The organism is uncultured Paraglaciecola sp. (assembly GCF_937123705.1).
Lineage (GTDB): Bacteria > Pseudomonadota > Gammaproteobacteria > Enterobacterales > Alteromonadaceae > Paraglaciecola.
The window spans coordinates 1-57,671 of record NZ_CAKZKO010000047.1 but is presented as its reverse complement, the minus strand read 5'-3'; the positions used below and the strand labels follow the sequence as shown (position 1 = coordinate 57,671).

Annotated in this window: 50 protein-coding genes and 1 tRNA gene (1 of these 51 running past the window's edge); 29 read left to right on the top strand and 22 right to left on the bottom strand. The window is 42.1% G+C overall.

The window, feature by feature from the left end; all coding sequences use genetic code 11:
- On the bottom strand, positions 1-590 hold the 5' end (the start) of the coding sequence (gene xseA, locus Q0688_RS08365) for an exodeoxyribonuclease VII large subunit (RefSeq protein WP_299074901.1). Its footprint begins 760 nt before the window's first position; only the first 590 of its 1,350 coding nucleotides appear in the window; its start codon is at positions 588-590; the stop codon falls past the left edge of the window.
- 152 nt (positions 591-742) lie between these two features.
- Between xseA and guaB the strand changes: the two genes are divergently transcribed.
- From guaB to Q0688_RS08340, 5 genes are all read left to right on the top strand, one after another.
- Positions 743-2,212, top strand: a complete 1,470-nt coding sequence (gene guaB, locus Q0688_RS08360; protein ID WP_299074900.1) for an IMP dehydrogenase — start codon at positions 743-745, stop codon at positions 2,210-2,212.
- A 76-nt stretch (positions 2,213-2,288) separates the two neighbouring features.
- Positions 2,289-3,866 carry a glutamine-hydrolyzing GMP synthase gene (guaA, locus tag Q0688_RS08355; RefSeq protein ID WP_299074899.1) on the top strand — a complete coding sequence of 526 codons (1,578 nt, stop codon included), beginning with the start codon at positions 2,289-2,291 and terminating at the stop codon, positions 3,864-3,866.
- A gap of 41 nt (positions 3,867-3,907) precedes the next feature.
- Entirely contained in the window at positions 3,908-4,366 is a 459-nt protein-coding gene (locus Q0688_RS08350) for a GNAT family N-acetyltransferase (protein ID WP_299074898.1), read from the top strand.
- A gap of 47 nt (positions 4,367-4,413) precedes the next feature.
- Positions 4,414-4,968, top strand: a complete 555-nt coding sequence (locus Q0688_RS08345) for a YaeQ family protein (protein WP_299074897.1) — start codon at positions 4,414-4,416, stop codon at positions 4,966-4,968.
- 1 nt (position 4,969) lies between these two features.
- Complete coding sequence (locus tag Q0688_RS08340) at positions 4,970-6,109, top strand: 1-acyl-sn-glycerol-3-phosphate acyltransferase (protein ID WP_299074896.1); 1,140 nt, start codon at positions 4,970-4,972, stop codon at positions 6,107-6,109.
- A gap of 17 nt (positions 6,110-6,126) precedes the next feature.
- On the opposite strand, the gene Q0688_RS08335 is transcribed toward Q0688_RS08340, so the two are convergent.
- Entirely contained in the window at positions 6,127-6,537 is a 411-nt protein-coding gene (locus tag Q0688_RS08335; protein ID WP_299074895.1) for a hypothetical protein, read from the bottom strand.
- Between the two features lie 393 nt (positions 6,538-6,930).
- On the opposite strand from Q0688_RS08335, the gene Q0688_RS08330 reads away from it, so the two are divergent.
- The gene (locus tag Q0688_RS08330; protein WP_299074894.1) at positions 6,931-7,929 is read left to right on the top strand and encodes a polysaccharide lyase family 7 protein; all 999 of its coding nucleotides are present in this window, start codon (positions 6,931-6,933) and stop codon (positions 7,927-7,929) included.
- Between the two features lie 416 nt (positions 7,930-8,345).
- On the opposite strand, the gene Q0688_RS08325 is transcribed toward Q0688_RS08330, so the two are convergent.
- The 3 genes from Q0688_RS08325 to Q0688_RS08315 form a co-directional block, all read right to left on the bottom strand.
- A complete protein-coding gene (locus Q0688_RS08325) occupies positions 8,346-11,990 on the bottom strand; it encodes a VCBS domain-containing protein (protein ID WP_299074893.1) in 3,645 nt (1,214 codons plus the stop codon).
- 96 nt (positions 11,991-12,086) lie between these two features.
- Positions 12,087-15,125, bottom strand: coding sequence for a TonB-dependent receptor (locus Q0688_RS08320; protein ID WP_299074892.1), 3,039 nt, complete (start codon positions 15,123-15,125; stop codon positions 12,087-12,089).
- Positions 15,126-15,938: 813 nt separating this feature from the next.
- Entirely contained in the window at positions 15,939-16,181 is a 243-nt protein-coding gene (locus Q0688_RS08315; RefSeq protein ID WP_299074891.1) for a hypothetical protein, read from the bottom strand.
- Between the two features lie 194 nt (positions 16,182-16,375).
- Between Q0688_RS08315 and tadA the strand changes: the two genes are divergently transcribed.
- The gene (gene tadA / locus Q0688_RS08310) at positions 16,376-16,864 is read left to right on the top strand and encodes a tRNA adenosine(34) deaminase TadA (protein WP_299074890.1); all 489 of its coding nucleotides are present in this window, start codon (positions 16,376-16,378) and stop codon (positions 16,862-16,864) included.
- Between the two features lie 6 nt (positions 16,865-16,870).
- Here tadA and Q0688_RS08305 read toward each other — a convergent pair whose 3' ends face one another.
- Together Q0688_RS08305 and mltF are read right to left on the bottom strand one after the other, a co-directional pair.
- A complete protein-coding gene (locus tag Q0688_RS08305; RefSeq protein WP_299074889.1) occupies positions 16,871-17,023 on the bottom strand; it encodes a hypothetical protein in 153 nt (50 codons plus the stop codon).
- A 197-nt stretch (positions 17,024-17,220) separates the two neighbouring features.
- Complete coding sequence (gene mltF / locus Q0688_RS08300; RefSeq protein WP_299074916.1) at positions 17,221-18,603, bottom strand: membrane-bound lytic murein transglycosylase MltF; 1,383 nt, start codon at positions 18,601-18,603, stop codon at positions 17,221-17,223.
- Between the two features lie 334 nt (positions 18,604-18,937).
- Here mltF and purL point away from each other — a divergent pair, with 334 nt between their 5' ends.
- The 3 genes from purL (at position 18,938) to Q0688_RS08285 (ending at position 25,170) form a co-directional block, all read left to right on the top strand.
- Complete coding sequence (gene purL / locus Q0688_RS08295; RefSeq protein WP_299074888.1) at positions 18,938-22,828, top strand: phosphoribosylformylglycinamidine synthase; 3,891 nt, start codon at positions 18,938-18,940, stop codon at positions 22,826-22,828.
- A gap of 243 nt (positions 22,829-23,071) precedes the next feature.
- Positions 23,072-23,230 (top strand): hypothetical protein, encoded by a 159-nt coding sequence (locus Q0688_RS08290; protein WP_299074887.1) that lies wholly within the window; start codon positions 23,072-23,074, stop codon positions 23,228-23,230.
- Positions 23,231-23,259: 29 nt separating this feature from the next.
- On the top strand, positions 23,260-25,170 hold the full coding sequence (locus Q0688_RS08285) for a M1 family metallopeptidase (protein WP_299074886.1): 1,911 nt from the start codon (positions 23,260-23,262) through the stop codon (positions 25,168-25,170).
- An 86-nt stretch (positions 25,171-25,256) separates the two neighbouring features.
- On the opposite strand, the gene Q0688_RS08280 is transcribed toward Q0688_RS08285, so the two are convergent.
- A complete protein-coding gene (locus Q0688_RS08280) occupies positions 25,257-25,451 on the bottom strand; it encodes a (2Fe-2S)-binding protein (protein ID WP_299074885.1) in 195 nt (64 codons plus the stop codon).
- Between the two features lie 252 nt (positions 25,452-25,703).
- Here Q0688_RS08280 and Q0688_RS08275 point away from each other — a divergent pair, with 252 nt between their 5' ends.
- On the top strand, positions 25,704-26,309 hold the full coding sequence (locus tag Q0688_RS08275) for a peroxiredoxin (protein ID WP_299074884.1): 606 nt from the start codon (positions 25,704-25,706) through the stop codon (positions 26,307-26,309).
- 76 nt (positions 26,310-26,385) lie between these two features.
- Here the strand turns inward: Q0688_RS08275 and rnt are convergent, their stop codons facing one another.
- Complete coding sequence (gene rnt, locus Q0688_RS08270; RefSeq protein WP_299074883.1) at positions 26,386-27,012, bottom strand: ribonuclease T; 627 nt, start codon at positions 27,010-27,012, stop codon at positions 26,386-26,388.
- A gap of 144 nt (positions 27,013-27,156) precedes the next feature.
- Here rnt and Q0688_RS08265 point away from each other — a divergent pair, with 144 nt between their 5' ends.
- Positions 27,157-28,035, top strand: coding sequence for an OmpA family protein (locus Q0688_RS08265; protein ID WP_299074882.1), 879 nt, complete (start codon positions 27,157-27,159; stop codon positions 28,033-28,035).
- Positions 28,036-28,063: 28 nt separating this feature from the next.
- Here the strand turns inward: Q0688_RS08265 and Q0688_RS08260 are convergent, their stop codons facing one another.
- The 4 genes from Q0688_RS08260 to Q0688_RS08245 form a co-directional block, all read right to left on the bottom strand.
- Positions 28,064-28,783, bottom strand: a complete 720-nt coding sequence (locus tag Q0688_RS08260; RefSeq protein ID WP_299074881.1) for a hypothetical protein — start codon at positions 28,781-28,783, stop codon at positions 28,064-28,066.
- Positions 28,784-28,998: 215 nt separating this feature from the next.
- Positions 28,999-32,274, bottom strand: a complete 3,276-nt coding sequence (locus Q0688_RS08255; RefSeq protein ID WP_299074880.1) for a S41 family peptidase — start codon at positions 32,272-32,274, stop codon at positions 28,999-29,001.
- A gap of 215 nt (positions 32,275-32,489) precedes the next feature.
- A complete protein-coding gene (locus Q0688_RS08250) occupies positions 32,490-33,356 on the bottom strand; it encodes an alpha/beta fold hydrolase (protein WP_299074879.1) in 867 nt (288 codons plus the stop codon).
- Between the two features lie 10 nt (positions 33,357-33,366).
- Positions 33,367-34,008, bottom strand: a complete 642-nt coding sequence (locus tag Q0688_RS08245; protein ID WP_299074878.1) for a TetR/AcrR family transcriptional regulator — start codon at positions 34,006-34,008, stop codon at positions 33,367-33,369.
- Positions 34,009-34,113: 105 nt separating this feature from the next.
- On the opposite strand from Q0688_RS08245, the gene Q0688_RS08240 reads away from it, so the two are divergent.
- Positions 34,114-36,162 (top strand): NADPH-dependent 2,4-dienoyl-CoA reductase, encoded by a 2,049-nt coding sequence (locus Q0688_RS08240; protein ID WP_299074877.1) that lies wholly within the window; start codon positions 34,114-34,116, stop codon positions 36,160-36,162.
- Positions 36,163-36,234: 72 nt separating this feature from the next.
- Here the strand turns inward: Q0688_RS08240 and Q0688_RS08235 are convergent, their stop codons facing one another.
- Both Q0688_RS08235 and Q0688_RS08230 read right to left on the bottom strand, forming a co-directional pair.
- Positions 36,235-36,516, bottom strand: coding sequence for a VF530 family protein (locus tag Q0688_RS08235; protein WP_299074876.1), 282 nt, complete (start codon positions 36,514-36,516; stop codon positions 36,235-36,237).
- Positions 36,517-36,617: 101 nt separating this feature from the next.
- Positions 36,618-37,199 (bottom strand): Fe-Mn family superoxide dismutase, encoded by a 582-nt coding sequence (locus Q0688_RS08230; protein ID WP_299074875.1) that lies wholly within the window; start codon positions 37,197-37,199, stop codon positions 36,618-36,620.
- A gap of 257 nt (positions 37,200-37,456) precedes the next feature.
- Here Q0688_RS08230 and Q0688_RS08225 point away from each other — a divergent pair, with 257 nt between their 5' ends.
- Entirely contained in the window at positions 37,457-37,798 is a 342-nt protein-coding gene (locus Q0688_RS08225; RefSeq protein WP_299074874.1) for a Grx4 family monothiol glutaredoxin, read from the top strand.
- Between the two features lie 84 nt (positions 37,799-37,882).
- On the opposite strand, the gene Q0688_RS08220 is transcribed toward Q0688_RS08225, so the two are convergent.
- The 3 genes from Q0688_RS08220 to Q0688_RS08210 all read right to left on the bottom strand — a co-directional run bounded on the left by Q0688_RS08220 (position 37,883) and on the right by Q0688_RS08210 (position 40,038).
- Positions 37,883-38,641, bottom strand: coding sequence for a hypothetical protein (locus Q0688_RS08220; protein ID WP_299074873.1), 759 nt, complete (start codon positions 38,639-38,641; stop codon positions 37,883-37,885).
- Between the two features lie 112 nt (positions 38,642-38,753).
- A tRNA-Arg gene (locus Q0688_RS08215) sits at positions 38,754-38,828 on the bottom strand.
- A 52-nt stretch (positions 38,829-38,880) separates the two neighbouring features.
- Positions 38,881-40,038 (bottom strand): flagellar assembly protein FlgT, encoded by a 1,158-nt coding sequence (locus tag Q0688_RS08210; RefSeq protein ID WP_299074872.1) that lies wholly within the window; start codon positions 40,036-40,038, stop codon positions 38,881-38,883.
- Positions 40,039-40,121: 83 nt separating this feature from the next.
- Here Q0688_RS08210 and Q0688_RS08205 point away from each other — a divergent pair, with 83 nt between their 5' ends.
- Both Q0688_RS08205 and Q0688_RS08200 read left to right on the top strand, forming a co-directional pair.
- Positions 40,122-40,247 carry a hypothetical protein gene (locus tag Q0688_RS08205; RefSeq protein ID WP_299074871.1) on the top strand — a complete coding sequence of 42 codons (126 nt, stop codon included), beginning with the start codon at positions 40,122-40,124 and terminating at the stop codon, positions 40,245-40,247.
- Between the two features lie 101 nt (positions 40,248-40,348).
- Positions 40,349-40,840 carry an LPP20 family lipoprotein gene (locus Q0688_RS08200; RefSeq protein ID WP_299074870.1) on the top strand — a complete coding sequence of 164 codons (492 nt, stop codon included), beginning with the start codon at positions 40,349-40,351 and terminating at the stop codon, positions 40,838-40,840.
- Positions 40,841-40,950: 110 nt separating this feature from the next.
- Here the strand turns inward: Q0688_RS08200 and flgN are convergent, their stop codons facing one another.
- From flgN to flgA, 3 genes are all read right to left on the bottom strand, one after another.
- Positions 40,951-41,379: a flagellar export chaperone FlgN gene (flgN, locus tag Q0688_RS08195; RefSeq protein WP_299074869.1), complete on the bottom strand. Its 429-nt coding sequence runs from the start codon at positions 41,377-41,379 to the stop codon at positions 40,951-40,953.
- Positions 41,380-41,420: 41 nt separating this feature from the next.
- Positions 41,421-41,756: a flagellar biosynthesis anti-sigma factor FlgM gene (gene flgM / locus Q0688_RS08190; RefSeq protein WP_299074868.1), complete on the bottom strand. Its 336-nt coding sequence runs from the start codon at positions 41,754-41,756 to the stop codon at positions 41,421-41,423.
- Between the two features lie 128 nt (positions 41,757-41,884).
- On the bottom strand, positions 41,885-42,595 hold the full coding sequence (gene flgA, locus Q0688_RS08185; protein ID WP_299074867.1) for a flagellar basal body P-ring formation chaperone FlgA: 711 nt from the start codon (positions 42,593-42,595) through the stop codon (positions 41,885-41,887).
- 250 nt (positions 42,596-42,845) lie between these two features.
- Here flgA and Q0688_RS08180 point away from each other — a divergent pair, with 250 nt between their 5' ends.
- The 13 genes from Q0688_RS08180 (at position 42,846) to flgL (ending at position 55,810) form a co-directional block, all read left to right on the top strand.
- Positions 42,846-43,769, top strand: coding sequence for a chemotaxis protein CheV (locus Q0688_RS08180; protein WP_299074866.1), 924 nt, complete (start codon positions 42,846-42,848; stop codon positions 43,767-43,769).
- Between the two features lie 79 nt (positions 43,770-43,848).
- Positions 43,849-44,682, top strand: coding sequence for a protein-glutamate O-methyltransferase CheR (locus tag Q0688_RS08175; RefSeq protein WP_299074865.1), 834 nt, complete (start codon positions 43,849-43,851; stop codon positions 44,680-44,682).
- A 94-nt stretch (positions 44,683-44,776) separates the two neighbouring features.
- The gene (gene flgB, locus Q0688_RS08170; RefSeq protein WP_299074864.1) at positions 44,777-45,178 is read left to right on the top strand and encodes a flagellar basal body rod protein FlgB; all 402 of its coding nucleotides are present in this window, start codon (positions 44,777-44,779) and stop codon (positions 45,176-45,178) included.
- Positions 45,178-45,600 carry a flagellar basal body rod protein FlgC gene (gene flgC, locus Q0688_RS08165; RefSeq protein ID WP_299074863.1) on the top strand — a complete coding sequence of 141 codons (423 nt, stop codon included), beginning with the start codon at positions 45,178-45,180 and terminating at the stop codon, positions 45,598-45,600. Before flgB ends, flgC begins: the two co-directional genes overlap by 1 nt.
- Before the next feature lie 48 nt (positions 45,601-45,648).
- On the top strand, positions 45,649-46,356 hold the full coding sequence (locus Q0688_RS08160) for a flagellar hook assembly protein FlgD (RefSeq protein ID WP_299074862.1): 708 nt from the start codon (positions 45,649-45,651) through the stop codon (positions 46,354-46,356).
- A gap of 14 nt (positions 46,357-46,370) precedes the next feature.
- Positions 46,371-47,759 carry a flagellar hook protein FlgE gene (gene flgE / locus Q0688_RS08155; protein ID WP_299074861.1) on the top strand — a complete coding sequence of 463 codons (1,389 nt, stop codon included), beginning with the start codon at positions 46,371-46,373 and terminating at the stop codon, positions 47,757-47,759.
- A gap of 164 nt (positions 47,760-47,923) precedes the next feature.
- Positions 47,924-48,667 carry a flagellar basal body rod protein FlgF gene (locus Q0688_RS08150; protein WP_299074860.1) on the top strand — a complete coding sequence of 248 codons (744 nt, stop codon included), beginning with the start codon at positions 47,924-47,926 and terminating at the stop codon, positions 48,665-48,667.
- A 75-nt stretch (positions 48,668-48,742) separates the two neighbouring features.
- Positions 48,743-49,531 (top strand): flagellar basal-body rod protein FlgG, encoded by a 789-nt coding sequence (flgG, locus tag Q0688_RS08145; protein WP_299074859.1) that lies wholly within the window; start codon positions 48,743-48,745, stop codon positions 49,529-49,531.
- 16 nt (positions 49,532-49,547) lie between these two features.
- A complete protein-coding gene (flgH, locus tag Q0688_RS08140) occupies positions 49,548-50,246 on the top strand; it encodes a flagellar basal body L-ring protein FlgH (RefSeq protein WP_299074858.1) in 699 nt (232 codons plus the stop codon).
- Between the two features lie 13 nt (positions 50,247-50,259).
- The gene (locus tag Q0688_RS08135) at positions 50,260-51,372 is read left to right on the top strand and encodes a flagellar basal body P-ring protein FlgI (RefSeq protein WP_299074857.1); all 1,113 of its coding nucleotides are present in this window, start codon (positions 50,260-50,262) and stop codon (positions 51,370-51,372) included.
- A gap of 12 nt (positions 51,373-51,384) precedes the next feature.
- Entirely contained in the window at positions 51,385-52,377 is a 993-nt protein-coding gene (gene flgJ / locus Q0688_RS08130) for a flagellar assembly peptidoglycan hydrolase FlgJ (protein ID WP_299074856.1), read from the top strand.
- Positions 52,374-54,536: a flagellar hook-associated protein FlgK gene (gene flgK / locus Q0688_RS08125; RefSeq protein ID WP_299074855.1), complete on the top strand. Its 2,163-nt coding sequence runs from the start codon at positions 52,374-52,376 to the stop codon at positions 54,534-54,536. Before flgJ ends, flgK begins: the two co-directional genes overlap by 4 nt.
- Before the next feature lie 50 nt (positions 54,537-54,586).
- A complete protein-coding gene (gene flgL / locus Q0688_RS08120) occupies positions 54,587-55,810 on the top strand; it encodes a flagellar hook-associated protein FlgL (protein WP_299074854.1) in 1,224 nt (407 codons plus the stop codon).
- 17 nt (positions 55,811-55,827) lie between these two features.
- Here the strand turns inward: flgL and Q0688_RS08115 are convergent, their stop codons facing one another.
- On the bottom strand, positions 55,828-56,754 hold the full coding sequence (locus tag Q0688_RS08115) for a hypothetical protein (RefSeq protein ID WP_299074853.1): 927 nt from the start codon (positions 56,752-56,754) through the stop codon (positions 55,828-55,830).
- Between the last annotated feature and the right edge of the window lie 917 nt (positions 56,755-57,671).

The following is a 57,671-nucleotide window of genomic DNA, read 5'->3' as shown; positions in this document are numbered from 1 at the left end:
CTAAGGTTGGCTTGGTTGATCGCCGCGCATATAAGTGGCGCGGCGCTATCACCTTGTACTTGGCTAGGGTAGATCACCACCTCAATAGCTGGATTACGCCTTTGTAATACAGTTAAAATATCATGCAAGGCGGCGCCAGTAGGAGAGGTGACTATGCCAACTTTTAATACCTGTTCAGGGATGGGCTTTTTATATTCTTGAGCCAACAAACCTTCTGAGGCGAGTTGCCGCTTTAAAATTTCGAATTGTTGTTTAAGTTGCCCTTCACCTTCTGGCTCCATGTGCTCAACAATGATTTGATAGTCACCTCTTGGCTCATAAAGGCTAATGTTAGCCCTAACTAACACTTTATCACCTTCTTTTGGTCTTTGTGGCACCCTGCGATTGGCGCCTTTAAACATAGCCCCTTTGACTTGCGCTCGTTCATCTTTAAGGGTGAAATACCAGTGCCCTGAGCTGGCGGCTACAAAGTTTGAAATTTCAGCAGACAGCCAAATTTGACCTATTTCGGTTTCTAATACCGAACGCGCTAAACGGTTAAGTTTACTGACGGTGAGGATATTTTTTGTGGGGTTTTGGGCAGCAAACATTGACGGCTGGATTCTCTAAAAAAACATTGCTAAGAAGTTTACCTGAATTAGCAGTGATTTTGAGAGAAATCCTGTGATATTTATCTAGACGGCCATGCCTAAAGCAGCTAGAATTGCGCCGCAATTAAAACCGCATTTATAGGTGATATTGCATGTTAAGAATAGCCAAAGAAGCCCTTACGTTTGATGATGTTTTGTTAGTGCCTGGGCACTCAACTGTTCTCCCCCATACCGCCAATCTCAATACCAGATTGACTCGTGGTGTAAACTTAAATATCCCCCTAGTTTCTGCCGCCATGGATACTGTTTCTGAGGCGCGTTTAGCCATTGCCCTAGCTCAAGAAGGCGGTATCGGCTTTATTCATAAAAACATGACGCCTGAACAACAAGCCGAACATGTGCGCATGGTAAAAAAATACGAAAGTGGCGTGGTGTCTGATCCCGTTACCGTTTTACCCACGGCTACTATTGGTGAAATTAATGCCTTGAGTAAACAGCATGGATTTTCTGGGTTTCCTGTGGTGGATGCAGATAACAATCTAATTGGTATAGTGACGGGTCGAGATTTACGTTTTGAAAATAGCCTAAACCAGCCTATTTCTAACGTAATGACGAAAAAAGACGATTTAGTGACAGTTAAAGAAGGCGCGGCTTCTGAACAAGTGCTTGAATTAATGCACGAACACCGTATCGAAAAAATCCTTGTAGTCGATGATGCCTTCAAACTGACTGGCATGATCACTGTGAAAGACTTCCAAAAAGCCGAAAGTAAACCCAATGCTTGTAAAGATGAGTTCGGTCGCCTACGTGTCGGCGCCGCAGTGAGTGTAGGACCTGGAACCGATGAACGTATCAAAGCGTTAATCGATGCTGGAGTGGATGTGTTGCTAATCGATACTTCTCATGGACATTCTCAAGGTGTTATCGACCGCGTCACAAAAGTGCGCCAAGACTATCCAGATGTACAAATTATTGCCGGTAATGTGGCTACAGGTGAGGGTGCTAAAGCCTTAGCCGATGCTGGTGTTGATGCAGTTAAAGTAGGTATAGGCCCAGGTTCAATCTGTACCACCCGTATTGTCACAGGTTGCGGCGTACCGCAAATAACCGCGGTATCTGATGCAGTTGAAGCCCTTAAAGGTACCGATGTACCGGTTATTGCAGATGGCGGCATTCGTTTTTCTGGTGATATCGCCAAAGCCTTAGTGGCAGGTGCCAGTTCGGTGATGGTTGGCAGTATGTTGGCGGGCACTGAAGAAGCGCCAGGCGAGGTGGAGTTATACCAAGGTCGTTACTATAAGTCTTATCGGGGGATGGGCTCATTAGGAGCGATGGATCAAAACAATGGTTCATCTGATCGCTATTTCCAAGACAGTAAAAGTGCTGAAAAACTAGTGCCAGAAGGTATAGAAGGTCGTGTTGCTTATAAAGGGCCCATCGCCAATATAATCCATCAACAGATGGGTGGTTTACGCTCTGCAATGGGGTTAACAGGCAGTGCTACAATCGAAGAATTGCGCACTAAACCACAGTTTGTCAAAGTGACAGCTGCCGGTATGGGTGAGTCTCATGTGCATGATGTCAGCATCACAAAAGAAGCGCCAAACTACCGTTTAGGCTAGTTTGCAATAGCTTAAATGTAAGTTGTTGAGGGATAGAACAACTTACACATTCAATTTATTTTAAAAGAGTACTCATATGAGCTTAGATATCCATGACCAACGTATTTTGATCCTCGATTTTGGATCTCAATATACCCAATTAATAGCGCGCCGTGTTCGAGAGATTGGGGTGTATTGTGAACTTTGGGCATGGGATGTGAGCGAAGAGCAAATTCGTGCCTTTAACCCCAACGGTATTATTTTATCGGGCGGCCCAGAGTCGGTGCATGCCGATAATTCACCCAGAGCACCAGAATATGTGTACCAAGCCGGCGTGCCTGTGTTGGGTATTTGTTATGGCATGCAGGTAATGGCCGAGCAACTTGGTGGAGCGGTGCAAGGCTCAAATAAACGTGAGTTTGGTTATGCACAGGTTGAAGTGGTTGGCGATATGCCTTTGTTTAACAACATTGAAGATCATGTCGGAGCCAACGGCAATGCCTTACTCGATGTGTGGATGAGCCATGGTGATAAAGTCAGCGCCGCGCCTGCCGGATTTGAAACCACGGCCAAGACAGAAAGTTGCCCCTTTGCCGCTTTTGTCAATAAAGAAAAACAATTTTACGGCGTGCAGTTTCATCCAGAAGTGACCCATACTCGCCAAGGTGAACGAATTCTTTCGCACTTTGTGTTGGATATATGTGGTTGTGAAAAACTTTGGACTCCAGCTGCCATAATCGAAGACGCTATCGAAAAAATGAAAAAACAAATCGGTGATGACCAAGTGATCTTAGGTCTATCTGGTGGTGTTGACTCTTCTGTTGTGGCGATGCTGTTACATCGTGCAATTGGCAAAAACCTGACCTGCGTATTTGTGGATAACGGTTTACTGCGGCTGAACGAAGGCCAACAAGTAATGGATATGTTTGGCGACCACTTTGGTTTAAATATTCGCAAGATCGATGCCGAAGACCGGTTTATTGATGCCCTTGCTGGCACCGATGAGCCTGAGGCAAAACGTAAGATCATTGGCCGCATATTTGTGGAAGTGTTTGATGAAGAGTCTAAGAAGCTGGTGGATGCTAAATGGTTAGCCCAAGGCACTATCTACCCTGATGTCATTGAGTCAGCTGCATCGGCAACGGGTAAAGCCCATGTGATTAAATCTCATCACAATGTGGGTGGCTTACCAGATGATATGAAGATGGGTTTAGTCGAGCCGTTACGTGAATTATTTAAAGATGAAGTGCGTAAAGTTGGGTTAGAATTAGGTTTACCTTACGACATGTTATATCGCCATCCTTTCCCAGGACCAGGATTAGGAGTGCGGGTGCTAGGTGAAGTGAAGAAGGAATATTGCGACTTACTGCGCCGCGCCGATGCGATATTTATTGAAGAATTACACGCCGCCGATTTATACCAAAAAGTCAGTCAAGCTTTTACCGTGTTTTTGCCGGTGAAGTCTGTTGGCGTAATGGGCGATGTGCGTAAATACGACTGGGTGGTGTCCTTAAGAGCCGTAGAAACCATCGACTTTATGACTGCGCACTGGGCACATTTGCCCTATGATTTTTTGGGTAAAGTATCGAATCGAATTATCAATGAAATAGATGGTATATCACGGGTGGTTTACGATGTTTCTGGCAAACCTCCCGCGACTATTGAGTGGGAATAATCTCACTGCAACAAAAATAAGTAAGAAGGCCCAAAAGCGCTATGGCAACCATAATAATTAGAGATGCAGTGCTTGCAGACTTGCCAGTACTAAAAGAGTTTGAACAAGGTATTATTGCCACAGAGCGCCCTTTTAATGACGCCTTAAAGTCTGAGCATATTTGTTATTATGATATCAAACAGCTGATTGAAGGCCATGACTCTACCGTTATGGTGGCCGATGACAACGGCAGGATAGTGGGCTCTGGTTATGCACGTATTAAGACCTCAAAAGCGCATTTGACCCATGACTTACATGCGTATCTTGGTTTTATGTATGTTGCGCCTACCCATAGAGGCCAGGGGATCAATCAACGGGTTATTCAGGCATTAATCGCTTGGGGTAAAACCCAAGGTATGCAGGATTTTTACCTTGAAGCCTATGCAGAAAATAGTTCTGCATTAAAAGCTTATCAAAAGTTAGGGTTTCAGGCTTCGCTTGTAGAAATGAAGCTATCATAATAGGCTTGCTTATCTAAACTGACTTAACACTCTGGGCGCATTGACTTATGGCGTTAAAGCCAACTATTTACAAATTCAAACTTTCTGTATCTGATCTTAATCATGACTATTTCGATACCCTTAATTTGACTGTAGCATTACATCCATCTGAAACCATAGAACGAATGATGGTGCGGGTATTAGCCTTCTGTTTACATGCCTATCAAGATGATGAAAAATTGATGGCATTTACTAAAGGATTAAGTGCAATTGATGAACCAGATATATGGGTACGAGGCTTTGATGACCAACTCCACCTGTGGATAGACGTGGGCGAGCCCAGTTTTGATCGGATCAAAAAAAGTTGCCGATTGGCAAAACACACTTATGTTTACAGTTTTAATTCAAAATCCAATGTATGGTGGAAAGAATCCCAAGGGCAATTTTGCACTTTGCAGGTTAATGTATTTAGTTTTGATTGGCCAGAAGTTCAAGCGTTAAGTGGTATGCTTGCTCGTACTATGGACTTGTCGGTGACCTTAAGCGGCGAGTCTGCCTATATCGCTGCGGAGCATCAGCAAGTAGAAGTAAGCTGGCAAGCTTTACAATTAAATGAAGATTAATATGTCAACTAAATTTGATTCCATTCGCCCCTTTGATGATGCAGATTTGTCTGTAATACTGCCTAAGCTCTTTAATAATAAAGAGTTTATTTACAGTTTGGTGGCTTTTAAATTCAGTGCTTGGCCAAATTTTATGCGGCCTTTATTAGGCCTGATTACCCGCAGATACATTATTAAGCAAATAGCTAAAATTAACACCCTTAGAGGTTTTCAGCGCTTAGTTGAGCCTTATATGCAGCGCATGATCAATACCACTACTACATCCTTTACTGTTACGGGTTTAGATAAACTGGACTTATCACAGGCCTGTTTGTTTATGAGCAATCATAGGGATATTGCCCTAGATCCTGCTTTTGTCAATTGGGCGCTACATACCCATGAGCAAGACACAGTGCGCATCGCTGTAGGTGATAACTTACTTAAGAAAGATTGGGTTGCCGATCTAATTAGACTTAACAAATGTTTTATCGTTAAACGTTCAGCCACCGACAGAAGAGAAAAGCTATCAGCTGCCAAGCTGTTAAGTGAGTATATCGAATTTAGCCTGAATACCGAGCAGCAACATATATGGATTGCCCAAAGAGAAGGCAGGGCAAAAGATGGCAACGACATCACTAACCCAGCCATTTTGTCTATGCTGGCATTAAATAAACCTAAAGGCACAGAGTTTTCAGATTATATTCGTACCTTGCGTATAGTGCCTGTGTCTATCTCATATGAATTTGATCCCTGTGATATCAGCAAAGCCAAAGAATTACAGAAAATGGAGGGGGATGGCAATTATGACAAACCTGACAACGAAGATGTTACCAGCATAGTCAACGGTATTACTGGCCAAAAGGGCAGGGTGCATATGCACTTTGGAGATCTAGTGTCAGCTGAGTTTGCCAACGCCAAAGAAGCCGCAGAACACATAGACAACGAAATTCTTGAAGGGTACCAAGCTTTTTCAACAGGCCCAATGGCCGCTCAAATGCTTGGTAATGTTATAAATAAACAACTGGATGGCCAGATTGAGTCTGACCAACATGCTCAAGCGGCAAAGGCATACTTAGAGTCTAGGTTAGTGAATTTATCTAGCGCTGAACAAAGCAAGTTACTGAATATGTACGCTTGCGCTTATAACAGAAAGATAGCCTAAGACTTTATTAAGCAAAGTTATTTTATCGCCCAATACATAAGTAAGCCAACAAAAGCCACTTGCGAAACAATAAACAGTGTTTTAGTTTTGCCAGTCACTTGGTATTTTTTGTCTATGGTTTGTTTCTGGCTTTCAATTAGTGCCCCACCTTTTAGCAGTGAGCACTGTATTTCTCCCGTAAAAAAATTGGTCGCTTTAAATTCAACTTCATATTGGTTGTTGTCTAATTCAAAAGGGAGCCGGGACTTAATGCCTAAAGAGCGTTTACTGGCAACCAATTGATCATTACAAAACACCTGCTCTTTACCTGATAGCGCTGAGCCAACAGCTCGTATTATCTTACCATCGTGAGAAAATTCGAAGTTATACCCTGTTGCAAGGCTGGCATTATTTTCGATGTTTGCAGTATGAGAAGTACTAGTATCCATATCTATTCCTTGTATCAATCAGCTTGAAAAAACTCGTAAAAAACAATATTTATTGAAGGCAAAAATCCAACACTTCAATTGTTAGCTTAATGCTACGTAAATATTTGTTGGTGGCTAGCAAGCTGCTTGTACCTGGGTATGAAAAAGCATACGAATGTATTTTTCAGACAAGAACGCTAGGATGTTTACGAGCAATATCAAAACATCCAGCGAGTGGCCTTAGGCCACTTTATCTTTTTCTAAGTCGTTAAATTGACGATTTCGACCGCTAAGTTATTGTGTGAATATACTAAATTAAGCTTATATACTAGCTGTGAGGTTTTAAATAAAAATTTAGACAAAGCGAATAACTAAAATTGCAGCTATTAGAAATAGTAACTGGGGAAGAATTAAATGACTAAGCAACGCATTTTTTATAAGTTTTCAACCCGTTGTTTGAGTATTGTACTTGGTAGTATTTTTATATTATTTTCAACTTTTAGTTTAGCTATACCAAAATCACACGAAGTGTTACCAGATGGTGTGTTATTAGGTGGCGAGTTAACATTAGATCCATCTAAAAAGCCCAGTGAAAATTTTGATTTGCTTGATTGGTCACTCACCTTACCTACCGATTTAAACGAAGATTTAAAAGCGGACACTATATACGAAAAGCCACTCAGTAAAGGGTTTGAATTAAAGCCTCTATTTTATACCGCGCAAGACGGCGGAATGGTGTTTGCCTGCCCAAATGTAGGGGCCAAAACGTCAAAGAATACTAAGTATGCTCGAACCGAGCTTAGAGAAATGCTGCGTCGAGGTAACAGTCGAGTCAAGATCCGCGGGGCGACCAAAAATAATTGGGTTTTTGGCTCAGTGCATGGGTCAACTCGCAAAAAAGCAGCGGCGGTTGGTGGAAGTTTAGAAGCAACATTAGCTGTTAACCGCGTTTCTAAAACTGGTGATGAGAAGAAGGTTGGGCGCGTGATTATTGGTCAAATCCATGCAACCGATGATGAACCAATCCGACTCTACTACCGAAAACTACCAAACAATTCGAAAGGCGCTATCTATTTTGCCCATGAAATTAATCACGGCGATGATATTTGGGTAAATATGGTTGGGACTCGCTCACATAAGCTAACTGATCCTGAGGACGGAATCGCATTAAATGAAAAATTCAGTTATAAAATCACCGTTGTTGAAGAGAATTTGTACGTTACATTAATTCGCCAAGGCAAGCCGAATATCACTAAAACAGTGGATATGAAAGACAGCGGTTATGGGAAAAATAACCAGTTCATGTATTTTAAAGCAGGGGTTTATAATCAAAACAATAGCGGTAATCTCAAAGATTTTGTGCAAGCGACCTTTTACCATTTAGACAACACTCATGAAGGGTACAAATACTAACGCTATTATTTGTTTATGAGCTTTCGGGAAATAGGTAAAAGCTGAGTCTAGAAAAAGACTAACTCACCTAAAGCTATCATTAAGGCCTCAAACTGAAGCGCGTCAGTGCGTCCAGCCTCGTAGTAGCGATTATACTTTGACTTGTTAAGCGATTACTGTAAAACCATGTGGAATATATTTACCTCAGTTAAATGAACAACTTACCCGCTTTTTTGAAAAACAAAACTTTTCTAATTATCTGCGAATCAAAAGCTTGAATTTAAAAACTGGAAAGCCCCACTAGTTTTCACCAAGTAGGGCTTTTTTAATTTAATGCTATTGATGTATGTTTGCTAGATGATTTTACACGCTAGTAAATCATACAAAAATGCATTTTCTATGTTTGTCTATCTACACACAGAGAATGCCTAAAGGTATTATTCAATACCTACGATCGCTTCAGATGTTGATGAGTTGTAAGGGGATACAGCGTTATCATTATCTAGGGAATCGCCTTCAGAATAAGCTTCAAAGTTATCAAAGAAGACTTCGGTTGTTCCCGCAGTATCGGAGTAGATAGTAAAGTTGTCTACTGATACCACACCTGTTGCCTCTCTGGTTCCGCCATTATCGCCAAATCTAACTGAGATATGCGTCACGCCACCAAAGGATTCGTTGTCAGGTGTAAAGCCTTCGGCTGTAAACCTAACGCCATCAATTTCAACGGTAACCAGTGGATTAACTTCTAAGTTGCCATCTGGGTATTCCCAAGTAATGACTACATTCATGAATTGATCAAGCATAACAATGGCCGCTGATGTATCGACACTACCTGGACTGCGCACACCAAAACTATCGTCTTTAATGCGTAGGTCTAAAATAGCGCCATTATTGTTGGTATCAGAATTAAATAATGTAATAAAGGCATCACCATTACCAAGATCGTCGTCTAAACGTTTGATTGCTACGGTAAATCGACCTTGTGCTAAAGGAACACCGTCACCTAAAGCGTATCGAAGTTCTCCAGTATCTGATGCGTCAGTATCGCGTATTTCTGCGAGTTTGTTGCCTTCAGTTCCTGGGCCTCCTATTTCGCCGATAGTCTCAACCGTTGCTTCAGAGGTACTTGAGTTGTAGGGAGAAGCAGCATTATCTGTATCTAATGAATCACCTTCGGCATAAGTCTCAAAGTCATCGTTAAATGCTTCAGTTGTTCCAGCTACATCTGAGTAAATAACTAAGTCATCAATTGTGAATTTGCCCGTTGCTTCTCTGACGCCGCTGTTATCGCCAAACCTAAAGGCAACGTGTGTCACACCACCAAAAGACTCGTTGTCTGGTGTAAAGCCTTCTGCTGTATACCTGACGCCATCAATCTCAACGGTAACCAGTGGATTAACTTCTAAGTTACCTGCTGGGTATTCCCAAGTGATCACAACTTTCATGAATTGGTCAAGCATCACTGTGGCCGCTGACGTATCGACACTACCTGGACTACGTACACCAAAACTATCATCTTTAATGCGAAGATCTAAAATGGCGCCGTTGTTGTTAGTGTTAGAATTAAACAGAGTAATAAAGGCATCACCATTACCTAAGTCATCATCTAGACGTTTAACAGACACCTCAATTTTACCCTGAGCAAGAGGTCCATTACTTCCAAGAGCATAACGAAGCTCACCTGTGTCGCCATCATTGGTGTCAATGATAACAGCAACGTTATTAGCGCCAGTATTAACCACAATACTGCCCGTTATGGTAATGACTAATTCGGCCGTAGTGCCATCAATCGATTCAATAGTGAAGGTATCAGTCTCGCGCTCACCTACTACTAATGCAGCTATGGTTGGATTGGTTGAGTCTAGTGCGTAACTAAACGAGCCGTCTTCTAGCATCGAGAGTGCACCAAATGTGCCTGTGAGCATAGACTCAACGATAAAGGCTTCACCTTCATCAGGGTCGATAACACTTACTTTACCCGTCAGCGCTTCGGTAGTATCACTTGCAACGGCGGCGGTTAGACCAAAGAAAGCCGCAGGTGTAGGCTCAGAAGTGCCATCGCCAGCATCAAATACTGCGACTTCAGAATAGATAGCTAAACCGTAAAGGCTGCTGTCACCATCTAAGGTCTCGCCGACGTCATAACTTTCAAAATTATCTTCAAATACACTGACAGTCCCTGTTGTATCAGAAAACACTTCGATGTTATCAACATAGAAAGAGCCAAATGGGATGGTTCTGTCGTTATCTCCAAACCTAAATTGGATAACTCTTACACCGTCTGCAAACCATTGAGCTAGATCGGTGAAGTCAGAGTCGACAACCGCCGCTGTTGAGAAAGAGCCTCCACCGATAACTTCTCCGTTGATGGCAACTGTAAGTTGTTCAGCTGCGTCCATATCCCATGTAATTTCTACCATATAGAACTGGTTTTCAATAAATGGAGAAGTAATTGTGTCGCCGGGATAGGCGTCACTGTCGGTATTTCTAACAAGGAATCTAGGATCAATGGCGTTTCCTTCACTGTCAGTTTGACTTCCTTGAATACGTAAATCTATTAGTGATTCGGCAGAGCTTCCAGAAGAGCCGTAAAGTGTAATATAGGCATCCTTATTATTGCCATCGCTACCCAATGCGACCTCTTTAGAAAAAGAAGCGCTAAGTTTACCTTGACGCAGATTGTCGACGCCGAGTCTAATTTCACCGGTATCATTACCGATGTCAGAAATTTTTACCACTTGGGTCAAAGCTGCTACTCGGACTTTTATTTCGGCCGTGGTGCCATCGATAGAAGCGATGGTGATTGTATCGTTAACAGATTCACCTACAACAAGATCAGCAACAGATTCATTGGTAACATCAACTGTATAAGACCAACCACCGTCTGCGCCAATACTAAAAGTGCCGTAAGTAAGTACAATGTCCGATTGCGCCACTATGGCATCTTCTTCAAAGTTTGGATCAGTAACAGAAACAGAAGCTGTTACAGGCTCCGAAGCTATGTTTTGCACTGTAGCGCTTAACACGCCTTCTATAATGGCAGTAACGGGGTCATCGTTATAGCCAATGGACGAGCCAATAATGTTAAGTAAGGCCTGATCGACATCTGCAGCTACATTGGAAGTGGTTTGCAAGTTGGTTTGTGCCATTTCAAATGCAGTTAAAGAAGCTTCAGAAAAAGACCCGTCAACAAAACTAGTGACAAGATTGGTTAAGACTGCAGACATATTGTTGTCATTATCGTCAGCATCTAGCTGCGATAACAGCGCTAACACAGAGCCATATCTGTCTGCATCTTCAGCACCTTCTGCTCCAAGAGCACTAACACCTACAGCTGTAGGTACTACTTCTGTGGTATCAAAACGGATCCCAAATCGAGCATTGATCGCGTTTGTTGCATCAGCCACACCATTTAAATCAGCGCCTGCAGCTTGTATTGCCATTTCGGTCAAAGGTGAAACCACATAAGATGGCGCAGGTGTTGTCTCGTCACCTTCAACCACATTGACTAAAGCTCTTAGCATAGGCGCTTCTAACGTATCGCCTGTAGATTCATCGATGTAAGTACCACCAGTACAGGAAACAAGACCAGGGCCTTCAAAATGAACATCGCTAAAGGTAACCGTGCCTGAGTCTGAAGACATACCATTAGCTTGTGAAGAAGCTGCCGCAGTACCGCTATTTACTGCGAATATGTCACAGCTTGCGCCACTTACCGGCCCTTTCACAACCATAGCCGTCACATTTAAAGTTGGGTTTATAACAGTTGTTGATGCACCCACTCCTTCAGTGAAACCAGCTTCGTCAGTATATACAGCAGAAACCGAGATTACTGAGCCTTCGTCAGCTTCGGTTATGGTGTAGGTATTGCCAGTTACGCCTGTTGACCAAGCATAACTAAGGGTGCCGCTTTGAATTCCGTCTGAGTCAGATACAGATGCCGAGAGGCTTGCACCGGCAACAAAATTACTACCGGTAATTTGGATACTCCCGCGGCTATTGCCTTCCAACTCGGCGTTATCACTGCCACAACCTACTAAGGCTGTCGTGATAACTAAGGGTATAAGTGTTTTCTTAAACATGCTTTCTACTCCTGAAAATTTTTCTTCTAAAATATTGCCTAGTTACCGAACAAATTAGGTAAATGTATATATTTTCAAACTAGGCATTATGCTCGATTAATACTTGAAGCTAATACCTGCGAATAAACGAGGGCCGTAGTCATTCACTTCACCTGTATTGCCTATAACGAAGTAGTCTTGAGACTTAGGCTCACTGAACAGGTTAATAGCTGAAACTTTTATACGAATTTGCTTGTTGATTTTGTAGGTAGCGCGAGCTTCCCAAACCGCTGCCTCATCAACATAACGTAGTCTTGTACCGTTACTTGTGTATGGCTGAAAATATTCGCTTCGATATTTGTAGATAAGTGCAGTATCAAAGTCACCCACTTGGTAATAAACCTGACCACTGAAAACATGCTCAGAGAAGCCTGGTACGCCACCTGGTGCAACAATACCTTCAGTAAGTTGCGTGGTTACACCATCAAGGCCAGTGTTGAAGGTATCGCCGTAAAGGCTATCTTCAAATTCGTAGTCCGTGTCAGCGTAGTTATAGCCTAACTTTACACCCACTCCGCTATCCCAACGATAAGCCAAAGACGCTTCTATTCCAAAAAGGTCGCTGCTTTCATCAGTGGTAACTGAATTAGTAATTGGCAATGAAACACTAACACCATCAATTGTGAAGTCTTCTAATACGGTTTGTTGTTGGAAACCACCATTGAATTGTTTGTAGTACACGCCAAATGCAAAGATTGAATCTTCATTAGGGTACCACTCAGCCGCTACATCGAAGTTCCAAGACATCAGAGGTTGAGTACTAGGGTTACCAGAGCCGTCAACCCCAGTTAACAATTCTTCACGCGTCGCCGCTTCAGCTTCATCGTCGGTTTGGATTGAGCGATCGAAACTAAGGTCAGCGGGATCTACGCGAGACATACCTCGATAAATTCCGCCTCTTAGAAGAACATCATCGCTGTAATCTATGACTAAATTAAAACTAGGTAATACCTCGGTGTAATCACTTCCAGCAACAGTGCGCTGAATAGATCCTGCCTCAGCAGAGCTCCACAAATCAGTTAATGGATCTTGGCTAAACACGTAACCTTGCCTAAAGCCTATTGAAGTCACATCGGTATTGACTACTCGCAAACCAAAGTTACCGCGAATGTATTTACCCATCATTTCGGTGTTGTAGTTAGCCATTATGTATGCAGATATTGTTTCTTCCGTAACGTCAATGGTTCCTTGGTTTTGGTATTCAACTTCTGGATACGCAAACTCTATGCCTGCAGAAGCTGCCAATGCTTGAGAGAAACAAACGTTGTCATAGGTAGCCCATGAAGAACCTGTGCCACTAGACACGACATTTCCAGAACTGTCGATTTGCGTAACTAGGTCGCCGTCAGACATTCCAGATAAGAAATCAGACTCAGGAAAGTTAATTTGACAATCCTGAAATACGTTGTTTGCATTGGTTACGGTTTCGTCTAATTCGATTTGAGTTCGTGTGCCGTTGCCGTTACCACCACCATATTGAACAAAAGTCAATTCAGAAACTCGCACCCCACCTTGGATGCTAGTAAACACATCGCTATCTAACGCGTAATCAAAGTCAACACGCGCTGAAGTCACTTCATTTTCGCGAACGTTTTCACGATCGAGACGTGTTCGTAAGTCAGAGGTAAAATTAGAAATATCGGTTACGTCAAAATCAGTGACGGTAAAGTTAGGAATATGCTCACCCATATCCCAAGAAAAGAATGGACGACTTGAAGTGCGACCTCGGTTTGATATTTGTAGCTCTTCACGTTTGGTTTGAGAATAAGAAACGTCTGCATTAATGGTTAATTTATCATTTACATGATGTTCTACGTTTAAACCATAGCCACGATAGTTTTCCTCTCGAGAAAACTGCTCGCCTGCAGATTCGATACGATCTTGACCTTCCCAATGTAAAATACCACCAACACTGTTGGTAATTAGATTCTCACCTGTAATACCAGGGGTAACGCGCTTTTGTAAGAAAATTAAATCATGTCGTGCTTCAGCTTGAGTACGATCAGAGACTTGAGCGTCGAAATTTATGTCCCAAGCATCAGATGGTTGAAATTGTAATCCTAAAAATAGTGCGTCTCTTTCATCAGAGGTTTCATTTTGACGGAAACTACGGCTTGAACCAGTCCACGCGTATTGCTTACCCGCGTCTTCCGCGCGACCTGTGGTTGGATTGATATCAGTCTGATAGCCTTGATTATTGCTACCGTTCACCTGGTCTTCACAGTCACCCGCTGAACTTCTAAAAAAACCTTCATTCATATTGCTTGGGTCATTCAAACAAGCCCACAAAGACGAGCCTGAAGGACTAGAGCTTCGATACTCAGCTTCTGGCTGGCTGATATCTTGACGTTGCCAACCGACCGTCACTCCTAATGCCGAGCCATTTTCGAATTCGAACTGATCAACAAAACTTAGCGTACCACGGTAGCCTAAGTCGCCTTGAAGTGAGTTTTCAACATTTGCTTGGTCAGGGTTATAATTAAGTTTAACTTCACCTTGAAAGCTTTGTTTACCGTGATCTAAAGGTTTAAGTGTTTCTAGGGTGATTAAACCAGCAACACCACCTTCAATCATTGAAGCGTCTTGAGTTTTATAAATAGCCACCTTTTTCATAAGTTCTGACGGAAACTGAGAAAAGTTAACTGAACGGTCGCCACTACCATTTGTGGCTTCACGGCCGTTAATGTGGGTTGCACTTAAGAAAGGACCAAGACCACGAATAGTAATTTCAGTCGCGCCACCGTTTTCACGGTGAGATGCGGCCCCAGTAATTGACTCTAAGGCTTCACCGATTGAAAGGGCAGGTAAATCACCAATATCATCAGCAGATAATCCGTCAACTACAGATGTAGACTCGCGTTTTATCGCAATTTGATTTTGAATGGTTTTGCGAGTTCCAAGGATTTCAATAACTTCAAGATCTTGATCTGCTTGGTTCTCATTTGCTGTTTGAGTTTCTTGTGCAGTGGCCGAAAATGCAAAAGAACCGGTTACAGAAGCGAAAGCTGCGGCTTTTACCCATTTTGCGACAGGTTTAAGCATAAATCGCTTTTTTTGATTGATTAAGTTTGTGTTCTTATCTGATATCAACGACATATCGAGTTCTCCGATGTTTTTTGAGTGATCATATGATTGCGGATCGCTTGCCATATTGATGTTATACCAATGTTGTAAAATTGTTACGTTTCAATATACGGAATAATAGATAAGATATCAATCAATTGGTAATATCCAATGAGTCAGTTTAATTGCAAATTGGTATTACCAGTGGCGGTAACCGTTATGTTGCCGATATTGATTACGCATGCCTGTCGGATACATTAGGTGACATTGACGTTTTATTATTCAGTCGACTGTTTTGTGGATGTTGAGTCTAATTCTTCCACTTTTATGCTTTTAACAGCATATATTCTCTATTTATAGAGGATGTATGCGAAAAGTTCGAATTTTCAGTAAAATATCAATAGTGTGCAATGGGAGTAGTTGTAGAACAAAACTTGTTTTCCTTACCGAACTTCTAAGCTATAGATAATTAGGGGGGATTTGGTTATGGATTTTGTACTATTTTAGAAAATGTGTATGACCTATACTGAAGCTTTACTATTTTTGGTAATCTCCAATTTGCTAACCGAAAATAACGTCTATGTTATCAATTTGTAGATATGCAAGCTGAAAATAGTGGCTACGATCTAATAGAAGAATGGAACTGTTTTAAAGCAGGTGCATATTCTCAAAATAAGCCCCCTGAAAGTGGTGATACAAATGGTGTGGGTTCTGACTTTGACTTAGTAATTTTCTACTATTTAAGTAATTCACACTCTCATTAATGACTAACCTGACACTCAGAGTAAGAAACGCCTGTAGTAGCGTTTCTTACTCTTATTTAGAATTTCTGACTGTCAGCAGAAATTAAGCGACCTTATCTTTTTCTAAGTCATTAAATTGGCGATTAAGATCATATTTTTCATCGGTAACTATTTTTTCTAATGTTTCGATACGATCGCGCAATGCCGCAACTTCACGCTCTAAATCATTAATTGTATTGACTTGTTCGGTATTTTTCTGCTCCTTCTTTTTACCTTTAGGCCCATTAACCAATTCGACTATTGCCCAACATACAAGTGCAACTATGGCGATGGCAGTTAAATTCATGATTTTTCTCCTATACCTTGATACGAATTATAAAAAGTTTATGCTTATGCCAAGAACAAAGCAAATAATTGGCCACAAGTAAAAATCTATATTAATCATATAGTTAAATGGTTTGTTAAGAAGTGATGTCTAACATTTTAGTGAAAATGGCTAATTAGGTAATGTAACTAGCCAAAAATAGAGAAATATAACCAGTGAATACTGAACAAGACGAATATTGGATGCGCCATGCTTTACAATTGGCAAATAATGCGCAACAACAGAATGAAGTGCCTGTTGGTGCTGTTTTGGTTAAAGATAATCAGATAATAGGCGAAGGTTGGAACCAATCCATCAGCTTACATGATCCTTCTGCCCATGCAGAGATGATGGCAATGAGAGAAGCAGGCAGAAAGCAACAAAATTATCGTTTAGTTGATTGCACCTTATATGTCACTTTGGAGCCATGCTCTATGTGCGCTGGATTATTGATCCATGGCCGTATTCATCGTTTGGTGTTTGGGGCCTCAGATCCTAAAACGGGTGCAGTGGGAAGTTTATTTGATTTACTCGGTGACCCTAGAATGAATCATAATATTGCAGTAACAGCTGGGGTATTGGCAGAGCAGTGTGGCGAAAAACTATCTGCATTCTTTAAACTTCGCAGAGCACAAAAAAAATTGTCTAAGAATAAAGTGCAATAGTTTTGATTAACAAGCTTGCGCTAATTCTTCATTTACCTCTAATACTTGAAAATTCTGGCGACGAGAAATTACTTTCTGATGCACACGCTTTAACATTTGGCGTCTTCTATTATTGCTGCTTAATCGGCTTCTATTGACGGTATCGGTTCGTTTCTTCATTTTTCCCCCTTGAAATGTTTTAGGTAGACTTAACTTAACTGGCTAAAGTTCAATTTATAGCATCCTATATAAGTGAACTTTGTTAAAATTTTATGACAATGGGTATCTATTTCGCAGATTTCAAAGGATCAACCAGTAAGTTGCAATATCAACTATTAGTAGTCGCGGACATTAATTGTTAGGGGGTAACTGATGCTTCAGTCTGTTAGTTCTGTGTCTGGTGCCACTGGCGCAGGAGGTTCATCTGGGGCAACGTCTGGCTCTAGCATATGAGGTTGTTGCTCATCTAACCACACAAGAGTGTCGTAATATCGCCTGATGTTATCCACATAGGCCACTGCTTCATTACCACGAGCATAACCATACCTAACGGTTTTGTAATATTTTTTCTGTCTTAATTGAAGTAGCCTTATTTTAACATCTACCCACATATCGGGGTTGGCACCTTGCCTGTCAGTTAAAACTCTAGCATCTTCTAAATGCCCCATTCCCACGTTATATGAGGCGAGTGCAAACCATAAGCGATCAGGGTAGGTAATACGATCTGGAATGCGTTTAAGTAACCCAGTGAGATATTGGGCCCCACCTTTTATGCTTTGCTCAGGATCAAGCCGAGAAACTATACCCAATTCCTTAGCCGTTGCCATGGTTAGCATCATCATGCCGCGCACCCCGGTAACGGAAGTCGCTTCTGGTTCCCAATGACTTTCTTGATAACTCATGGCAGCTAATAAACGCCAGTCGAGATCCCCTGAATACTGCATAAACCAGGGTTTAAATTTAGGTAAAACCTGTTTCGAGGATTTAATAAACTCTCTAGTATCAACGTAATTAAACTGCCTAACGTGCCCAAAATATTTATCTTCAAGTGCAGCTAAAGTACCGTTATTTTGGATGATCCCAAAATATTCAATAAGTGCTGCTAACAATGAGTCGTCTCTATCTTTATTGACTGCCCAGGCAATATTTTGCTCTGGGCTAATGGAAAAACCTATCGATAGTTCGGGATAACGGCGACGCATTAAGGCCAAAATATTGGAATCGGCAATGGTGTAGTCTAGTTCTTCATTTAGTACCATTTCCAACAGCTCTTCCATATCACTGTCATCTGTTTCCTGCCAGCTCAGTTGTTCGTCTTGCTGCTTCAGTCTAAGGAGTGATTCATGGTGGCTACTGCCAGCTGCAATAACTAACTCGCCCTGCAGGTCCGCAATTTTTCTAGGCCATTTATTACCTTGCTTAAATACCAGTTTTTCACTGACGCGCTGATATCCAGGGCCAAATTTGTACTTTTGAAAGCGTTCAGGGCTGACGCTTATGCCGGCGGCAATCATATCGAGATGAGCATTTGTTAATTGCGGGAATAAATCGTCTAAATTGTAGTATGGAAATACTTCGAGTTTAACGCCAAGGTAGTCGGCAAAACCTTCCGCCAGTTCATATTCAAACCCTACTGGTCCTGTGGCGCCATTATAATAGGTCGTAAGCCCATAGGTTGTACCTACTTTTAATACACCTGCATCTAAAATTTCTCCCAAGCTGGAAGATTGTTTGATGTCATTACAGCCACCAATTACCAGTACAAGAAATATAATGAGACTACGCCGTAAATGAATAACTATGCCCTCGTGTTTTGGGTCATTTTTTTAAGGAAATCCTATTGTGTACAAATTATTGAGTTTCATCCAGTGCTTTGTTTACTCTCAGCACTAACAAAGTAGACCGATTGGTCATGTGCTTTGAGGTCTAAAGTGATGAAATAAAACGGATAAAACTAGATTTTAAGTAAACTGATGCTTATAAAGCTAGTTAAATTATCCTATAATTTACGCCTTCAAATTCCTCATTCATCGATTTACATGTGTTTAGTTAGAGTTAAATAATATGTGAATTCCGCTATAAGGTGATAGCTTTATGTTAGTGCTTCGCGGTACACCTGCGTTATCCGATTTTCGTGTTGAAAAATGTCTTGCTCAATTCGCTGAACAGGGTTTACCTGTCACTTCGATTTATGCCGAATATGCGCATTTTGTGACGGTTTCAGAAACATTAACCGAGCAAGAAAATCTCATATTAGGCAAGTTGCTTACTTATGGTCCCAAAATTCAGGAGCACAAGCCTGAAGGTTGTTTGCTTTTGGTGACACCTAGGCCGGGTACTATTTCACCTTGGTCATCAAAAGCTACAGATATTGGCCACAACTGCGGTTTACATAAAATTCAACGCATAGAGAGAGGGGTGGCCTATTACCTTGATGCAGATAAGCTAACTAGCGCCCAGCTAGATGCAGTCTGTGCTTTACTGCATGACAGAATGACAGAAGTGGTGATGAGGGATTTTCATGCTGTTGAGGCGTTATTTGTACAAAGTGAACCGTCACCTCTAACAACAGTGGATATATTGGAGCAGGGTAAAGTTGCGCTACAACAAGCCAACATACGGCTAGGTTTAGCCTTAGCAGAGGATGAAGTGGATTATTTGTTTGATAATTTTACCCAACTCGGCCGCAACCCCAATGATATTGAATTGTATATGTTTGCACAGGCGAACTCTGAACATTGTCGCCATAAAATATTCAATGCCGACTGGACGATAGACGGGCAACCTCAGCCTAAGTCATTGTTTAAAATGATTAAAAACACCTATGAGCAATGCGGTGAAAACGTGCATTCAGCTTACAAAGATAACGCTGCTGTGATGGAAGGCAGTTTTGCTGGGCGTTTTTTCCCCGATACTCATGGCAACGAATACCGCTATCATCATGAAGATATCGATATTTTGATGAAAGTAGAAACCCATAATCATCCTACTGCTATTGCGCCGTTTTCAGGTGCGGCCACGGGCTCGGGTGGTGAAATTCGAGATGAAGGCGCGACTGGAAGAGGTTCAAAACCTAAAGCGGGATTAGTTGGGTTTTCGGTGTCTAATTTGCGTATACCTGGTTTCGAACAACCTTGGGAAACCGACTTTGGCAAGCCTGCACGTATTGTTAGTGCCTTTGATATTATGATGGATGGGCCCCTTGGTGGCGCAGCCTTTAATAACGAATTTGGTCGACCCAGCATCTTGGGGTATTTCCGCACTTACGAACAAAAAGTCACTAGTTTTAATGGCGAAGAAGTCAGGGGATATCACAAACCCATCATGTTGGCAGGGGGATTGGGGAATATTCGCAAATCCCACATTCAAAAAGGTGAAATCACTGTAGGCGCTAAGTTAGTTGCCTTAGGTGGACCTGCTATGAATATTGGATTGGGCGGCGGCGCAGCTTCATCAATGGCGTCAGGCCAATCCAGTGAAGATTTAGATTTTGCATCGGTACAACGTGGTAATCCAGAAATGGAAAGACGTTGCCAAGAAGTTATAGATAAATGTTGGCAAATGGGCGACCACAACCCTATTCAATTCATTCATGATGTAGGGGCTGGTGGCTTATCAAACGCTTTTCCAGAGCTAGTGAGTGATGGTGGGCGTGGTGGTGATTTTGAGCTACGCAATGTGCCCAACGATGAGCGCGGCATGACACCACTTGAAGTATGGTGTAATGAATCTCAAGAGCGTTATGTGATGTCGGTAGCCCCTGAAAATATCGATATTTTTGCTGAAATTTGCCGCCGAGAGAGAGCGCCCTTTGCCGTAGTAGGTGAAGCCACCGAAGAAGAGCACCTGACCCTTAGCGACCAACATTTCGATAATAAACCTATCGATATGCCACTGGATGTATTGCTTGGAAAAACACCCAAAATGCACCGTGATGTGGAATCCAAGACACTAAACACATCACCCCTAGATACCAGTGTTATGGCGCTATCGGAAGCGGCACAACGCGTTTTAAACTTGCCTGCAGTGGCTGAAAAAACCTTTTTAATTTCCATAGGTGATCGCTCGGTAACAGGTTTAGTAGCACGAGATCAAATGGTGGGACCTTGGCAAGTACCCGTAGCCGATGTTGCAGTGACAGCCAGTGCGTTTGATAGTTACCAAGGCGAAGCGATGTCAATGGGGGAACGCACACCCATAGCGTTAATTAGTTATGCTGCTTCTGCGCGTATGGCAGTAGGTGAGGCCTTAACCAATTTAGCTGCAGCTGATATTGGTGATTTGAAACGTATTAACCTTTCAGCCAACTGGATGGCAGCAGCGGGTCATCCTGGTGAAGACGCTGGCTTGTACGAAGCGGTAAAAGCTGTAGGTGAAGAGTTATGCCCAGCATTGGATATTACTATTCCAGTGGGTAAAGACTCTATGTCTATGAAAACCACTTGGCAGGATGAACAAGGCGATAAATCGGTGACTTCGCCCCTTTCTCTGGTGATCACCGCTTTTGGTGCGGTACAGGATATTCGCAAAACTTTAACCCCAGAATTAAACACTAAAATAGCTGATACAGAGTTGTTACTGATTGATTTAGGCCAAGGCCAAAATCGGCTTGGGGCGTCTTGCTTAGCGCAGGTGTATCAGCAGTTAGGCAACGAAGCGCCTGATGTAGACTCCCCCGAATTACTTAAGGCCTTCTTTTTAGCCACCCAACAATTGGTTAATGAAAAACGCCTGTTGGCCTATCACGACAGATCAGATGGTGGTTTATTTACCACTATTGTGGAAATGGCCTTTGCCGGTAAAACCGGTGTGGATATTCAGTTAGATGCCCTTAGTGGACAAGCCATTGAGCTATTATTTAGCGAAGAATTAGGGGCTGTGGTGCAAGTTACAGCAGCAGACAAAGAGCAAGTTCTAAAGGTTTTTGCCCAGCATAATATTCAGCACCTAGTGCATAGTATTGGACGCTTGAATAACACCGATCAGATTGTTTTCAAACAAAATGGACAAGTGGCGCTTGAAAATAGTCGCGTGGCCTATCGTCAAACTTGGGCGCAAACCACCTTGAAGATGCAAAAACTTAGGGATAACCCGAGTTGTGCCGAGCAAGAGTATGCGGCTAAGGCTGATAGTGAAGATCCAGGTTTACATGCCAAGTTAAGTTTTGATGTAACCGCAGATGTGGCTGCACCTTATATTCTTAAAGGTGTGGCACCGCGTATTGCCATATTGCGTGAGCAAGGTGTTAATTCTCACGTTGAAATGGCGGCGGCATTTGATCGCGCCGGCTTTAGCGCAATAGACGTGCATATGAGTGATGTACTGTCGGGCAAATATTCCCTAGATAGCTTCAAAGGGTTAGTGGCCTGTGGTGGATTTTCTTACGGTGATGTATTAGGCGCCGGAGAAGGTTGGGCAAAGTCTATCTTGTTTAATAACCATGCAAGAGATCAGTTTGCGGCGTTTTTTGCTCGCCAAGATTCTTTTTCACTTGGGGTGTGCAATGGTTGTCAAATGCTCTCAAATTTAAAATCATTGATACCCGGTGCAGAACTATGGCCACACTTTGTAACCAATCAGTCAGAGCGATTTGAAGCACGGGTTGCCTTGTTAGAAGTGAAGTCATCCAAATCGATATTTTTTGATGGCATGCAAGGATCGAGAATGCCTATTGCCGTGTCTCATGGCGAAGGCAGGGCGGAGTTTTCCAAGGAAAGTGGCGCGACTGAGGCACTAAATAGTGCGACAATTGCGCTGCAATATGTGGATAACTACGGAGATGTCACGCAGCGCTATCCAGCTAACCCAAATGGTTCTCCCCTAGGTATTGCGGGTCTTACCAGTAAAGACGGTAGGGCTACGATAATGATGCCTCACCCTGAAAGAGTATTTAGAAGCGTTGCCAATTCTTGGTATCCAGATGATTGGCAGGAAGATGGCGCTTGGATGAGGATGTTTAGAAACGCGAGAGTGTATCTTGGCTAAGGGCTTGATGTAATAAGGCTGTTATAAGCGGTATTTATTGAAGTTAATTTTTATAGATGACTGGAAAACTGGCAAATCCAGTTGTCTAAATCCTTGTTTATTTTGAAATAAACAATAAATTCCTTGTATATCAGTAAACTAGTGCCTATTATCAGCTTTCATGTTGACAAGGACTTTGACTTCTGCATGTTTTAATCTAAATCAACATGTGATTAATAAAACTAAAAATAATAAGAGACGCTCATGAATCGTTCAGATAAAGGCTTTGGTTTAACCGGTGTAATAGTCACGGTTATCTTGCTTATTGTTGCCGCTATTTTTAGCGCTTCCGCTAAGTCTTCTCACATTTCAAATAACTCAACAACTACTGCTTCAGAATCTACTATTTCCCAACAGTCCTAAATTTAGAATCTTTTTTTACAGGTAACACCATGAATATTAAATCTATTGTTTTAGCCTTATTGGCTTTAAGCATGTTGTCGGGCTGTACTGAAAACAGTACCTCTAGCACAACAGCAACACCCCTAGTTACGCAGTCGTCAGCTTCTAATGACACCTTAAAAAATACCATGCAAGTCGACAAAGACTACCATTCCTTTGCTAATCCTGAAGCAGTTAGAGTCACTCATTTAAATTTGGATTTGACCGTAGATTTTGCGGAAAAAGTGCTAAAAGGCACGGCTTTGTTAGAATTTGAACGGGTTGATGCCACAGCCACACAGTTGATTTTAGACACCCGTGATTTAACCATTGAAAGTGTTAAGGCTAAGGGTAAGGCCCTTGATTTTGAGCTGGCAGACACCGATTCATTTTTAGGCGCGGCCTTAACTATTGAGATCCCTAATAATGTAAACAAGGTTGAAATTAGCTACCAGACATCACCTGAAGCATCAGGTGTGCAGTGGCTAACGCCCGAACAAACCGCGGGCAAACAACACCCGTTTTTGTTTACTCAAGCACAAGCCATTCATGCTCGTAGTTTTATACCGCTACAAGACTCGCCTCAAGTCAGAGTGACTTACAAGGCGACTATTCGCACCCCAAAAGAATTATTAGCAGTGATGAGTGCGTCTAACGATCCTGATACAGAACGAGACGGGGTTTATGAATTTTCAATGCCACAACCCATTCCTGCCTATTTGATTGCTTTAGCGGTAGGAGATTTACACTTTAAAGCCATGGGTGAGCGCACTGGTGTCTATTCTGAACAAGGTATTTTAGATGCGGCGGCCGCAGAATTTTCTGATACTGAGTCTATGCTTATTGCCACAGAAAAAGCGTTTGGCCCCTATAGTTGGGATCGATACGATTTATTAATTTTACCGCCATCTTTCCCGTTTGGTGGCATGGAAAATCCACGATTATCCTTTATTACCCCTACAGTGATCGCCGGAGATAAAAGTTTAGTGGCGCTGATTGCCCATGAGTTAGCCCATTCTTGGTCAGGCAATACAGTTACCAATGCTACTTGGCGCGACTTGTGGTTAAACGAAGGTTTTACCACTTATTTAACCTATCGCATTATGCAGATGATTTATGGAGACGAACGTTTTGAAATGGAAGCTGTATTAGGTCGCCAAGATTTACAAGCAGATATTGATTCGTTAGCGGCCAATGATCAGATTATGGCTATTGATTTACGAGGCCGTGATCCTGATGACGTTTTCAGTAATATTCCTTATGAAAAAGGCGCATTATTTTTGCGTGAGTTAGAACACAAGGTTGGCAGAGATAATTTTGATCAATTCTTATTGGGTTACTTTGACAATTTTGCCTTCAAAAGCATCACTACAGACCAATTTTTGAGTTACTTAGAACAAACCTTACTCAAAGAACATAGCGACAAGTTGTCAAAACAAAGAATTGAGCAATGGATTTTTGAACCTGGTGTCCCAGAAGGTGCACCTGTTCCTGAGTCAGATGCGTTTAGCGTTGTTGACCAAGCCAGAAACGATTGGTTAACGGGTAAAATCCAGGCTGACAAGATTGACAGTGAGAAGTGGGTGGTACATCAATGGTTGTATTTTTTAAACAATATGCCTGAAACCTTAACTCAAGCACAATTGGCAGATTTAGATTCAGAATTTTCCTTAACCAGTAGCCCAAATAATGAGATTGCTCATAGCTGGTTATTGATCAGTGTTAACAACTGGTATCAACCTGCATTTAGCCGATTACATGATTATTTGACCTCTATTGGTCGTAACAAATTAGTTAAACCTTTATACAAGGCACTATCACAAACCCCTGAAGGGAAAGTAATGGCTCAGAAAGCCTTTGCAGAAGCTAAAGCGGGTTACCACCCATTAACGGTTAAAGCCAACCAAGGTTTTGTTGAATAAAACAGACAATCTGAAATGCAAAAAGCCAATCATAATGATTGGCTTTTTGCTGTTAACTGCGACCAAAATGTAAAAAGTCAGCAGTATTAGCAGACCTCTTTAAACAAAGATTCATCAATAATAGTGTTATCGATAATGGCTTGTGCCATTTGTACACATTTTCCACACTGTGTGCCAGCAGCCAACTTTTGTTTGAGTTGGCGCATATTACCCACGCCGTCTTCTAAGACAGCCTGTTTAATCGCTTTATCTGTGATGCCATGGCATAAACACACGTACATAAAATATCTCATTAATCTTTATGCAAATAAGAATAATTGTTATTTACATAAAGATCAAGTGTTTGATTATTTAACCGTCAATGTCATGCTTGGATTAAACAATCTCTTACTTCTTAGCGTTTCATCCTAGATTAATTTTTGGCTATACCATTGTTTTTTATGCAACTGCACTTATACAGCTATATATAACTTGGCTTCACAGATATAATAATGAGTCTGTGATCTATTCAATAAAATAAACCGGAGAATGTAATGAGTGTTCTAGTTAGTCGCCCAGCCCCAGATTTTACAGCCGCTGCCGTACTCGGTACGGGTGAGATTGTTGACAGTTTTACCCTAAGCGAAGCCATTAAAGGTAAAAAAGCGGTATTGTTTTTCTACCCTTTAGATTTTACCTTTGTGTGCCCATCTGAGCTTATCGCTTTTGACAAACGTTACCAAGAATTTAAAAAGCGCGGTGTTGAAGTGATCGGTGTGTCTATCGATTCTCAATTTACACATAACGCTTGGCGCAATACACCTATAAACGATGGTGGTATTGGCCCGGTGCAATACGCTATGGTGGCTGATGTTAAACATGATATTTGTCAGGCATATGATGTTGAACATCCAGAAGATGGCGTGGCATTCCGTGGCTCTTTCTTAATCGATGAAGCGGGTGTGGTGCGCCATCAAGTAGTAAATGATTTACCTCTTGGCCGTAATATCGACGATATGCTACGTATGGTTGATGCCTTAAACTTCCACGAAGAACATGGCGAAGTATGTCCTGCAGGTTGGACTGAAGGTTCAAAAGGTATGGTGGATAGCCCTGAAGGCGTGGCAAGTTACCTCGCAGAGAATGCGGAAAACCTATAACGGGTTAGTTCTAAATTAAAAAAACCGCTGCGGCGGTTTTTTTATATGTGCATTTTGTAAATTATCCTAAGAAGGGCTAATTATGGGCCTCTAAACCACCTAAACTTTGCCATCTATTAAGGATATAGCAAAATAGTTCTGCGGTTTTTTCGGTGTCATACAAGGCCGAATGGGCTTCATTTTGATCAAAACTTATTCCTGCCGCCATACAGGCTTTAACTAATACGGTTTGCCCTAGTGCCAGCCCAGATAAAGTGGTGGTGTCAAAAGACACAAAGGGATGAAAGGGGCTGCGCTTAATGTGGCTACGTTCAATGGCGGCATTAACAAAGCCTTGATCAAAAGCGGCATTATGAGCAACGATCACCGAGCGCTGGCAATCTGCGTCTTTCTGCTCCTTACGAATTTTTTTACATAAATCCTTCATCACCTCGGTTTCGTCTTGTGCGCCTCTAAGGGCACAATAGGGATCGATACCATTAAAGTCCAAGGCGGCTTTTTCTAAATTGGCGCCTTCAAAGGGATTAACATGATAGTGAAAGGTTTTGTCTGGGTAGAAAAAACCATTTTCGTCCATTTTTGTGGTGACAGCGGCTATTTCTAAGAGTGCATCACTCTTGGCATTAAATCCTGCCGTTTCGACATCCACAACTACAGGGAAATACCCTCTAAAACGATTTTTTATTTCAAATGATTCTGACATGGAAACCTAGTAACTTTTTATGAAAGGAGATTATGGCAAGGTTCTTTTTCAGTAGCCAGTGTAAAACGTTAAGCACTACAATTTTTGCTAAACCTTTGTGGTACATTGTCGATATAATGGACAGAAGCGGGGAGCTTATTATCCATGTTTAAAAACCTTATAAAACTACTTATGGGTACTATTGTAGTATCCCTGTCTGTGAATTCGTCTGCAACATTACGCCAATACTCTGCTAATGTTGAAAATTCGGCATGGCAACTTAAAGATGAAAGCCGCTTACAATGTACCTTAAGTCATGACTTACCCGGTTATGGCGAGGCGATGTTCAGTAGTTTTGCATCAAAGCAACTGAATATGGAATTTGAACTGGATATGTTACGCCTACCAAAGTCATATGGTGTAGCAGCTGTGTATTCAATACCTCCTATTTGGATGCCAGGACAAGTACAACGTACCATTGCTGACATGACCATTCGTAAGCAGTATAACGGTGATTTACCCGAACAAGCTGCTTGGACTATGTTGTCTGAGTTAGAAAAAGGCTTTTGGCCGACTATTTATTATCAGGATTGGTATAATCAGCATGATAAAGTCGCTGTGGGATTAAACGCCAGCAATTTTGCTGTTCCCTATGTGCAGTTTGCCGAATGTGTGGCCAATTTATTACCCTATAGCTTTCAAGATATAGCCTATACCGTGCTTACTTATCAATTTAACAATACCGAGCTGACTAAGTATTCACAGAAACGTTTAGCGATGATTGCTGATTACCTAAAAGAAGATGCAGACTTGGAGTTGGTTTTATTAGATGGTTATACCGATAGTTATGGTGGCCGAGCAATCAATAAGCAAATTTCAATTCGCAGAGCTGTTGAGATAAAAACGTTTTTTGCTGCAATGGGCGTCGCGCCAGAACGTATTGAAGTGACTGGGCATGGTGAGAGACGACATGCCTCTCCTAACACCAATGAAAGCACCCGCGCTAAGAATAGGCGGGTAGTTATTCGGATGTCTAAGGCATAAATCATTGGCTAAAAAGTTAGCCAAGCTATTATTGGCAGCGACAGGACACCCATCCATCGCAGCCGACTTTTGGGGTTCCGCCATCGGTCGTACCGCAACTACAATCGCCCGAAGAACATGGGCCTTTGCATTCGGTCCAGCGGTCGATGATGCCATGCCAAATACTCGTGCATAAAGTGGTATTCGGTCCGAGTGCAATTGCCCCGCATTCTTTGGTAGTGGGGCCAAACTCACCGCTTTCACTTAGTTGCGTATTTAGTATTGCACGGACTGGTTTGGACCATGTCATATCTTGGTCAGATCCTTCCGATAGACCAATACTGACCGAGCCTGGTAATTGCGCACTGTTTCCACCGCAACCACAGCCACTTGAGCCAAAAGCAGCTTCAGCTTTTGCGACTACATCAGCAAATGAACTGTTGCGTGAAGCCAAACGTACTGCAAAACCCATGGCTTTATTTGGATTGATTTCTTGGAGTAATGCCGAAACAGCGCGAGTGAGGCCAACATTGTCACTAACATGGGCTGAAACGAAAGCCCCAAGTTCGGGGGAACCACAATAAATAACCACACGACCTATTGCTTTAACGGCAAATGCGCTGGCACTGCCACTACGCGTTATCTGGCCTGGTAGAGTTAACTCAAAGAGATCCTTGGGCGTATCGACATAGACTTGTTTGATAATTTCTACAGGGCCACTTTGGATTTGTCCTAAGGGCGCTTCTTTCACATAGGTTTCATTCGACATAATAAACTCTCTTAACTGAGGTAAATGGTGATTGAAATGTTTTGAATATAAGAAGGATAGTAGATGAAGCCTAAATACCAATATTCCCCATTAAGTTTTCCCCACTCGTTGACCACCCTGCGACTGAGATTCAGCGTTCTGTTTAGGCTAAAATGAACCTGTGACTAGCTCTAGTGTGGGCTGTCACAGGTTTATTGGTTTACTACAATTGGTAGTTACATACCAAGTTTAGTAGGAAAGGCAGGAGCTTTGTCGTGACGTACTGGTTTGTGGGTTTTAAGTTGTCCTAATACTTCACTCACAGCTCGTTGTAGCTGCGCATCTTGGCCTTTGTTGACTAAGCTAGGGTCAAGTTCTACTTCGATGTCTGGTGCGACACCTTCGTTTTCTACCCGCCATTCGTGATCTGGGGTGAAAAAGCGAAAGTGAGGTACAGTTTGACCGCCACCGTCAATTAATGAACGGTTAGCCGAAATGCCAATTAGTCCGCCCCAAGTGGTTTTGCCTATTAGTTTACCCAAGCCCATGCGTTTAAAGCTGTAAGGTAAAAAGTCACCACCCGAACCCGCATCTTGGTCAATTAGCATCACCTTAGGGCCATAGATCCCCGCAGCTGGGGTGTTTAATACCATTTCACCCGAGCGATATTGCCAACCTGCCAGGTACTCGCGACTTAATACATCGGTGATGTAATTGGCTGCTTGGCCACCCCCATTACGCCTTTCGTCGATGATCATGGCACGTTTGTCTATTTGCGCAAAAAACATCCGGTTAAAATAGGTGAATCCGCCAGAGCCAGTATTGGGCAAATACACATAGCCAACTTTGCCATCGCTTAATTCATCCACTTTTTTGCGATTCGACTCTATCCAATCCCAGTTCCGAAGGGTAGATTCATTAGAAATCGGCTCTACCACTACAGTTTTAGCGTTTTTATCCGAACCATCTCGACTGACGGTTAAGCTGGTTTGTTTTCCAACAGTGTTGACAAACAATTGATGGAAGTTGATACCAGAGGTTAGTTTTTCACCATTGATTGCAAGTATATGATCGCCTTCTTTCACATCTATTCCGGGTACTGCAAGCGGTGCTTCAACAAAGGGATTCCAAGACTCGCCAGTATATATTTTATCCACAACATACTGACCTTTTTGTAACCGAATATCCGCGCCCAACAGGCCTACTGGCACGAACGTTTCTTGGTGAAGGTCGCCGCCATAAATCCGGTTGTGGCCTACTTCCATTTCACTAATCATTTGCACCATTAACCAGTTTAGGTCTTCGCGGCTACCCACGTGATCGAGCAGAGGACGGTACTGTTTGTAAACGTCAGCCCAGTCTAATCCATGAATGTTGGGATCATAAAAATAGTCGCGTTCGTTACGCCAAGCTTCATTAAAAATTTGCAGCCATTCTTGTTTAGGATCTATCAAGGCTTTCACATCTGAAGTATCTAAGTCTTTTGCTTCAAACTTTTTCGCCACCTCGCTAACTTTTATTTTATTTTTGGCAAAACCTAACAATGCTTGTTTGCCGTCTGCTGACAAAGTAAAACGTTCGACATTCTCTAATACATCCTCAACTTTTTTATCTTCGGCGTTAAAACGCAATAAATCTGAAGACTGCAGTGCTCGGCCATTGGGTTCTATGCTGGCGCCGGCCTGGGTATTTTCGAGGAAGTACAGCATGCCATCATCAGCCACAGCTAAGTCAGAATAGAAGCGCTTTGGTACAGGTAAGGCAACAATTCTATTGGTTAAGCCTTTTGCATCCACCTTAACTTCTGGTGCCGTCTCGCTATCGTCTTGGTCTTTTTTACCTTCTTTGCCATCAGCGTCTGTCTGAGTAGATTCGTCGCCTGCTTTGGGTAACAAGGGGGATTTTCCATCTGCCTGTAACACTGCGGCATATAAACCAAAACGTTGCGGTTTTTCCTGAGTTGATAAATCTAATCCAAAACTACTAGGTCCGGCATTGGTAGAGGATGCAAAATACAAATATTGCCCATCGCGACTAAAAGCCGGCCAGTCATTATGGCTAAGGCCATCGGTGACACCAATGGTTTTTTGGCTAGAGAATTGATAAAGATACAGATCCCACAAGTAGTTTTGTCCACTTTTGGTGTAAGCCAACCAGTCGCCATCAAAAGAAACGGCAGTATTAAAGCCCAGCATATTCGTTTGTTTGGCTATTTGTTGGCGTTTTCCAGAATCAGAGTTGAGTGCCCACATAACTAAATTAGAATCGGCATAGACTATATTTTTGTTATCAGCGCTCCAATGCAGTAAAGAAAAATCTGCCTCATAGTCACCCAATGAATGTGTGCTTATAACCTTGCCGGATTGTTCAGCAATTACTAGCTTTTGTTTGTTAGCTTGGTCAGAAATATAAGCAATCTGTTGCCCTTTGGGCGACCACAAGGCATCTCGCTCGTTTACCCCTGAAGAGTTAGTGATATTGCGCGTGCTGCCATCTTTTACTGGTACGGTAAATACTTCACCACGGCCACTGATCAAAACGCGTTTACCCGTGCTAGACAGCTGGCTATTGGTCATTGCCTGCATGGCGTTTTTCCATTGGGGGCGAAGTTGTGGTAAATCAGGTTTGATATCTATACTAAGCTTTGTTGTTTTAGCACTTTTAGTATCCAAAATATGTAAAGCTGTGCCTTTGGCGTATATGATCTTTGAGTCAAAGACGTTAGCGCTGTCGATGTCCCAATCGTTAAATTGCGTTATTTGTTTAAGCTTACCTTTTGCAAAGCTATATAGGTTTTTGGTTTTGTCACGATCTGATAGAAAATACACCTGCTCGTCTATCCACATGGGGTTAGTGTCAGACGCATTCTCGTGGGGTATTTCGGTATAACTGTTTTTGGCTAAATCCATGATCCAAATAGGTGGCGTGCTGCCACCACGGTGATTACGCCAGCCACTGGCGCCAATGTGAGCAGTGCGGTAGGGGCGATAAGCCAATAATTTACCGTTATGGTTATAACTGCCTTCAAATGCTAAAGCTTGCATGACTTTTTCTGGAAAACCACCTTTGGTCTCTATCTGGTATAAATGTCCTGAGCGGCCACTGGCCATTTCTCTTGCTGACATAAACACCACTGACTGTCCTTGTGGATGCCAGCCAACAACAGTATCCCTGCTTGGATGCCAAGTAAGACGGCGCGGTTGGCCTCCTTCAACATTAATCAGATAGACATCGTTATTGCCGTCATAATTGGCAGTGAACGCAATAGTTTTGCCGTCTGGAGAAAAGTGCGGAGCTTGTTCCATTGCAGGATGGGAAGTCAGGCGCTGCGAATTTTTACCGTCGCGAGCAGCGACATAAATGTCCCCTGCGTACACAAAAGCAATCTGTGTTTTACTGATGTCAGGTTGTTGCAACATCAAGGTTTCGGCCTGTGCTAAAACAGGTAGTGTTAGTAATGCTAAACACCAAAGTTTTGTGTTGATTAACCAGCTAAAAAGTCCTTTGCGCATTTTATTTATCTTCTTTGGTTAGTGAGTGTATAAAAGTAAACGCGATGTACTAACTATTCAACTAGCATTTAAATTGACCACTTGGTAGCGCCAATTCGAATAACTAAAGTTGCAGCTAAAACCGAAATCGATGCACCCATTGAGACAGTTTGCACTAAACAATACACGGAAACAGATGTACGACCTATATCTTTAGATCTAAGACCATTAAAATGCTAACTCTTGAAATTCAATTCATTTAACAATAACTTCGGCCATAAATTCTCTTTAAATTTTTCTCTAAAAAAACCTAAGTGCCCGATGCGCTTCTCGCCCATATCTTGTGGATGATAGTTTTTTATTGCTTTGTTTTGATGGCCAAATAAAGCGTGTAAGTCTTGCATGTTAGTGGCCGATAACATTTCGTCGTCACTAAAGGTAATAGACACCAGGGGAATATCTATTGTCAAGAATTTTTCTTTTACGCTTTCCGACTCTACACCTACGCAGTAGTCGGGGTGCAGACACCAGCGTCGCCATTGCAGCATCACCTGTTTAGGCATATCGCCCACAATCCCCAGCTTCTTTCCGGGAAAATAACCCAATAGAGCTGTGGTTAGAGGTAAAAGGAAGTACCAAAGAAGCGGTGCCTTGTTACGCAGGGCAGGGGCATTACGTTTCCAATAACCCGTACCAGATGACACAGTTATTACCTTGTTAACCTTTTGAATATTCTCCACCAGTGGAAACACTTGCCCACCCAAGCTGTGCCCTAACCAATAAATAGGCGCGCCACAGTCTTGGTTAATGACGAACTTTAGTGCGGCTGAATAATCTTGCTTTACCCAATCTAGAATATCGCATTGATACTCCTTTAAATGCCTATCCTTGCTTTCACCCATACCATTGCAATCGAAGGTTAAAACACAAAAACCTTGCTCGGTTAGCCATTTGGCAACGGGTTGATAATAGCGCTGTGATACACCCATAGCCGAAGCGATGACAATCTTTCCTTTGATTAACATGTTATCTGAATGGTTTGGAGTAAACCAATATCCTTGAATTTGGGTTTTGTCTGTGGTCTTTAAAGTGACGGCTTGCATGTTAATTAACCTATTGCTTGTTTTGTGTGATGTTTTGAGTAAACAGGTTTACTGCACAATTGCACATGTCATCTATATGGCTACTATCTGCGTATATCCCATCAATCAATAGCCGTGCTATGCCATGCATAGTGCCCCAAGTAACTTGGGATAACCTCAAAGTATCTTCGGTGTTTGGCATCAATCCTTGGGCTTGCCATTGTTTTGTCATCTCTACTTGCGAATTAAAGCTGGGGTAGGCTACATCTCGTAGCTCATTGGTGGCACTATTTTGTTTCCAGATTGTGCGGCCAAACATTAGATCATACATTTCGGGGTTGTCTGCGGCATAACTAATGTAGCCATGAAAAAACTGTCGATATTTTTCTTTAGGAGTCAGTCCTGATTGGCTAAAAATAGCCAGTGAATCTTGTTGCCAACGCACAAAACCTTGCTCGGCTATTGCACATAGTAATTGGTTTTTGTCCTTAAAATGATGATAAGGCGCAGTGCGTGACACACCTACTTTGTCAGCCAGTTTTCGTAACGACAAACCTTCAATACCGGTTTCTTTCAACAAATCGCTGGCTACATTTAATAAAGTACTGCGTAAGTCTCCGTGGTGATAACGGGTTTTAGACTGTTTAGGTTTTATTTGGCTGTTTTGACTCATAAGTGACTATTAAAAAATTTAATGTTATCTATCTTGACAGCGTCAACATAAGCTTTTATCTTGACGCTGTCTAGTTATAAATATCAAAATAGGAATGTTATCAATATGAGCGCGAATACTGCCTTAGAGCAAGGTCTAAAAAATTTCCCAAATTTACTTAAACCCTTAGATTTAGGCTTTACCCAACTCAAAAATCGCGTATTGATGGGCTCAATGCACACTGGACTTGAAGAGGCGCCTAATGGCCATGTTCGCATGGCGGCATATTTTGCCGAACGTGCTAAGGGTGGAGTAGGCCTAATTGTGACTGGTGGGTTTGGGCCCAATGACGAGGGGGCAACTCACAAAGATACTAATCGCTTAGATACAGACCAAGCCATTGCAGAGCATAAGACCATCACCGATGCGGTACATCAATATGATAGTAAAATCTGTATGCAAATTTTGCACACTGGCCGCTATGCCTATAATCCAGCATTGGTAGCGCCATCTGCGGTACAAGCACCTATTAATCCTTTCAAACCTAGAGCCTTAGATGCAGTTGGGATTGAAAAACAAATTCAAGATTTTATTGATACCTCACTACAAGCTCAAAAAGCCGGTTACGATGGGGTAGAAATCATGGGTTCTGAAGGATACTTTTTAAATCAATTCATAGCAGCCCGAACCAACCACAGAGACGACGAGTGGGGCGGTTCCTATCAAAACCGTATTCGTTTACCGATTGAAGTGGTGCGCAGAGTGCGTGAAGCCGTTGGCAAAGACTTTATTATTATTTTCCGTCTATCGATGTTGGACTTAGTAGAAGGCGGCTCTGATTACAACGAAGTGGTTGAGTTAGGCCAAGCCATTGAAAAAGCTGGCGCAACTATCATTAACACTGGCATAGGTTGGCACGAAGCGCGTATCCCTACTATCGCAACAAAAGTACCTCGCGCAGCTTTTACTTGGGTAACGGCTAAATTTAGGAAAGCCTTGTCAATCCCAGTTGTTACTTCAAATCGTATTAATACACCAGAAGTGGCCGAAGAGGTTCTTGCTCGTGGTGACGCCGATATGGTGTCTATGGCCCGTCCCTTTTTGGCCGACCCTGACTTTGTATTAAAGGCCATGGAGAATCGCTCTGATGAAATCAATACCTGTATCGGGTGTAATCAGGCCTGCCTAGATCATGTGTTTGAAGGCAAAACCAGTAGTTGTTTGGTTAACCCTAGGGCTTGCCATGAAACAGAATTAGTGATTAACACCGCGCCAACCATTAAAAGTATTGCCGTCGTAGGCGCAGGACCAGCAGGTTTAGCTGCAGCAACAACAGCAGCGGAGCGTGGTCATAAGGTCACTATTTTTGATTCAGCATCTGAGCTGGGTGGACAATTTAATATAGCGAAACAAATTCCCGGCAAAGAAGAGTTTTATGAAACCCTTAGGTATTATAAGCGTCGATTAGAATTGCTTAATGTCATCGTTAAGCTCAACACTCGCGTCGATGCAGATACCCTAAATAGCAGTGAATTTGATGAAGTGGTTATCGCTACGGGCATCGCGCCGCGCACCCCGCCCATTGAAGGTATTAAGCACAGTAAAGTACTGAGTTATATCGATGTGATAGTCGACAAAAAGCCAGTGGGTAAAAAAGTCGCCATCATAGGCGCTGGTGGTATTGGTTTTGATGTATCAGAGTATTTGTCCCATTCGGGTGAATCTACCAGTCAAAATATTCCTGCCTTTATGAAAGAGTGGGGCATTGATATGACCTTTGGCTCTCGTGGTGGCATTGAAGGGATTCAAGCTGCACCTTTGCCATCACCACGAGAAATTTATTTACTGCAACGTAAAACCACTAAAGTGGGTGCTGGATTAGGTAAAACAACAGGTTGGGCCCACAGAGCAGGCTTGCTCAGCAAAGGCGTAAGCATGTTGGCTGGGGTTGAGTATCTTAAAATTGATGATGCAGGGCTGCACATTAAAGTGAACGACCAAGTGCAGGTGTTAGATGTAGATAATGTCATTGTTTGCGCCGGTCAAGAGCCTTTGCGAGAGCTAGTGGAAGGGTTGAGTAAACCCCATCATTTGATTGGCGGAGCCGATGTGGCATCAGAGTTAGATGCTAAACGTGCCATTAACCAAGGAACACGACTAGCGGCAGCGTTGTAGGGCTTTAAACTTCGTTAAGGTCCATTTAAAAAGCCAAGGTTAACCTTGGCTTTTCTGTATTCGAATTAAAAACTACTTTTTGCTGATATCTGGCCAAACAAAAGGTTCATTTGAACGCTTAGGTTTTTGCTTGGCCGCTTTATTTACCGTGGACAAATAAAGCTGTTCAACTTTTTCTCTGGCCCATGGGGTTTTCCGTAAAAACTTTAAACTCGATTTAATTGACGGGTCACTGGTAAAGCAGTTTATTTTGACTTGTTGGCCCATTTTCTCGAAACCCTGTTGTGCTTCAAGGGTTTCTAGAATGTCCTGTAGTGTCAATCCATGTAAAGGGTTGTTAGGTTGCTCAGTCATTGTCGTTCGTTCTTTATTAAAATTTGAGTGGGTCAGCATCGAGTATAAATAAGCCAAAAAAAAGCCCTGTTCAACAGGGCTATTATATGTGGTTTTTACTATTAAGCGAAGTTTGCTGCAGCAAAATCCCAGTTAACTAGTGCCCAGAAACCTTCTAGGTACTTTGGACGCACGTTGCGGTAGTCAATGTAGTAAGCGTGTTCCCACAAATCCACAGTCAATAGCGGCGTGAGGCTAGCATCAGTTAAAGGAGTGGCTGCGTTGCTAGTATTCACAATATCTAGGCTACCGTCAGCTGTTTTGACTAACCAGGTCCAGCTAGAGCCAAAGTTGTTCACCGCTTTATCATTTAGGGCTGCTTGGAAATCTTCAAAAGAGCCCCACTTAGCGTTGATAGCATCGGCTAATGCGCCTGATGGTGCACCGCCGCCATTCGGACTTAGGCTATTCCAGTAGAATGTATGGTTCCATATTTGAGCGGCATTGTTAAACACCCCGCCTTCAGAATTCTTAACAATCTCTTCAAGGCTTTTATTGGCCATATCAGTCCCTTCAACCAAACCATTTAACTTAGTAACATAAGTGGCGTGATGTTTACCGTAATGGTATTCCAAGGTTTCAGTAGAGATATGTGGTTCTAACGCGTTTTTTTCATAAGGAAGAGCGGGTAATTCAAAAGCCATTGTATTTCTCCGTAAGGTGTTGTGTATTTTCAATCTTAAGCAGTGAATGCTAGTACGTTATTTCTTAATGTAAAAGCACTGGTTTGTTATTTGTTAAAACTAATTCGATATTACAGCCAGATATTGCGTCTTGAGCGCTTTTTTCAAGGGCAAAAACAGTCAATTAAGCGGAATTAAGTGAGATAGTTTTAATCACTCATTGAAAACGGTAAACTCGTCGCCAGATCTTCAGCAACAAAATTTAAATGAGAGTCGTTATGGACACTATAGAAAAAATTAAGCAACAAATCGCAGAAAACCCCATACTTTTATATATGAAAGGCTCACCGAAGTTACCTAACTGTGGCTTTTCCTCTCAAGCCTCTCAGGCATTGATGTCTTGTGGTGAACAGTTTGCTTACGTGGATATTTTACAAAACCCCGATATTCGCAGTGAATTACCTAAATATGCTGACTGGCCTACTTTCCCACAACTATGGGTTGATGGGGAGCTTGTGGGAGGATGTGACATTATTATGGAAATGACCCAGCAGGGTGAGTTGCAAAGCCTAATCAAAGAATCAGTAGCTAAAAGAGCGGATAACAGTAGCGTAGATTAAATTCAATGCCGGATATAAAAATAGAGCGCAATGCGCTCTATTTTTATATCTGCAGTTAACCAAGAGGTTGGTTGTATTATTCTGCTAGGAGGTGGGGCCAGTAAGCAGCTTTTCTACGTGATTGGCTTTTTTCTCTGCTGCCGCAACTCTTCTGCGCAAATCATCAATTTGATTAGTTAAGTCATTATTGGCCAATGCCGTCGCGATTAATTTTTCCCGCAAATTCTCTAGTTGTTGTTCAAAATCGGCATCTACATTATTGATGTCATTAAATTTTGCATTTAACTGTTTTAATAAGCTTGCTTGACTTTCGAGTTGTTCTTGAACCAAGCCAAGGGCTGTGTTGTTATCCGCTGTTTCAAGCTGTAAAGTCTTCGTACTTTTTTCACTCGATGCTTTTAGGGTCATTACGGTTTTATTTAAATCACCAATTTCAGACTGATTGCGTCGCCAAGCGGATGCCCAAAGCTTATCCATTTGGCCCCATAGGTCTTCGGTTTTGGCACTGAGTTCAGAGACCTTAACTTGCAAGGCAGCGGCAGACTGGTCCATATCTTCACCTGTAGCAGATAAGCGGTTTTCTAACTCTGTAATACGGTTTTGGGCGTGAAGTAATACTTTATATTGCTCAAACGACCAATAACTCGCCGCGCCAATAATTACCACAAGAAAAAATAGAAAAGATAACCATGAAGGAGAATTAGAAGCTGAGCTTGATTCGTTCTCCTTGCTGTTTTTCTTTGCGCCTTTCTTAGTTGTTTGTGCTCTGGTGCGATGAAATGACTCCAAGTCATCTTTCTCTAGCCTAATTTTGGGCATGTCATCTATAGGATCGGTAGCCATGTCATTCTTTATCAATGTTAAATATGGAATTGATTATACATAGCTATCTAAACAATAGGATAGAGCAAAGAGTAGAAAGTGTTTGAATTTGTCAAATCACTATAAAATAGTTTGGCGTCCCCTACAGGAATCGAACCTATATCTAAGACTTAGGAGGTCCTTGTTTTATCCATTAAACTAAGGGGACGACGCGTTTAGCGCGAAGCATTATGTACTAGCTGAGACTGGATTTAAACCCTCTATCGTCTTGCGACAAAATCGTTTGCTTGAATATTCGCCAGTGGGGCGCCTGTAGCTGATTCAACAATAGCTGTATCCGCATATACTTGAGTGACTATTACTCGTTGTGGATGTAGCTGAAATTGTCTGTGAGGGAGATTCTGGCTGTCGAAAAATTGATTGGCTTGAAACAAGGTTAAAGTGTCGCCTTGTTTAACGCCATTGTGCTTTCCAATATTAATACTAAGACTCTCATTTGCTACTTTTAAGACTCGCCCGTATGCAGGTAGACAACTTACAGATTCATCTATTAGTTGTACTACTGATTGTAATATTTTCTTCGTCTCCAAGCCAAAATTCGAATTCCACAGTTGATGACTACGACTGTTAATAGATTTATGTGGTGCAAAGCCCCATAAAGCAGCGCTTGAATGAGTATTTTGAAACACCATTTCACCCGTATTGCCGTCATACATTGAAAGGGTCAATGTAAGATTACGGGTACTCTTGTCGCTTTCCCAAAATGCTAGCCTTGGGGAAATTGTTGTTTCAACAGCAAATTCAACTATTTCACCAAATAGAACATACTGTGCATTGGTTTTTCTGGCTAGGCTGTAGGCTGCCGATTTTTTTTCTTTATCTGGAGAGGTCAAATAGTATGGTTCGACACTATGGATAACCGCATGCTTTCCATATTTTTGTGTTTCAACTTGTAGTTTTTCTGCTAAGACTCTACCAAAATCATACAGGTTGCCCACGGCAGCTTGTTGCCGCTTATTAATGTTATACCAAGTCGTCACAATATTTTTTTTGTAATCTGCCGCTGCACATAGGGCTTGTTGTGGAAATATATCGGCTCTTATGGAAACAGTTACATAGTCGTCATGATAAATTTCATCAATCAACTCTATATTACTTACTTCTCCCGAAGCACGGATCTCAAAACGGTCGTCTTCTAATAATCCATTGACAAGAGATTGAATGCTGGTGACCGACGCCCCAGAGAACAATAGAGCTTGCTTTATGGCTTCTTGGGTTGCTTGTTGACGCGCTGCGGCCTTCTCACCGTTATGAATAACCGCCTGACCTGTGGCTTCAAACCAGATGGCCAATGCTGAATGACTCTTTGAGATCATCAGCAACAGGGCGGTTATTTGAATGATTTTTTTTAGTTGCATAACATACCTTTAAACTGCCTAACCTGATTGTTGTGATAGATATTTAGTCAATTTTCAGTCTAATATTGCTTTGGATGACTGTCATGTATTTACTTAAGCACAAATCATACCTATGTGAATTAATAGCTATCCTTCCTGTCAATCATACAGCCAGAAAGCAGTGGGATGAGTCACTTCAAGCCTTGTTAGAAGCCGATACCACTCGTTAATCACGCGTTTTTAAGGACTGATGGCTGTCAAAACTTTGTGGCGCAATCATTGCATTATAAATACAAAGTGATGGTGCTTTTTTGCAAGTTGGAGTGAGAAAATGGTGACAAGGTTTAAGATTAACAATTTGGGCAGACTAGGTTTGATTGCGATCCTTTTGGTAACTGTGAGTTTGGCGGGCTGTAGCAACCTTTTCAGCAAACATGTTGAATGGGAAACAGTTGCCCCCGAGAATTACCCTATTCTTTCAGCCGTGGGTTATGCACCAATTTCAATTCAAAAAGGAGCAAGTGAGTCCAGCAAAATGTTGATGGCACTCAAAGCGTCAAAGTTAGATGCATACCGAGAATTAACAGAGCAGGTATATGGTCAAAAATTAGATGGAGACCAGTCTTTAAGCAGCTTAGTCATGCAAAATACTCAGTTAAATAGCTCAGTACAAGGCGTAATCCGTGCAGCTAAAGTCGTGAAAAGTTATCCTGTGGGTAACGACACTTATGCCACAGAGCTAGAATTAGACTTTAAGCTAGTCAATGACATTTATCTATCAACAGCCCGTCCCAAGCGTGTAAAAAAGGTTCATTATTATTAAATAACAGTTTCGAGCCGCGAGTTTCAAGCTATTAACTTACAGATTAGAATTTGAGAATTATAACCATATTGGCGCTACTCTTTGCTGGCCACCCGAGACTCTTAGCTCGTTTAGGCACTGACTCCGCCACCAGAATTGCCGCCTTTAGTGCGGCCACTTTTATCATAGGTCATGGATTCTTTCGCTCTCGATTCGAGTAAAAGATTACGAAGGTGTTCAAGCCGTAATTGCCCTTGTTCGACCGCGGTTTGATTGATTTTGGTGCGAAATTGGCATTGGGAAACCATTTCTTTTGCATCATCTAGAAGGGATACAAGTTCAGCTTCATCTTTTTGCTCTTGGCTTGCTTGCTGATATAAGTTGGCAATTACAGTATCTTGTTGCCCAACGGAATCAAGTAAAGCCTCTTTGGTCTTTAAAAGGTTAATCAGTGATTCAGCATCTCTGCTGCTGATAAGGTGAAGTTCTGTTTCTAGGATTTGTTGTAATTCTAATAGGTGTTTATGTTGACTTGTTATAGCTTCTTTTAATTCAGACATAAGATTTATCACAGGTAAAGACAGGCTTCATTATGCTGCCTTTACGCTTTAGTGCCAAATAATTCTGCTTCTAATGTGGATATCTTTCGAGCCATTGATTCAGGGTTTATTTGATATTCACCGTTTTGAATCGCTTTTTTCAATTTATCAACCTTTTCTTGATTGACAGGTGCTTCTACACCTTTCTTCTGAACTTGATTAAGCTGCTGCGCAGATGAAGTTAATGACACTGAATCCAAACGAGCACCTGTTGCCGCACTTTTTTGTGCGTCAGCTTGCTGAGAATTGCCTTTATTCAAAGCCTGCTGCTGTTGGCTAAGCTTCTGATTATCGATCGGCGCTTTGGGGCCACCGTTGTTTATATTGTTAATAGCCATAAAAAATACTCCCCACCTTAAAATTAACCTCATTTTTGTTATCGGCCACGTTCTCGAATACTTTAACAAAAAAATCAAATTACAGCACTAAATGAATAAAAACCAAGGGCCACTGTCTTTGCGTCAGGTTAAATACTAATTTCTACTTGGCCTGTACTGGCGACGCGAGCAGATATTTTCTTGTTAGAACGTCTATTTCTGACTTGTATTGTTTCACCCATTCGACCGTCTTCTAGTGCCACCCCGCTGGTTTTAACTTGCATGGTTGAGGTGCCTGCAGAAATAGTCACACTGTCGCCTTTGCACACAAAGCATAAGTTATTAGGATCAATTGGTCTTCCCGCTGAGACTCTACGTTTGATCCTCGCGCCAATAACATCTTTTGTATCGGCAAAGGTGCTGCTTCTTAAACGCTTTTTATTCATATTTACTATATGGACGTTATTAGGCGTTAGTAAGGTACCAGGACTGACAGCACTAGATAAAACAACAACAGCTTGAGTTTCGGTGGCTTTAATTACCATAAACATATACCAATTGTTGTCCATACATTCCGCTTTTACTGTAACATTTGACTGGCTAAGGGCGTCTTCACTCGCAGAAAATTTTAGGGCTGAGGGGCAATTTGGTACCTTAACCCGTTTATCAATTGGCATTGCTACTACGTCAACGGTTTTGTTATTTTTAGGATTAAGTTGGTTTAATACAAATTGCTCTGCTTGGTTTACCAATTGTGTTCTGGCTAAGTTATTTTCATCAGCCGCCGTTATACCGGTATACATACAAGTAGCAATAGTGATTAGTCTGGCGAATGCTTGGTAATAATATAATTTATTCATGTTCACTTGTTATTAAATTGTTATGCTATTGGCATTTTACTAAAGCATAAAGCGTCAAATTTTAGACGCTAATATAATATTTTTACGTCTATCGTTGCTAAGCTTAGTTAATTGGCCAAGTTAAATGTCAATTTGTTGCGGTATAGTGCACAGACGTTGTAGTCTAACTGCACTTTATAACGCGCAACCGAATATATAAGTATCAGTTAAGCAAAAGTTACGCCGCTTTTAATTTGTAATGGAGTTATACATGTCTGAAATTCTTAACTCGGTCAACCAACGGACTCAATTGGTTGGTGAAAATAGATTAGAATTGTTGTTATTCAAACTCAATTCAAGACAACGATTTGGCATTAACGTATTTAAAGTGCGTGAAGTATTACAATGTCCAAAATTAACCTCTATGCCTAAATTAAATAGGCTGGTTAGGGGGATTGCGCATATTCGTGGTCAGACTATATCGGTGATTGATATGAGCTTGGCCGTTGGTGGTAAGAAGATTGAAGATCTAAGTACCGCATTTATTGTAATCGCTGAATACAATAGTTCAGTTCAAGGGTTTTTGGTTAGTTCAGTCGAACGTATTGTCAACACAAATTGGCAGTCGATCATGCCTCCACCTAAAGGTAGTGGTCGAGTTAGTTATTTAACAGCGGTGACTCAAATAGAAGGTGAATTAATTGAAATTTTGGATGTAGAAAAAATCTTAAATGAAATATCACCTGTAAATACAGATTTGAGTGACGATGTCGCAACTGGTATTCAAGTCGAAAATGAACAAGAAAAAATTATCTTTATCGCTGATGATTCCTCGGTGGCTAGAAACCAAGTTAAAAAAGCACTGTCTTCTTTTGGTCTAAAAATTGAGTTGGCAAAAAATGGCCTTGAAGCCTTAGAAAGACTAAAAGAAATCGCTGCGGATACAGGTGATATAACTGACAAAGTAGGGGTGTTGATATCCGATATCGAAATGCCTGAAATGGATGGTTACACCCTAACCGCCGAGATTAGAAATACGCCAGAGCTTAAAAAACTTCATGTAATTCTTCACACATCTTTAAGTGGCGTGTTTAATCAGGCCATGGTTGAAAAAGTCGGTGCAGACGATTTTATTGCTAAGTTTCACCCAGATGAATTGGCCACTTCAGTGCATAAGTGGTTTGGCAACGATTAATAGCTGCCGAGTGAATGATTGATTAGATTAATTAGCAAAGGGTATTATTGATGCAGACGATGCTGTTAGGACGTAATGAGTGAAGGAAAAAGAAGTTGATCAGCATCACTATGCTGCATTTAGTTATTTTCTTGAACAGGCCTGTGGCATTGTTCTTGGTGAGAACAAGCAGTATTTAGTACGCAGTAGATTGACACCTTTAATGAAGCGCTTTAACAGTGCTTCAATTAATGAGTTTGTTGACTCAGTCGTTAAAGGCAATCGACAACATCAAGCGGCTGCCATAGAAGCCATGACAACCAATGAAACCTTATGGTTTCGTGATGATTATCCTTTTAAATTGCTTAAAAGTTCATTGCTTAGTCAGTTTTCTGATAGAAATAAATCGTTGCGTATTTGGAGTGCGGCCTGTTCGTCGGGTCAAGAAGCCTACTCCATCGCTATGACAATCTTGAATTTTAAAAAACAACAAAGCAGCAGCTTTCGAGCCGGCATTGATATTGTCGGGACAGATATTTCAGAAGAAATGCTGCAACGCTGTCGACATGCTGAGTACGATCAACTCGCTATATCTCGTGGTTTGCCCGCACAATTTAGAACTGATTTTTTTGAACCGGCAGATGATGGCAAGTTGAAGTTAAAATCTGAGGTTAAAGCGTTAACTAAGTTTAAGTCTCTTAACCTGCTAGATAGTTATGCATCGGTGGGTAAGTTCGATATCATTTTTTGTCGTAACGTATTAATTTATTTCTCCCCTGAAGTGAAAATTCAAATACTGCAAAAGATTGCCGCTTGCCTGCAAGACGACGGCATATTATTCCTTGGTGCCTCGGAATCAATCTCTGGTTTGACCGAAGCATTTACTATGGTTAGGTGCAGTCCTGGCCTTTATTATCGTAAAAAACCTCAGTAAAACCCTACCTTATTTCACTTCTTACCTTTAATTTTGTGTTTTTTATCATCTGTGGCACAGCCTTTGCTAGTTTCTACCCATAGAGGAGAAATACATGGCTATTAACCTAGACAAATTGATGGGGTTTCATCACAAAGCCCTACAGGTAAGAACCCAGCGGATGGAAGTGCTCTCTGGAAACTTAGCGAATGCTAATACTCCAGGTTATAAGGCACGAGATATCGACTTTCAAAAGGCTATGAAAAGCGCCCAGCAGTCTGCAAGTCAAAACCTGACACGTACTCATGAAAATCATATAAAAGGTGCGGTGCAGAGCACAGGTGAATTGCAATTTCGGATCCCCAATCAGCCCGATACAGGTGATGGCAATACTGTGGATGTACAAATAGAGAGAAATACCTTCTTAGACAATGGCCTACGTTATCAGGCTGGTATGGAGTTTCTTAATGGCAAAATTAAAGGCATGAAAAAGGCCATCAGCGGAGGGCAACAATAATGAGCTTATTTAACGTGATGGACATAGCCAGTACAGGAATGAGTGCTCAAAGTGTGCGTTTAAATACTACTGCCAGTAACGTGGCAAACGCTAACAGTGTGAGTAGTAGTTATGATCAAACCTATAAGGCTCGCCATCCTGTTTTTGCCGCAGAATTAGATCAGGCATCAGGTTTACAAAATCCTGGCTCTAGAGTCAAAGTGTTAGGGGTAGTAGAGAGCGCTAAACCGCTGCAAATTGAATATAGCCCAGGACATCCTATGTCTGATGAGAATGGTTACATTTATAAGCCAAATGTAAATGTAGTTGAGGAAATGGCAAATATGATGTCAGCCTCCAAAGCCTACGAAACCAATGTACAAGTAGCCGACACCACCAAGCGGATTTTTAGGCGTGTTCTAAGACTGGGACAGGGGCAATAACATGATCTGTAGCCAAGTGAGTAGCATAAGAAATCGGGAGGGGAAATTGTGAATACAGTATCAAATGATTTAAATAGTAATCTTTTTTGGGAGCGAGATCCCGATGGCAGGATCACCGATGAAGAGCGAGCTAATACTGCAAACGGTAATGAACGTTTAACCCAAGAAGACTTTTTCTCACTACTGACTGAGCAGCTTGCTAATCAAGATCCAACAAAACCTGTTGATAATGATCAAATGGTGGCCCAGATGACGAGTTTCACTATGGCTGATGGTATTGAGCAACTCAATACTCAGTTTACCGATTTTGCGAGTTCGATGACCTCTAGTCAGGCATTGCAAGCGTCGAGTTTGATTGGCCAAGATGTACTACTACCAGCAAGTATTGGGCATATATCTCAACCCGGAGAAGGTATTAGCGGTGTGGTGATTAACGAAGGCACCACCCGAGAATTAGAAATTACCATTGAAAATCAAACCGGCGAAGTACTTAAAGTGATCAACGCAGGTACACAAGGTACGGGTAATGTGGAATTTAATTGGGACGGCACAGATGCCAGCGGCAATCAATTGCCTCCCGGTGATTATGTGGTTAAAGCCCAAGGTAAAGTAAACGGTGAAGAAGAAACACTGGTCACAGCCATAAATAGGCATGTAGACAGTGTCAGTTTAGCAGGCAGTAGCCAAGGTATTATTCTTAATTTGGATGGTGACGTAAGCGTTAAGCTTGACGAAGTCCTTCAAATCGGCGGTTAACAGGAGAAGCAACAATGTCTTTTAATATAGCATTAAGTGGTGTGTCAGCAGCACAAAAAGACCTAGATACAACAGCAAACAACATTGCTAACGTCAACACGGTAGGCTTTAAAGAGTCCCGCGCCGAATTTGGTGATGTATATGCCCAGTCATTATTGGCCGGTGGTAAAACCAAAGTCGGGGATGGGGTGCTCACTCAAGAAGTGGCGCAACAGTTTTCTCAAGGTAGCTTGCAATTTACCAATAATTCATTGGACTTGGCTATTACCGGAAACGGATTTTTTGGCACTATCCCAGAGATAGACTCCAGGGACTTTTCTTTTACTCGAGCAGGTCAATTTAAATTAGACTCAGATAATTTTGTGGTGAATTCTGCTGGTGATAATTTATTGGGGTTCCCGGTAAACCCAGACGGTAGTTCTTCATCTGTGGCATTAAGTACCACAGTACCGGTTCGTATTCCTGATTCTTCAGGCGCGCCTCAAGAAACAACAGAAGTGGCATTAAAAATGAATCTACCCGCAGGGGCAGATGCTGTTGATGTGGACTTATTCAATCCTGATGATCCACTCACATATAATGCTGCCACTTCAGTTACGGTATTTGATACATTGGGCGACAGTCATGTTATGACTTACTATTTTATGAAAGATAGCGCTGCCGCAGGAAACGAATGGGTTGGTGTGACGTACTTAGATGACTTACCTTTGGAAACGGAAGGGGACATACCCGGTGCAGGTGCAGCTGGTGGTACAGGGCCGAATGTTGTTGGCGAAACATTTTTAGGTGCTGGTGTGTCTGGATTTCGCATGACATTTAGCAACGGCGGGGATTTTCTAACGACTCAAAATTCAGATGGAACCAATATCCCTACGGGCGATCTTCAATCCATAGCAGTGGGTGCTGCAATTTTCACCAATGGTTCAGATCCAACTCAAGCTATTACGACAAATTTTGCTTTAGATCCAACCAATGCTACGCCTAGCGAGCCAACTCAATTTGCTTCTGCATTTGAAGTTACATCGTTAGAGCAAAATGGTTTACCAGTTGGACGTTTAACTGGCATCGATATTGGTCCTGATGGGTTGGTACGAGCCACTTATTCTAATGGTACCTCAGAGCCCATCGTACGGGTGGCACTAATTCGATTTGCCAATGATCAAGGCTTAACCCAGCAAAGTGGTACTCAATGGCAAGAGAGTATCTTATCTGGTGAAGCTCTCGCAGGTGAAGCGACCACAGGTACCTTTGGTGAAATTAACTCATCTGCGTTAGAGCAAGCCAATGTTAATCTTACGACCGAATTGATTGATATGATCATCGCCCAGCGAAACTTCCAAGCTAACTCTAGAGCGTTAGAAGTGAATAACCAGCTTAATCAAACGGTATTGAATATCCGATAGGTATTCATTCATTAAATAGTGTTTAAGGCTGCTTTATGCAGCCTTTTATTTTACACATCCTCTTAAAACTTCGCTTTCTTATAACAAATATTTCTCTTCATAAATTTGATGGCACTTTAATTGCATTGTGTTTGTTTATGTTTCATCAAAGTCAATAAACTGTCATGGATAAACTGTTATACATTGCCGCCAGTGGCGCTAAACAAGACTTATTAGGTGCGTCTGTTCGCGCTAATAATTTGGCTAATGCCCAAACAACAGGCTTTAAGGCTCAACTAGAGCAAGCCCGTGCTATGCCCGCTTTTGGCGAAGGTTTGCCTACTCGAGTCTTTTCGATGACAGAAAATGCCGTTAATAACTTTGATGGGGGGGCCCAGATACAAACGGGTCGTGAACTCGATTTAGCGATCCAAGGTGATGGCTGGTTTTCGGTGCTAGATGCCCAAGGCAATGAAGCTTATAGCCGTAACGGCAGTTTCGAACTAGGGCCAAATGGTGAGCTTAAAGATTCCCACGGCAATACCATAGTAGGTGATGGTGGCCCGGTCTTTCTACCTATTCCTTTGTCCAATATCAATATCGCCAATGACGGCACCTTGTCAGTTCGGCCTCAAGGGGCGCCTGCCACCGTTTTAGAAGAAGTAGGTAACTTGAAACTTGTGAACCCTAACGTACGAGACATGGAGCGTGGTTCAGACGGTTTGTTTCGACTAAAAAGTGGCGAATTGGCAGAGGTTGATTTGCAAGTCAATATTCGCACAGGCGTGTTAGAAGGCAGCAATGTTAACCCCGTAGAAGAAATGGTGAATATGATCAGCTTACAACGACATTACGAAATGCAAGTCAAGATGATGAAGCAAGCAAAAGAGATAGATACCCGTGGTAATTCACTGTTACGTATTATTTAGGATATTTGTTGGGAGTGGTTTATCACTCAGCGTTAGCTAAAACAGTTAACGAACGATTTTTTTAGGAGAGAATTTATGCATCCTGCATTGTGGATTAGTAAAACCGGTTTAGATGCCGCACAAACTGATGTGGCCGTTATATCCAATAACTTGGCGAATGCCAGCACAGTGGGCTTTAAAAAGGATCGTGCTATTTTTGAAGACTTACTGTATCAAAATATCAATCAACCTGGTGGGCGCTCTTCAGCCGATACTGAGTTGCCATCGGGTTTGATGTTAGGTGCAGGTAGTAAAGTAGTAGCAACCCAAAAGGCCCATACCCAAGGCAATATGCTAACCACAGAAAATGCTTTGGATATGATGGTGCAGGGTAAAGGGTATTTTGAAATATTGCAGCCCGACGGCAGCACTGCGTACACCAGAAACGGTCAGTTTACTATGAACGATCAAGGGCAGATTGTGACACCTGGCGCTGGCTTCTTATTACAGCCAACAATTACCGTTCCCGAAAATGCTCAGCAAATTACTATTTCTCAGGACGGTGAAGTATCGGCTGCGGTGCGTGGACAAGCCGATCCCCAAGTTTTAGGACAAATTAATCTATCTGATTTCATCAACCCTACTGGTTTGCAGCCAACAGGGCAAAATTTGTATGTAGAAACAGCCGTGAGTGGTGCGCCTATACAAGGGGTGCCGGGTTTGGAAGGCATAGGCACTATAGTGCAAGGGGCGCTAGAAACTTCAAATGTGAATGTCACAGAAGAGTTAGTCAACTTGATAGAAAGCCAGCGATTATACGAGATGAACTCAAAAGTTATTTCAGCCGTTGACTCGATGTTGGGTCAAGTTATACAGCAGCTTTAATAAGAGTAATACAGAGATGATTAAGTCAAGGTTACGCAATTTATTTTATATCTGTTTAGGCATAGTACTGTTAAGTGGGTGTCAATCGACGGATAGTCATCAACCTTTGCCGAATGATCCCTTTTATGCCCCGATATTGCCAGAGATCCCTAGGCAAAAAGTAACCGAAGACGGCTCAATTTTTCAGTCTGATATGGCTAACAGTTTGTACTCTGATGTAAAAGCTAGACGGGTTGGCGATATTATTACCGTTAACTTGCTAGAAAATACCCGCGCCACTAAATCAGCAGGTACCAGTACATCTAAGGCTACCGATGTTGAAGTTAACCCTATTGTTGGACTCGGAGGCAACAACGTTAATATCGGCAGTGAAGCGATCCAGTTAGGGGTAGGCACAAGCAACGAGTTTGCCGGTGATGCCTCAACCAATCAAAGTAACAACCTAGTGGGTAATATTTCTGTCACTGTGGTGCAAGTGTTGGCCAATCAAAACTTGCTGGTGAGAGGAGAAAAGTGGCTCACCTTGAACAACGGGGACGAATATATTCGCTTAACGGGTGTGGTACGTCCTGCTGATGTGAGCCCGACCAACGAAATAGAGTCAACTAAAATCGCCAACGCTCGAATTCAATATAGCGGCACAGGTAGCTTTGCTACTTCTCATCAAGAAGGCTGGTTAAGCGGCTTTTTCTCATCTGAATATTGGCCGTTTTAAGATGGAGGATAGTATGAAAGCATTTATAAAATTGTTGTTAATGACGAGTTTATTAATGACTCCTGTCACTTTTGCCCAGCGCATAAAAGATTTAGCTTCGGTGCAAGGAGTAAGAAGTAACCAATTAGTGGGTTATGGCTTAGTGGTGGGCTTACCCGGAACCGGTGAACAAAGCCCCTTTACCGAACAAAGTTTTCGCACCATGTTAACAAACTTTGGTATCAGTCTAGATCCAAGCCTAAAGCCAAAAATTAAGAACGTTGCCGCCGTTGCTGTGCATGCCATTTTGCCGCCTTTTATCAAACCAGGACAGACCATAGATGTCACTGTTTCTTCTATCGGAGAAGCGGCTAGTTTACAAGGGGGCACCTTGATACAAACTTTCCTAAAGGGTTTAGATGGTAATGTTTATGCCATAGCTCAAGGTAGTTTAGTGGTGAGTGGTTTTGGCGCCCAAGGGGGAGATGGCTCAAAAATAGTGGTCAACACGCCTACTGTAGGGAGAATTGCTAACGGTGGTTTGGTTGAGCGGGCCGTGGCAAGTGGCTTTATGCAGAATGACTTTTTAACCCTTAACTTGAAGTATCCTGATTTTTCAACCGCTAAAATCTTAGCCGAAACTATTAACAGACGGTTAGGCGCTGATCCCAGTAAAGGCTATGTTATTGCTACGCCTATCGATGCCGCGTCGGTAAGGGTCACGGCACCCAGAGATGTGGGGCAAAGAGTAGGGTTTCTGGCCACGCTAGAGAACTTCGAGTTTACTCCTGCTAAAGCCTCGGCTCGAGTAGTGATCAACAGTCGCACCGGTACCATAGTGATTGGCGAAGATGTACGCCTTTTGCCAGCCGCCATTACCCATGGAGGGTTAACAGTCACAATTGCAGAAAATCAAACTGTCTCGCAGCCTAATGCCTTGGCCGAAGGGGAGACTGTAGTCACAACTCAATCCATTGTCGATGTGAATCTAGATGATACTCGGATGTTTAACTTTAACCCAGGCGTTACCTTGGATGAGTTGGTTAGAGCAGTGAATGAAGTGGGTGCAGCACCAGGTGACCTTATGGCGATTTTAGAGGCACTACGAGAAGCAGGTGCTTTGCAGGGCGACTTGGTCGTCATTTAAAGGTTATCTATTATGGAACAGTCATTTATCACTAAAGACCCACTAGAATTATCTAGAAATGCCAATGATATTAAAGGCTTAGATAAATTGCGCCGCGCTGCACAAAGTGGCGACAGCAAGGCATTGGACGAAGCAGCTAAGCAGTTCGAAGCCGTTTTTGTGCAAATGATGCTTAAGTCTATGCGTAAAGCCCAAGATGTGATGGCGGATAAAGACAGCCCATTTAATTCTCAGCAAGTGAAGTTTTATCGAGATATGCACGATACGCAGATAGCTACTGATTTATCCAGTAGTGGTACAATAGGTTTGGCAGAAATCATAGTACGGCAACTGGGCAACTCGGGTGAAGGCTATATGCCTGCTGATGCGTTGCGTAACGATGGTAATATTTCTAGCATCAATCGTAATGCTGTAGACAGCACACAACAAGCGCAACAAGCCGTACTGGACAAGCAAGCAATAAAAACTTTTCCCTCGTTTAAAACCGCCGCGTTTGACAATGCCCAGTCTTTTATCGAGCAGCTTTATCCCGCCGCGCAGCAGGCTACCCAGCAACTAGGCATAGATCCCAAAGCTCTATTAGCTCAAGCAGCAGTTGAAACAGGCTGGGGGCAACACATGATCCACAACACTTCAGGACAAAATTCCCATAATTTGTTTGGGATTAAAGCCGATAGGCGTTGGCAAGGTGACCGAGCGATAGTCGATACCATAGAGTTTAAACAAGGTGTGCCAGCGACCAAGAAGGCGCCCTTTAGAGTGTATGATTCTTTTGCCGAGTCCATGCAAGATTACGTAGGCTTTGTAAAACAAAATGCACGATACGCAGAGGCGGTAAAGCAAAGTCAATCGCCTCATGATTATTTCTCCGAGTTACAAAAAGCCGGCTACGCCACCGATCCTGACTATGCTACAAAAGTGATGTCAGTTTTAGAAGGTGAACAATTTAAGAGCCATCCAGTTGAGCCATTAAGCACCTTGAGTGCTGGGAATAACATGAAATGATTACAAGCTCTCATAATTCTCGCAATGCGGATATGTTTTCCATTGCCACAAGTGGTGTTAACGCCAGTAATAAATTGTTAAATACCACAGGTCATAATATTGCCAATGTAAATACTGAAGGTTACGTTCGCGAACGTACTCACTTTGAAAGTCAGTTAACCGGCGGCGTTGGGCGTTCAACCACAGAAAGAGTGATCAATATATTTGCGCAGAATCAACTACGCCGTGACACCACGTTGCAAAGTGAGTTCGAGAATTACTACAACAAAACCGCTGTTATAGACAATGTATTTGCCAGTGAAGCCAATAGTATTTCTGCCAGTATGAGCCGCTTTTTTGGTTCGGTGCAAACCGCAAATGATGACCCTACAAATATTTCGAGTCGGCAGTTAGTACTAGGCGAAGCGGGATCCTTAGTGGGGCAAATTGGCACTATGTCGGGTTTCTTACGAGATAAAGAAGAAGAGCTCAACATTGAAGTCAATGCCAATATTGATAACCTAAACTCAATCGTGCAATCTATCGCAGATCTAAATGACGCAATTCGTGTTAGTCAGGCGAACAACCCACATGAAGAGCCTGGTGCGTTAAAAAATCAACGGGATAATGCCATTTTGGAACTCTCCAGTTTAGTGTCTATTGAAGTGCGTCAAAGTGCTAAGGATGATGGCTCGGTGATGGTTAATTTAAGCTCTGGTGAATCTTTAGTGTTAGAGGATGGTTCATTTAGTGTATTTGAAGTTAACAATGATGCAGACTTAAATTACAAATCATTGCAACTTACCAGCAATGGTAAACCTACTTCATTAAATATACTCGAAACAAAATTAGGCGGCACTATAGGCGGACTATTTAGATACCGTGATGAAGTGCTTGAAACCAGTCGCCGAGAGCTCGGACAAATTGCTATCGCGTTGGCAGACTCCATTAATACTCAGAATCGTCAGGGGATGGATTTAGATCAACAACTTGGCACGAATGTTTTTTCATTACCGGATATTGCGGGATTAAATTACCCCAATAATGCTAACCCTACTAGTTCGGTCTATGGACGCATAACCCCAGGTGCAGGAAGTGAAGTCACCAGCGCCGATTATGAAGTAACCATCAATAGTGTCACTCCAGGTTTACCCCCAACACTAGATATCACAGTGTCGGCTTTGAATATTGATGGCTCACCAGTAACAGATGTAAATGGTAATCCAATTACTCAAAACTACCCGGCAGTAGATGCACAGACGGGGACTTTTTCACCGGTAATAGGTGGCATTGAATTAGAATTTGCAAGTGGCGCGGGATACACGGCTGGTGATCAGTTTTTAATTCAGCCTACCAAAGATACGGCGGACCGTATCGAAGTGTCTATGACAAGGCCAGAGGACTTAGCCCTTGCCTCACCCATTCGCGTGGATGCAGATCTTAATAACTTAGGTGATGCGTTGCTGATTTCTACTAGTGTCACTAATACTTTTGTCGATAATACTTTTTCCGATAGTAGAGCCTCTGTTTTTGATGGGGCTGGTGGTATACATGGACCGGGTAACTCTCCCACAGGCGCGGGTGGTGTGGGTGCTCCCGCTCAAATTTTATTTACAGCTAGTGATGAATATCAAGTGTTAGACAGTGCCGGAACCGTTATAACCACAGTAACGGGGACTACTGATTTGAGTAACCTTTTGGCCCAAGCAGAAAGCGCTGGTGCGGCACCGCCATGGCCAGCTGCATTTAGTGCCTTAGATGACTACCCAGGATTTGATCTATCATTGCAAGGTGTACCTAAAGCCGGTGATAGTTTTGCTATCGGCTATAACACCGATGGGTTAAACGATAACCGGAATGGTTTGGTGATGGCTGATTTGCAAAATCAGGACACTATGCAAGTGAATAATTCGGGATCCGGCCAACCAATTAGTTTTCACGAAGCTTATGGCAATATTGTGAGCGATATAGGCCAGAAGGCATCCAGTGCAGATGTATCTTTACAAGCTGCCAACGCCTTAAAATCTCAATCAAAAGACTGGTTTGAGTCAGTTTCAGGAGTGAGTTTAGATGAAGAAGCGGCCAATTTGGTCAGATTTCAACAGTCTTATTCGGCCGCCGCTAGATTACTGGGCACAGCCCAAGAGTTGTTTAATACTATTCTTGGCATAGTAAGATAAACCGTAAGAAAAGAGCCTAGATCAAAACCAAGGTTAATAAGGGATAAATTATGCGCATATCCACAGGGCAATTATACGACCGCAGCATTCGATCAGTATTAGAAAATCAATCTGATTTGTCTGATGTTCAGCAGCAGCTGGCGTCAGGTAAAAAATTGTTACGACCCTCTGATGATCCGGTTGGCACGGCTCAAGTAATACGCTTGACCGAAGAGATAGAGCTTATAAATCAGTACAAAAAAAACAGTAACTTATTGGTGAATAGTTTAGAGCAAGAAGAAACGGTTTTAAGTAGTGTGAATAACGCAGTAGACCGAGCGCGAGTACTGATGGTGCAATCTGGTAATGGCATAGTAGGCATAGATGATAGAAAGGCTATAGCGGTTGAAATTAGTCAAATTACTGATCAAGTCTTTGAGCTGATGAACAGCCGGAACCCTGCAGGCGAATATATATTTGCGGGGTTTCAGTCGGCATCTCCGGCATTTCAATATAACCCTAGTGCAGCAGGAAATAAGTACACGTTCGAAGGAGATGGAGGTGAAAACAAAATTCAAGTCTCGGATACTATTGGTCTACAAATGAATAATTCAGGGTTAGATGTATTTGAAGATGTCTTTGCACGCCTTAAAACCACCATTAGCGGTGCGGTTGGTGCAACCAATGTTGCGGTTGATATACAGGGTCAGTCGGCTTTTGATAAATTTCATGAGGTAAATTATGACGCCGTTACGCCAGCCAATAATGAATTTCAGATCAGTATTTTGTCGGCTACCCAAGCACAAATTACCAATGTAGGAACAGGTGCGGTACTAGATACGGTAGATTTTTCAAGTGGTAATGGCATTTTCTATAAGGGATTAGAAGTGAGTATGACAGGGGGGCCAGGAGACACGGTTAATTTCCAATTAGAGCCTCCGCAGAAAAAAAATATTGCCGAAACGTTGAATGATTTTGTGATTGCGCTAAACAACGAAAATATATCTAATTCTGATTTTGATGAGGCCCTAACCGACGCTTTAATGGGAGTGGATAATTCACTCACCAGTATCGAAAACGCTATTTCCACCTTGGGTGGTAGAAGAAACACCGCAGATTCAGTTTTCGCTTCGAATTTAGATCTTGAGATATCCAATAAAACGGCCCGCTCAAATATCGAAGAAGTCGATTACGCCGAAGCAGTATCTGAGCTAGCCCGTCAAGAAACTGCTTTGCAGGCGGCGCAATCGACCTTCAATCGAGTGACAGGTACCTCGTTATTTGATTTTATTTAGGGTTGAGTAAGAAATAATCACATGTTGATTTGTGCCAAATACACACAACTTTTGTGATCTTCATGAGATGAGTAATAACTAACGTAAAGCAACGTGCCTTTCAATACTAAGCCTGGATAGCTGTTGTCTCCTGCAGAGGGTAAAATCAATAATTCTTGAAGATCACCGTTCAACAAATTCATTCTCAGTAACCCTGTTACAAGTTTTCCTTGTTTGACAATCCTACCTGCTACTAAGGCGAAATTTTCCTCAAGAGCCAACATCACTGGTCCTCCTATGTAACGTCCTAAATCAATCCATTTCCATTTTTTGTACGGAAATCGACTGTGCCCAAGTTGCGCTGAATAACTGTCGGCATCTCTTCGAACCAACGCATAGGCCTTTTGGTTGTCAAAAATAATATCGCTTTCATTAGGGTAACCCTTTTTGTGCTGACTTAAACTTAGGGCATAGGGCTGATGCAGGTGAAAGCTTCTTCTTGGATTACCAGAATATAAATGGATAGCGTTTTGCTTTCGGTTGTAAGCAAAGCCATAGGCCGTATCTTTATGCCACCTTAGTCGCCATAACCACCATCCTGCTTGGGCACATTCTTTTGCCGCTGACCAAGTATGTCCAGTTTGTGATAGCCAAGTTAAATTACGCCTAGTAATGGTTTGATTGTTGACAGAAGTTTGCCGAGCATAGGCAAGTAGTAGCAATTGCCCTTCAGGCGTAAGGGTTAGTTTTGGGTCTCTTAAGTCTGTGTTTGGCACAGTGATTTTATCTGAATACAAAACATTACCTGATAGATCTAAGCACAGAATACGGATAGAACCGTCGGCACTAATATGATTTTCTGCTTCTCTGTAACAACAAAATAACTGTTGTTTAAACTCACACAAATCCACAAAAGCATTGTGATTTGCTTTATGTCCTATCTTTTCTAGCCAATTAAGCTGCATTTTTTAAACTTTTTTTAATAATTTAAGCCATTGAAACTCAAGTAAAAACTAAATGCAAAGGCGGCAAAAAATTGCCGTATATGAAGAAGATGGCAATTTTTTGTTAAAGGGAATTTCAAATGAGTCGATAAAATTTCTGAGAGAGCCAGTAGTAATGATTTTTTAAATTCAAGATCGTTACTCTATTAGTGTTATTTAACCAACCGGATTTATTCGGTCGCCAGCATCGTCTGGACTGAGAGTGTAGGAGAAAAACCATGGGTTTATACGTAAACACCAATGTATCCTCGTTCATTTTCTGATGAATAAGAGAGAAAACGGTCATCAATTTCATGAAATTCCAAGTAGGGAGCCAAAGGTTCTTCTTGAAAGCTTAGTTTTTCGTTGTTGTATTTTAAGACTTCAGGGGTTTGTTGAGACACGGGGCTAATGACGAGTTATGAATGTTAAAAGACCAATTATCAATTACTAATGATTCGTCCATATAGAAATTTGTTGGTTTGTAAAATTCTGAAATTATTTAATACCGATTCTTTTCTGAGCTTTCTTTCGTAAAATGTTTTATTGCTGAAGAAAGTGGATAGAGAAGTACAATCTATGATTCAACTAGAAAGAACAAAGGAGTGTGGCTCTTTTTAAATTAAATGCTAAATTGCGAGAAATAGAGGTGCCAACGATCATGTCTTAATAATAGGCCTTGTTAGTTATTTCACCTAATCTCTTATCACTAAAATAAAGTTACCAATGACACCTAATACTCCTGGCGTTTACATCGATGAAATAAATGCTTTTCCAAACTCAGTTGTACCGCTAGTTCCTTTGATGTTGTTTGTAGTTAATTTCATTATTCATTACCTCCGTCTACGTTTGCATTAATAGTTGTCGAAATTATTTTAAGAGTTGTCAAGTCCATGTTT

Coding starts and splice junctions, on each gene's coding strand:
- guaB (WP_299074900.1), top strand. CDS start 743: ATGTTAAGAATAGCCAAAGAAGCCCTTACGTTTGATGATGTTTTGTTA.
- guaA (WP_299074899.1), top strand. CDS start 2,289: ATGAGCTTAGATATCCATGACCAACGTATTTTGATCCTCGATTTTGGA.
- Q0688_RS08350 (WP_299074898.1), top strand. CDS start 3,908: ATGGCAACCATAATAATTAGAGATGCAGTGCTTGCAGACTTGCCAGTA.
- Q0688_RS08345 (WP_299074897.1), top strand. CDS start 4,414: ATGGCGTTAAAGCCAACTATTTACAAATTCAAACTTTCTGTATCTGAT.
- Q0688_RS08340 (WP_299074896.1), top strand. CDS start 4,970: ATGTCAACTAAATTTGATTCCATTCGCCCCTTTGATGATGCAGATTTG.
- Q0688_RS08335 (WP_299074895.1), bottom strand. CDS start 6,537: ATGGATACTAGTACTTCTCATACTGCAAACATCGAAAATAATGCCAGC.
- Q0688_RS08330 (WP_299074894.1), top strand. CDS start 6,931: ATGACTAAGCAACGCATTTTTTATAAGTTTTCAACCCGTTGTTTGAGT.
- Q0688_RS08325 (WP_299074893.1), bottom strand. CDS start 11,990: ATGTTTAAGAAAACACTTATACCCTTAGTTATCACGACAGCCTTAGTA.
- Q0688_RS08320 (WP_299074892.1), bottom strand. CDS start 15,125: ATGTCGTTGATATCAGATAAGAACACAAACTTAATCAATCAAAAAAAG.
- Q0688_RS08315 (WP_299074891.1), bottom strand. CDS start 16,181: ATGAATTTAACTGCCATCGCCATAGTTGCACTTGTATGTTGGGCAATA.
- Q0688_RS08305 (WP_299074889.1), bottom strand. CDS start 17,023: ATGAAGAAACGAACCGATACCGTCAATAGAAGCCGATTAAGCAGCAAT.
- purL (WP_299074888.1), top strand. CDS start 18,938: ATGTTAGTGCTTCGCGGTACACCTGCGTTATCCGATTTTCGTGTTGAA.
- Q0688_RS08290 (WP_299074887.1), top strand. CDS start 23,072: ATGAATCGTTCAGATAAAGGCTTTGGTTTAACCGGTGTAATAGTCACG.
- Q0688_RS08285 (WP_299074886.1), top strand. CDS start 23,260: ATGAATATTAAATCTATTGTTTTAGCCTTATTGGCTTTAAGCATGTTG.
- Q0688_RS08280 (WP_299074885.1), bottom strand. CDS start 25,451: ATGTACGTGTGTTTATGCCATGGCATCACAGATAAAGCGATTAAACAG.
- Q0688_RS08275 (WP_299074884.1), top strand. CDS start 25,704: ATGAGTGTTCTAGTTAGTCGCCCAGCCCCAGATTTTACAGCCGCTGCC.
- rnt (WP_299074883.1), bottom strand. CDS start 27,012: ATGTCAGAATCATTTGAAATAAAAAATCGTTTTAGAGGGTATTTCCCT.
- Q0688_RS08265 (WP_299074882.1), top strand. CDS start 27,157: ATGTTTAAAAACCTTATAAAACTACTTATGGGTACTATTGTAGTATCC.
- Q0688_RS08260 (WP_299074881.1), bottom strand. CDS start 28,783: ATGTCGAATGAAACCTATGTGAAAGAAGCGCCCTTAGGACAAATCCAA.
- Q0688_RS08255 (WP_299074880.1), bottom strand. CDS start 32,274: ATGCGCAAAGGACTTTTTAGCTGGTTAATCAACACAAAACTTTGGTGT.
- Q0688_RS08250 (WP_299074879.1), bottom strand. CDS start 33,356: ATGCAAGCCGTCACTTTAAAGACCACAGACAAAACCCAAATTCAAGGA.
- Q0688_RS08245 (WP_299074878.1), bottom strand. CDS start 34,008: ATGAGTCAAAACAGCCAAATAAAACCTAAACAGTCTAAAACCCGTTAT.
- Q0688_RS08240 (WP_299074877.1), top strand. CDS start 34,114: ATGAGCGCGAATACTGCCTTAGAGCAAGGTCTAAAAAATTTCCCAAAT.
- Q0688_RS08235 (WP_299074876.1), bottom strand. CDS start 36,516: ATGACTGAGCAACCTAACAACCCTTTACATGGATTGACACTACAGGAC.
- Q0688_RS08230 (WP_299074875.1), bottom strand. CDS start 37,199: ATGGCTTTTGAATTACCCGCTCTTCCTTATGAAAAAAACGCGTTAGAA.
- Q0688_RS08225 (WP_299074874.1), top strand. CDS start 37,457: ATGGACACTATAGAAAAAATTAAGCAACAAATCGCAGAAAACCCCATA.
- Q0688_RS08220 (WP_299074873.1), bottom strand. CDS start 38,641: ATGGCTACCGATCCTATAGATGACATGCCCAAAATTAGGCTAGAGAAA.
- Q0688_RS08210 (WP_299074872.1), bottom strand. CDS start 40,038: ATGCAACTAAAAAAAATCATTCAAATAACCGCCCTGTTGCTGATGATC.
- Q0688_RS08205 (WP_299074871.1), top strand. CDS start 40,122: ATGTATTTACTTAAGCACAAATCATACCTATGTGAATTAATAGCTATC.
- Q0688_RS08200 (WP_299074870.1), top strand. CDS start 40,349: ATGGTGACAAGGTTTAAGATTAACAATTTGGGCAGACTAGGTTTGATT.
- flgN (WP_299074869.1), bottom strand. CDS start 41,379: ATGTCTGAATTAAAAGAAGCTATAACAAGTCAACATAAACACCTATTA.
- flgM (WP_299074868.1), bottom strand. CDS start 41,756: ATGGCTATTAACAATATAAACAACGGTGGCCCCAAAGCGCCGATCGAT.
- flgA (WP_299074867.1), bottom strand. CDS start 42,595: ATGAATAAATTATATTATTACCAAGCATTCGCCAGACTAATCACTATT.
- Q0688_RS08180 (WP_299074866.1), top strand. CDS start 42,846: ATGTCTGAAATTCTTAACTCGGTCAACCAACGGACTCAATTGGTTGGT.
- flgB (WP_299074864.1), top strand. CDS start 44,777: ATGGCTATTAACCTAGACAAATTGATGGGGTTTCATCACAAAGCCCTA.
- flgC (WP_299074863.1), top strand. CDS start 45,178: ATGAGCTTATTTAACGTGATGGACATAGCCAGTACAGGAATGAGTGCT.
- flgE (WP_299074861.1), top strand. CDS start 46,371: ATGTCTTTTAATATAGCATTAAGTGGTGTGTCAGCAGCACAAAAAGAC.
- Q0688_RS08150 (WP_299074860.1), top strand. CDS start 47,924: ATGGATAAACTGTTATACATTGCCGCCAGTGGCGCTAAACAAGACTTA.
- flgG (WP_299074859.1), top strand. CDS start 48,743: ATGCATCCTGCATTGTGGATTAGTAAAACCGGTTTAGATGCCGCACAA.
- flgH (WP_299074858.1), top strand. CDS start 49,548: ATGATTAAGTCAAGGTTACGCAATTTATTTTATATCTGTTTAGGCATA.
- Q0688_RS08135 (WP_299074857.1), top strand. CDS start 50,260: ATGAAAGCATTTATAAAATTGTTGTTAATGACGAGTTTATTAATGACT.
- flgJ (WP_299074856.1), top strand. CDS start 51,385: ATGGAACAGTCATTTATCACTAAAGACCCACTAGAATTATCTAGAAAT.
- flgK (WP_299074855.1), top strand. CDS start 52,374: ATGATTACAAGCTCTCATAATTCTCGCAATGCGGATATGTTTTCCATT.
- flgL (WP_299074854.1), top strand. CDS start 54,587: ATGCGCATATCCACAGGGCAATTATACGACCGCAGCATTCGATCAGTA.
- Q0688_RS08115 (WP_299074853.1), bottom strand. CDS start 56,754: ATGCAGCTTAATTGGCTAGAAAAGATAGGACATAAAGCAAATCACAAT.